Annotated in this window: 43 protein-coding genes, 6 pseudogenes and 1 riboswitch (1 of these 50 running past the window's edge); of the genes and pseudogenes, 29 read left to right on the top strand and 20 right to left on the bottom strand. The window is 60.2% G+C overall.

Going from position 1 to position 57,671, the window contains the following annotated elements:
- The 5 genes from ACX80Z_RS13770 to ACX80Z_RS13750 all read left to right on the top strand — a co-directional run.
- A protein-coding gene (locus ACX80Z_RS13770) for a glycosyltransferase family 2 protein (protein ID WP_459316254.1) crosses the window boundary here: on the top strand, positions 1-685 show its final stretch. 1,367 nt of this gene lie to the left of the window's left edge; the window shows 685 of its 2,052 coding nt (coding positions 1,368-2,052); its start codon lies off the left edge, out of view; its stop codon occupies positions 683-685.
- Complete coding sequence (locus ACX80Z_RS13765) at positions 682-1,356, top strand: hypothetical protein (protein WP_459316253.1); 675 nt, start codon at positions 682-684, stop codon at positions 1,354-1,356. Before ACX80Z_RS13770 ends, ACX80Z_RS13765 begins: the two co-directional genes overlap by 4 nt.
- A 181-nt stretch (positions 1,357-1,537) precedes the next feature.
- The gene (locus tag ACX80Z_RS13760; RefSeq protein ID WP_459316252.1) at positions 1,538-3,226 is read left to right on the top strand and encodes a glycosyltransferase family protein; all 1,689 of its coding nucleotides are present in this window, start codon (positions 1,538-1,540) and stop codon (positions 3,224-3,226) included.
- 77 nt (positions 3,227-3,303) lie between these two features.
- Positions 3,304-3,927, top strand: coding sequence for an acyltransferase (locus ACX80Z_RS13755; RefSeq protein ID WP_459316251.1), 624 nt, complete (start codon positions 3,304-3,306; stop codon positions 3,925-3,927).
- A 426-nt stretch (positions 3,928-4,353) separates the two neighbouring features.
- Positions 4,354-5,700 (top strand): UDP-glucose dehydrogenase family protein, encoded by a 1,347-nt coding sequence (locus ACX80Z_RS13750; protein ID WP_459316250.1) that lies wholly within the window; start codon positions 4,354-4,356, stop codon positions 5,698-5,700.
- A 168-nt stretch (positions 5,701-5,868) separates the two neighbouring features.
- Here the strand turns inward: ACX80Z_RS13750 and ACX80Z_RS13745 are convergent.
- Positions 5,869-6,020: pseudogene (locus ACX80Z_RS13745) on the bottom strand (transposase); the annotation flags it as partial.
- Between the two features lie 107 nt (positions 6,021-6,127).
- Positions 6,128-6,457, bottom strand: coding sequence for a hypothetical protein (locus ACX80Z_RS13740; RefSeq protein ID WP_459316249.1), 330 nt, complete (start codon positions 6,455-6,457; stop codon positions 6,128-6,130).
- Positions 6,458-6,739: 282 nt separating this feature from the next.
- Between ACX80Z_RS13740 and ACX80Z_RS13735 the strand changes: the two genes are divergently transcribed.
- The 4 genes and pseudogenes from ACX80Z_RS13735 to ACX80Z_RS13720 all read left to right on the top strand — a co-directional run bounded on the left by ACX80Z_RS13735 (position 6,740) and on the right by ACX80Z_RS13720 (position 9,406).
- Positions 6,740-7,051 carry an IS3 family transposase gene (locus ACX80Z_RS13735; RefSeq protein WP_024476463.1) on the top strand — a complete coding sequence of 104 codons (312 nt, stop codon included), beginning with the start codon at positions 6,740-6,742 and terminating at the stop codon, positions 7,049-7,051.
- Positions 7,048-7,683 (top strand): annotated as a pseudogene (locus tag ACX80Z_RS13730) (DDE-type integrase/transposase/recombinase); the annotation flags it as partial. The gene ACX80Z_RS13735 and the pseudogene ACX80Z_RS13730, both read left to right, overlap by 4 nt.
- A gap of 58 nt (positions 7,684-7,741) precedes the next feature.
- Positions 7,742-9,132 (top strand): annotated as a pseudogene (locus ACX80Z_RS13725) (IS30 family transposase).
- Positions 9,116-9,406, top strand: a complete 291-nt coding sequence (locus tag ACX80Z_RS13720; protein ID WP_459316248.1) for an integrase core domain-containing protein — start codon at positions 9,116-9,118, stop codon at positions 9,404-9,406. Before ACX80Z_RS13725 ends, ACX80Z_RS13720 begins: the two are co-directional and overlap by 17 nt.
- A gap of 228 nt (positions 9,407-9,634) precedes the next feature.
- Here ACX80Z_RS13720 and ACX80Z_RS13715 read toward each other — a convergent pair whose 3' ends face one another.
- On the bottom strand, positions 9,635-12,070 hold the full coding sequence (locus tag ACX80Z_RS13715; protein WP_459316247.1) for a glycosyltransferase: 2,436 nt from the start codon (positions 12,068-12,070) through the stop codon (positions 9,635-9,637).
- Positions 12,071-12,339: 269 nt separating this feature from the next.
- Here ACX80Z_RS13715 and ACX80Z_RS13710 point away from each other — a divergent pair.
- The 8 genes and pseudogenes from ACX80Z_RS13710 to ACX80Z_RS13675 form a co-directional block, all read left to right on the top strand.
- A pseudogene (locus ACX80Z_RS13710) lies at positions 12,340-12,489 on the top strand (transposase); the annotation flags it as partial.
- Positions 12,459-12,740, top strand: a pseudogene (locus tag ACX80Z_RS13705) (DDE-type integrase/transposase/recombinase); the annotation flags it as partial. The pseudogenes ACX80Z_RS13710 and ACX80Z_RS13705, both read left to right, overlap by 31 nt.
- A 286-nt stretch (positions 12,741-13,026) precedes the next feature.
- A pseudogene (locus ACX80Z_RS13700) lies at positions 13,027-14,150 on the top strand (IS110 family RNA-guided transposase).
- Between the two features lie 127 nt (positions 14,151-14,277).
- A complete protein-coding gene (locus tag ACX80Z_RS13695) occupies positions 14,278-14,496 on the top strand; it encodes a UDP binding domain-containing protein (RefSeq protein WP_459316246.1) in 219 nt (72 codons plus the stop codon).
- 9 nt (positions 14,497-14,505) lie between these two features.
- Positions 14,506-14,658, top strand: coding sequence for a hypothetical protein (locus tag ACX80Z_RS13690; protein WP_459316245.1), 153 nt, complete (start codon positions 14,506-14,508; stop codon positions 14,656-14,658).
- 232 nt (positions 14,659-14,890) lie between these two features.
- Complete coding sequence (locus ACX80Z_RS13685) at positions 14,891-15,928, top strand: DAK2 domain-containing protein (protein WP_459316244.1); 1,038 nt, start codon at positions 14,891-14,893, stop codon at positions 15,926-15,928.
- Entirely contained in the window at positions 15,921-18,143 is a 2,223-nt protein-coding gene (locus tag ACX80Z_RS13680) for an ATP-dependent DNA helicase RecG (protein ID WP_459316243.1), read from the top strand. The genes ACX80Z_RS13685 and ACX80Z_RS13680 overlap by 8 nt, the downstream gene beginning before the upstream one ends.
- A 93-nt stretch (positions 18,144-18,236) precedes the next feature.
- On the top strand, positions 18,237-19,898 hold the full coding sequence (locus ACX80Z_RS13675; protein ID WP_459316242.1) for an HNH endonuclease signature motif containing protein: 1,662 nt from the start codon (positions 18,237-18,239) through the stop codon (positions 19,896-19,898).
- Between the two features lie 298 nt (positions 19,899-20,196).
- On the opposite strand, the gene ACX80Z_RS13670 is transcribed toward ACX80Z_RS13675, so the two are convergent.
- Positions 20,197-21,630 (bottom strand): DUF2252 domain-containing protein, encoded by a 1,434-nt coding sequence (locus ACX80Z_RS13670; protein WP_459316241.1) that lies wholly within the window; start codon positions 21,628-21,630, stop codon positions 20,197-20,199.
- A 999-nt stretch (positions 21,631-22,629) separates the two neighbouring features.
- Between ACX80Z_RS13670 and ACX80Z_RS13665 the strand changes: the two genes are divergently transcribed.
- Together ACX80Z_RS13665 and rsmD are read left to right on the top strand one after the other, a co-directional pair.
- Positions 22,630-24,249: an alpha/beta fold hydrolase gene (locus ACX80Z_RS13665; protein ID WP_459316240.1), complete on the top strand. Its 1,620-nt coding sequence runs from the start codon at positions 22,630-22,632 to the stop codon at positions 24,247-24,249.
- Positions 24,250-24,434: 185 nt separating this feature from the next.
- Positions 24,435-25,013: a 16S rRNA (guanine(966)-N(2))-methyltransferase RsmD gene (gene rsmD / locus ACX80Z_RS13660; RefSeq protein ID WP_459316239.1), complete on the top strand. Its 579-nt coding sequence runs from the start codon at positions 24,435-24,437 to the stop codon at positions 25,011-25,013.
- 88 nt (positions 25,014-25,101) lie between these two features.
- On the opposite strand, the gene ACX80Z_RS13655 is transcribed toward rsmD, so the two are convergent.
- From ACX80Z_RS13655 to ACX80Z_RS13635, 5 genes are all read right to left on the bottom strand, one after another.
- Positions 25,102-27,111 (bottom strand): CAP domain-containing protein, encoded by a 2,010-nt coding sequence (locus tag ACX80Z_RS13655; RefSeq protein WP_459316238.1) that lies wholly within the window; start codon positions 27,109-27,111, stop codon positions 25,102-25,104.
- Between the two features lie 177 nt (positions 27,112-27,288).
- Positions 27,289-27,708, bottom strand: a complete 420-nt coding sequence (locus tag ACX80Z_RS13650; RefSeq protein ID WP_459316237.1) for a hypothetical protein — start codon at positions 27,706-27,708, stop codon at positions 27,289-27,291.
- Positions 27,709-28,122: 414 nt separating this feature from the next.
- Entirely contained in the window at positions 28,123-28,413 is a 291-nt protein-coding gene (locus tag ACX80Z_RS13645; RefSeq protein WP_019482952.1) for a DUF1540 domain-containing protein, read from the bottom strand.
- 191 nt (positions 28,414-28,604) lie between these two features.
- Entirely contained in the window at positions 28,605-29,378 is a 774-nt protein-coding gene (locus tag ACX80Z_RS13640) for a spermidine synthase (RefSeq protein WP_459316236.1), read from the bottom strand.
- Positions 29,379-29,413: 35 nt separating this feature from the next.
- A complete protein-coding gene (locus ACX80Z_RS13635; RefSeq protein WP_459316235.1) occupies positions 29,414-30,652 on the bottom strand; it encodes an aminotransferase class I/II-fold pyridoxal phosphate-dependent enzyme in 1,239 nt (412 codons plus the stop codon).
- A gap of 78 nt (positions 30,653-30,730) precedes the next feature.
- Between ACX80Z_RS13635 and coaD the strand changes: the two genes are divergently transcribed.
- From coaD to ACX80Z_RS13620, 3 genes are all read left to right on the top strand, one after another.
- Positions 30,731-31,207 (top strand): pantetheine-phosphate adenylyltransferase, encoded by a 477-nt coding sequence (gene coaD / locus ACX80Z_RS13630; RefSeq protein ID WP_019482949.1) that lies wholly within the window; start codon positions 30,731-30,733, stop codon positions 31,205-31,207.
- A 48-nt stretch (positions 31,208-31,255) separates the two neighbouring features.
- Positions 31,256-31,501 carry a hypothetical protein gene (locus ACX80Z_RS13625; RefSeq protein WP_459316234.1) on the top strand — a complete coding sequence of 82 codons (246 nt, stop codon included), beginning with the start codon at positions 31,256-31,258 and terminating at the stop codon, positions 31,499-31,501.
- Positions 31,502-31,909: 408 nt separating this feature from the next.
- The gene (locus tag ACX80Z_RS13620; protein ID WP_459316233.1) at positions 31,910-36,907 is read left to right on the top strand and encodes a peroxidase family protein; all 4,998 of its coding nucleotides are present in this window, start codon (positions 31,910-31,912) and stop codon (positions 36,905-36,907) included.
- A gap of 77 nt (positions 36,908-36,984) precedes the next feature.
- Here the strand turns inward: ACX80Z_RS13620 and ACX80Z_RS13615 are convergent, their stop codons facing one another.
- The 6 genes from ACX80Z_RS13615 to ACX80Z_RS13590 form a co-directional block, all read right to left on the bottom strand.
- Positions 36,985-38,022, bottom strand: a complete 1,038-nt coding sequence (locus ACX80Z_RS13615; RefSeq protein ID WP_459316232.1) for a sulfate/molybdate ABC transporter ATP-binding protein — start codon at positions 38,020-38,022, stop codon at positions 36,985-36,987.
- The gene (locus tag ACX80Z_RS13610; RefSeq protein WP_459316258.1) at positions 38,019-38,747 is read right to left on the bottom strand and encodes an ABC transporter permease; all 729 of its coding nucleotides are present in this window, start codon (positions 38,745-38,747) and stop codon (positions 38,019-38,021) included. Before ACX80Z_RS13610 ends, ACX80Z_RS13615 begins: the two co-directional genes overlap by 4 nt.
- Positions 38,748-38,917: 170 nt before the next feature.
- On the bottom strand, positions 38,918-39,697 hold the full coding sequence (modA, locus tag ACX80Z_RS13605; RefSeq protein WP_207771297.1) for a molybdate ABC transporter substrate-binding protein: 780 nt from the start codon (positions 39,695-39,697) through the stop codon (positions 38,918-38,920).
- A gap of 1 nt (position 39,698) precedes the next feature.
- Positions 39,699-40,103, bottom strand: coding sequence for a TOBE domain-containing protein (locus ACX80Z_RS13600; RefSeq protein ID WP_116777913.1), 405 nt, complete (start codon positions 40,101-40,103; stop codon positions 39,699-39,701).
- 51 nt (positions 40,104-40,154) lie between these two features.
- Positions 40,155-40,499, bottom strand: a complete 345-nt coding sequence (locus ACX80Z_RS13595) for a DUF3140 domain-containing protein (protein WP_116777912.1) — start codon at positions 40,497-40,499, stop codon at positions 40,155-40,157.
- Between the two features lie 109 nt (positions 40,500-40,608).
- Positions 40,609-41,202, bottom strand: coding sequence for a YdcF family protein (locus ACX80Z_RS13590; protein WP_243400477.1), 594 nt, complete (start codon positions 41,200-41,202; stop codon positions 40,609-40,611).
- Positions 41,203-41,473: 271 nt separating this feature from the next.
- Here ACX80Z_RS13590 and ACX80Z_RS13585 point away from each other — a divergent pair, with 271 nt between their 5' ends.
- The 4 genes from ACX80Z_RS13585 to mutM all read left to right on the top strand — a co-directional run bounded on the left by ACX80Z_RS13585 (position 41,474) and on the right by mutM (position 44,105).
- A complete protein-coding gene (locus ACX80Z_RS13585) occupies positions 41,474-42,040 on the top strand; it encodes a YceD family protein (RefSeq protein WP_019482941.1) in 567 nt (188 codons plus the stop codon).
- Between the two features lie 2 nt (positions 42,041-42,042).
- Positions 42,043-42,246 (top strand): 50S ribosomal protein L32, encoded by a 204-nt coding sequence (gene rpmF, locus ACX80Z_RS13580; RefSeq protein ID WP_024476178.1) that lies wholly within the window; start codon positions 42,043-42,045, stop codon positions 42,244-42,246.
- A 63-nt stretch (positions 42,247-42,309) separates the two neighbouring features.
- Complete coding sequence (gene rnc / locus ACX80Z_RS13575) at positions 42,310-43,098, top strand: ribonuclease III (protein ID WP_459316231.1); 789 nt, start codon at positions 42,310-42,312, stop codon at positions 43,096-43,098.
- 8 nt (positions 43,099-43,106) lie between these two features.
- Positions 43,107-44,105, top strand: coding sequence for a bifunctional DNA-formamidopyrimidine glycosylase/DNA-(apurinic or apyrimidinic site) lyase (gene mutM, locus ACX80Z_RS13570; protein ID WP_459316230.1), 999 nt, complete (start codon positions 43,107-43,109; stop codon positions 44,103-44,105).
- Positions 44,106-44,764: 659 nt separating this feature from the next.
- On the opposite strand, the gene ACX80Z_RS13565 is transcribed toward mutM, so the two are convergent.
- Positions 44,765-45,013: a hypothetical protein gene (locus ACX80Z_RS13565; protein WP_459316229.1), complete on the bottom strand. Its 249-nt coding sequence runs from the start codon at positions 45,011-45,013 to the stop codon at positions 44,765-44,767.
- 174 nt (positions 45,014-45,187) lie between these two features.
- A riboswitch (cyclic di-AMP (ydaO/yuaA leader) is annotated at positions 45,188-45,364 on the top strand.
- A 3-nt stretch (positions 45,365-45,367) separates the two neighbouring features.
- Between ACX80Z_RS13565 and ACX80Z_RS13560 the strand changes: the two genes are divergently transcribed.
- Complete coding sequence (locus ACX80Z_RS13560) at positions 45,368-46,246, top strand: C40 family peptidase (protein WP_459316228.1); 879 nt, start codon at positions 45,368-45,370, stop codon at positions 46,244-46,246.
- A 226-nt stretch (positions 46,247-46,472) separates the two neighbouring features.
- Here ACX80Z_RS13560 and ACX80Z_RS13555 read toward each other — a convergent pair whose 3' ends face one another.
- The 3 genes from ACX80Z_RS13555 to ACX80Z_RS13545 are packed head-to-tail and all read right to left on the bottom strand — an operon-like array spanning position 46,473 to position 51,210.
- Positions 46,473-47,459 carry an NAD-dependent epimerase/dehydratase family protein gene (locus ACX80Z_RS13555; protein WP_459316227.1) on the bottom strand — a complete coding sequence of 329 codons (987 nt, stop codon included), beginning with the start codon at positions 47,457-47,459 and terminating at the stop codon, positions 46,473-46,475.
- The gene (locus ACX80Z_RS13550) at positions 47,456-50,194 is read right to left on the bottom strand and encodes an alpha/beta fold hydrolase (RefSeq protein WP_459316226.1); all 2,739 of its coding nucleotides are present in this window, start codon (positions 50,192-50,194) and stop codon (positions 47,456-47,458) included. Before ACX80Z_RS13550 ends, ACX80Z_RS13555 begins: the two co-directional genes overlap by 4 nt.
- Positions 50,188-51,210 carry a 3-oxoacyl-ACP synthase III gene (locus ACX80Z_RS13545; protein WP_019482933.1) on the bottom strand — a complete coding sequence of 341 codons (1,023 nt, stop codon included), beginning with the start codon at positions 51,208-51,210 and terminating at the stop codon, positions 50,188-50,190. Before ACX80Z_RS13545 ends, ACX80Z_RS13550 begins: the two co-directional genes overlap by 7 nt.
- A gap of 234 nt (positions 51,211-51,444) precedes the next feature.
- On the opposite strand from ACX80Z_RS13545, the gene smc reads away from it, so the two are divergent.
- Entirely contained in the window at positions 51,445-55,050 is a 3,606-nt protein-coding gene (smc, locus tag ACX80Z_RS13540; RefSeq protein ID WP_459316225.1) for a chromosome segregation protein SMC, read from the top strand.
- On the opposite strand, the gene ACX80Z_RS13535 is transcribed toward smc, so the two are convergent.
- Entirely contained in the window at positions 55,047-56,315 is a 1,269-nt protein-coding gene (locus ACX80Z_RS13535; RefSeq protein WP_459316224.1) for an MFS transporter, read from the bottom strand. The two genes, smc and ACX80Z_RS13535, sit on opposite strands and share 4 nt — an antisense overlap.
- 64 nt (positions 56,316-56,379) lie before the next feature.
- Here ACX80Z_RS13535 and ftsY point away from each other — a divergent pair, with 64 nt between their 5' ends.
- Positions 56,380-57,582 carry a signal recognition particle-docking protein FtsY gene (gene ftsY, locus ACX80Z_RS13530; RefSeq protein ID WP_019482930.1) on the top strand — a complete coding sequence of 401 codons (1,203 nt, stop codon included), beginning with the start codon at positions 56,380-56,382 and terminating at the stop codon, positions 57,580-57,582.
- Positions 57,583-57,671: the final 89 nt, after the last annotated feature.

The following is a 57,671-nucleotide window of genomic DNA, read 5'->3' as shown; positions in this document are numbered from 1 at the left end:
GAAAAAAACCCAAATGGACGCCGCTAAATTTGATTGGGGCAAGGTTCCAGGTCGGAAGACTTACATAGAAGATTTGACTCCGTTCTTGCCTGATCACCTTGTTTCTCGTCGAGTAAGTGTGGCAGATGCAGCGAATGTCGAAGGTCTCCCAGGTAAACCCTCTTCATCCGCGATCTTTTACAATGGCGATGACGTCATAACTAATATGGTTTTGGAGTATGACGCTATATCTTGGCAGGATTTCATGCGTCTAGCTAGTTCCGGTATCAACTATACGGTTTCGGCCGAACTTCGAGTGGTCAATCTAGATTCACATCCCACCCCGGACATTGAGACAGATAGATGGCCGGAGGCGACCCGGCAAAATATAAAACATGCTCTTAGTCAGCAGACACTAGAGGACGCGCCGCGCTATTTAGTTTTGGCTCAGATTAGCGAAACGGAAAATGGCCGCATATTATTTGGTGAAGCACATGCAGTGAGCTACAGCGTGATGACTAAAAATCTCGAATCTGAGCGGATGTATTACTTCACGGTCGGTACCTTTGAATCAGCAATAAGGCTCAGGACAGAGATAGGTCGTGTAGCCGGAAATGCAAAGTGTACGATCGTCCGGCCCCGTTTAAGTCCATTACTGGACCCGTCAGAGCTCTCGGCAATAACTAAGGAGAACGAAGTAAAGTGAAGGTTAGGTGGATTCAGAATGAACAAACAGCCCAGTTCGGTTTCACTTCGGTTGCTGATGAGCTAGATGGGTCACCCCGGGTCAAGTCATTGCTCTTTGATCTGCAGCCACTAGTGGTAAATCCCGACCGCCTCGCTGTTGCTGCCGCTCTAATTTTTAGCCGTCATGCCTCTCGATCTCTAGAATTTGAAATTCCGGTAAATCATTTTGTCGCCGAGGGCGTCCTTAGGTACACGGATCCAGAGGGAGTCTGGCTATCCCCGGTGCATTTTGAAGCTCCAGAACAGCCCAGGGGGTCCAATCGGTTGCGTTTGAAATCATTCATCAACGTGGACGGCCAACATATTATAGGTGGATTGGCTCGAGATGAGGCAGAGTTAGTACTTACACGGTCTGATTTATACAACGGCTCTTTAGTGGGGGTCAAACGTAAGATAGTAGCGTCCAATGCTTGGCTGTTTGTTGCGGCGAAAGCTTCTGGTATCGAAGTGCATTTACCAGAGATTGCTGCGGGAGTTCTTTTTTGCGACGATTTTATGGCATCCGAATTAGTGATACATACCGCGGAGCCTCGTCATGAATTCAACTCAAGACCTGTCGAGATGTTGTTGTCGCGCGTCGGTATATCGTTGTCGGTGGTTTTTGGAGGAGATAAGAGACCAGCGTTGTGATAGGGATAAAGTACCGTTTCATACAATCTACTTAGATGGAGAGCATGTGCGACCTGTGAAGTTGGGTTACGTAGCGTCAAGCAACTGGTCTCGATCGCCTTTTATAGGTGCCTGGAGGGGGTCCTTTTGGGCGGCACTTGAGTCTCTCGGAGGTTCCGTAATTCTGTCGGAGGGAGTTTCCATGACTCAGTCCCTTTCGGCTGTCGGAAGTGAAGCAGTAGTGATCGTCGAGGGACGCGAGAATCTTTTATCATTCCGCCGTGCCGCGGGAGAAATTAATAACGTTTGGCCGATTGTGTTTCCTAATGAAAAGCTAGGTTGGTCCAAAGACGCAAAGTGGACCAAATTTGTAGCAGAATATGCGGGGGCTGTAGCTGGATTCATCACTGATTCGGAAGAGTCGAAAGACGAGATCGAATCTGTAACAAGCGGGTTGCGTGTTGAGGTCGTTGTGATACCACCAGTCCTAGATCGGATGACGGCCGGTGAGGACGGATCAGGGGACGATTGCGTTGACGGTCATACTGCCGAAGTTTTTGACGAAATCGCAACACTGAACGAAATGTTTACCGCAGTCAACGGGACGGCAGAGGCAATCTGGAACTTTTCTGCGTCAAAGGTTGTGGAACACGACTTTCTAGCGTCCACGAATGATTCCTGGTCTGATCTCTCCGCTCGCATTAAGGTCCTTCCATCTGGTTTTCCTGATCCACGCAAAGACCTACTGAAGATGCCGCTTCGGGGTTTCACGGAAGACGACGTCCGGCTCGGGTGTGCCCGCCTCATGTCTTACGCCTCGCCGAGTGGTGCTTCGACCAAGGTTGGCATAATAGGCACCCAGCTCACATTTATCGACCAACTTGCGCGCGAGCTAGGAGTGCGTACCAACATGAAGGTTTCTTTGGACGAGTGGAGCCATTTATCCGGACCTCCTCGCGATAGCGCTTCGCCGCAGATTATGAGAGATTCACAGGTTGTGATTGCGGAATGGGCTCGACCGAACAATGTGTGGATTCAAGATCGGGCTCGATCAGGACAGCGGTTGATAGTCCGGGCGCATCGATATGAGGTAACGACCGAATTTCCTCATAGGACTGACATGGCCAAGTATTTTGCGGGGGTGGTGATTGCTCCATGGGTTGGAAGGGTACTTGTGCAGAAATATGACTGGCCAGCCGAAAAAATGGTATATATACCAAACTTCGTGGATAGCAAACATTTCCGGAGACCTAAGCTTGATGGCGCTGAGTTCACTCTGGGACTGGTCGGTATCCGGCCTGACTTAAAGAGGTTGGATTTAGCGCTAGATTTGTTGAGATCTTTAAGGCAAATTGATTTGCGATATTCGTTGCGAATCCGCAGCGCTTTGCCCCCAGATCACGTGAACTGGGCGCAGATTGATCGTATGAGGAGCCAGTGGGGCCACTCGCTTCAGCGAATAAAACACGATCCACTATTGCGGGGATTCGTTCATTTCGACCCGCCCGGACGGGATATGTCGCGATGGTATCGCCAAATAGGGGTGATTCTTTCACTGTCAGACCTCGAAGGCTCGCATGTAGCACTAGCCGAGGGTATTTCTTCGGGGGCTCTTCCTATTGCTCGCAACTGGCCGGGGATTGGGACACTTTGGCCCAATACTATTGTTTCTCCGACGCAAGCTGACGGAGTTGCCCAAGTTCTGAGATTTCGAAGTTCAGCCGTCAGGGCCGCCGAATCCGAGAAACTTTCTGCCTTGCGTGCTTTACAAAGTGATCGGGTGCTTGACGCTTGGAAGTTCCTGATCGATGGCGATTTGAGTTCGGCGCAACGTCTATTCGGCCCAATTGACTGGCTGTCGGACATTTACGCGCCCATAGAACAGCAATAGTCTGCAATTCATATGGAAAGGTGGTTGCGTTGCTGTGGTTGCGCTAGTGAAGGGAGACCGTTTTGGGTAGAATAATCATGGGGTTAGTCTGGCTTTTCAGGAAAATGGCGCGCATAGGGTTTCTGAATCGTTCGGGTCGATTGAAGTTCCTGGAACGTGAGGTAGGGGATCTTAGAGAGGTTCTGGAAACATTCGAGACAGATTATTCTTATACGACTCCACCTGGATCTAAGAGTTCCGGTGAGTTTGTGAGTATAGGGCCGAAAGTAAAGATAGGTCGAGGGGTTGTTTTTTCGGCGAGGAAGGACTCACCTATAACGATTGGTGAGCGAGTAACCATTTTTCGCAATGGAGAAATACTAGGTCCGGTGAATATAGGTGAGAGAACCTTTATTAACCGTGATGTCTATATCCGCGCCCGGACCACTATAGGATCAAATGTTTCGATTGGCCCCTTTGTGCGTATTATTTCGGACAGTCATGAAATGGGAAGCAGCGATCGCCGCGCGGGTAAGGGTAAGGTTAACCCGATCGTCATCGGGGACGGGGTTTGGATTGGAGGCGGAACGATTGTGCTCGGGGGTGTCAATATCGGACCAGGCGCGGTGATTGCAGCTGGTTCCGTTGTCGTCAGAGATGTTCCTTCGAACACGCTGGTGGGCGGGGTTCCGGCTAATCACATAAAGAATTTGAATGAATAGCCAGATTTTTTGTGGCTTAACTTTTTTGCTCCTATAAGTTTGTCTGGTCTTGTTTTCATTTAGGCGTAGGTTTCTCAACCTTAGCGTCATTTGAGTTTCTCTGTTTCAGTAAGTTTGGTCCGGGGAGAGATGTCTAAGTCTGGCGTGGGCGCCGGTCGAACCTTATCTGTGAGCGTGAACCTGACATTAGGGGGTTTTGTACGTGGTAACCGGCGTTAGACTGCTCCAGATTTCCACAGGTCCTGAATAGGTCTTTGCTGGGCCACCAACGTTACGGTTACCGGTCGGCGGCTATGCCAGTTTCGGGGCAATCAGCATGTGCGGTACTCGGCCTCGGAGAATTTGGCCAAAATGCATGAAGGGTCAGGCACTGGAGTATTGTTCTGACCGGTAGTTGTTCGTATAGGATGATCGGGAAGATTTATCATGTCACTGCGGTTAACAGTTATCGGTGCGGGGTATTTAGGGACAACTCATGCTGCCGCCATGGCGGAGCTTGGCTTCGAGGTGCTCGCTGTGGACCTCGACGAGGCGAGAGTCGAACAACTCAACCTCGGATTTTTGCCGTTCCATGAGCCAGAGTTGCCCGGACTTTTAAAGAAACACACGGCGTCGGGGCGGCTCCGTTTCACTACGTCGATGGCGGAAGCCGGCGAGTTTGGCGACGTGCACTTTGTCGCGGTTGGGACACCTCAACGAGCCGGCGAGCATGCGGCTGACATGTCGTACGTTGACGCCGCTGTAAGCGGAATCGCAATGGCGGCGACAAAGGACTGCTTGATTGTGGGCAAGTCCACAGTACCGGTTGGTTCAGCGCGGAGGCTGAAAGAGATAGCGGTTTCGAAAAGTGCTGTCGGCATCTCAATAGACTTCGCCTGGAACCCAGAGTTTCTTAGGGAAGGCTTCGCGGTCGAGGACACTCTGCGCCCAGATCGACTGGTGGTGGGAACTGATTCCGATTCCGCCAACGCGACGCTTCGCGAAGTCTATGCTGACGCTCTCGCGCGGAAGACACCCTATATCCTTACGGATTTCGAAACGGCCGAGTTGGTGAAGGTCGCGGCGAATGCATTTCTTGCTACCAAGATATCGTTCATTAACGCGTTCTCCGAGGTGACCGAGACAGTTGGAGGAGACATCCGGGTGTTAGCCGACGCAATTGGCCACGATGCCCGTATCGGTAGAAGGTTCTTGAACGCAGGCGTCGGCTTCGGAGGCGGCTGTCTCCCGAAAGACATTCGCGCTCTTCAAGCCCGCGTCTCTGAACTTGGTCTTGATACAACGATGAGGTTTCTGAACGAGGTTGACGAGGTCAACCTTCGTCGTCGAGCGCGGGTTATTTACTTGGCAGAACAGTTGCTTGGCGATCTCACGGGAAAGACCGTTGCCATATTGGGAACTGCCTTTAAGCCGAACAGCGACGACGTTAGGGACTCTCCCGCATTGGATGTCGCTGGCCAGCTATTCAACGGTGGCGCGGACGTAAATGTGTACGATCCAGAAGCTAACGCAAATGCCGCAAAGAGGTTTCCCCGCTTGAATTACTGCGATTCACTCGTTGAAGCGGTCTCCGGAGCGGACATCGTAATCTTGCTGACCGAGTGGCCGGAATTCGTTCGAATGAATCCGGACACAATTGGAACGCACGTTGAGGGACGAGTAGTGATTGATGGCCGAAATGTGCTGGATCCAACCGCCTGGTCTAAGGCCGGGTGGACCTTTTGTGCACTCGGACGCCGGATGGACCTCGAAACCGCACTGGCGCCAGCATAGGCTCGTCGCCGGTTCCTGTGGCAGTGCGTAGCTAGGTTGGGTGGCGAGCATCCTAGGAGCAAATCTCCGCTCGCCACCTTTCCGCCCACCGCTATTCTCCCTGAAGGATTCCCTGCGGTAGGCTAGGTATTCGCCGGATTGCCGGGCGTGACCGTAGCGTCGCAGTCACCCGGTTTCCTTCCGATCCGCTATAGCATCAATCGTTTCAACGTCGTCACCGAAAGCCCGAAATCCTTAGCGATCTGTGCCAGCGCCGCCTCACCCTTCCGGGCCACATCAATAACATCGTGGCGGAACTCCGCCCCATAAGCCGTCGGCATGGGCAACATCCTTCCACGAGCCTCAGCTCGCTGGATCAAGGAGTCAACAAAACCGGGGGCAGTCCCGAACGTGGTCAGTGAAGCATCCCGGGATGCTCCTATAGTTGTCAATCCGTTCGTTGGGCCGCTTGAGCTTGGAGCCATTGCCGGTAGTTCGTGGAGAGGGTGTCGTTGTGGATGAGGCCTCGTTCGAGTCGGGAGATTACGGAGGGCCATTGGCTTAGGTGACCGGCGGCGGCATTTATGGTGAACCCGAGGTGCCTACGTTTTTGGCGAAGGTCCACGATACTGGGTGCCGGCATCGGGTTGAAGATCTGACCTACGGCCAGAAACTCCTGGTCGGCTAACGGTTTGCCGTACTCGGTAATGATAGCCACGTGGTGGGTATCGGCATGCGTGTCGACGCCGACGATGACATTCAATGGTTCTTTTGCCAAGATGGAATCTGCCCCTCAGGTACCAGTGTTCTGTTGATGGGCACGTGGGCCAGGTGGGCAGACAAAACGGTAATGGGACTGGTCGAATCAGGCTCCTATAAAGTCATGTCCGCCTGGCTCCGCGCGCTTTGACGAACCTTGAACCGGTGGACAGATCCCGGGAAAGACAGTATCCGCAGAGTCGCAGCGGGAACGTCAGTTTGGAGGCGGGTCACACCGGTTCAAGACCGTTTCCAGTATTACCGTTTGATGCCGCTAGCTTCTGTGAGAAAGATAGTGACTATGCCCAAGCAGTTTCCTCCCGAGGTCCGTGATCGTGCAGTTCGCATGACGGTGGATCGGTTGTCCGAATATCCCTCTGTTTATACCGCTTGTAAGGCTTTGGCGCCGAAGCTGGGAGTCGGTGCTGAATCGCTGCGTCGTTGGGTGGTCCAGGCTCAGATCGATGCCGGTGAAAAGACCGGGCCAAGCAGCGAGGAGTTGGAGGAAATCAAGCGGCTCCGGGCTGAGGTGCGGGATCTGAAGGAGTCCAACGAGATCCTGAAACAGGCCTCGATTTTCTTCGCGAGGGAACTCGACCCTCGCCGCCGTTGATCTGCCGATTTATCGACGAATTGCGCGCTCTTGGTTACGCGGTCGAGTCGATCTGCGCTGTCCTGCGGGAGCAGGGCGTGCAGGTTGCCGCACGAACCTACCGGGCGTGGAAGACACGTCTGCCAGCGTTGCGCACCATTGAAGATGCCCGCCTCACCGATGCCTTGCGGAGTTTGAAAGTCACCGACGTGTGGGGACGTCCCCGCCCCGAGATCATTTATGGGCGGCGGAAGATGACGCAGTGGCTGCGCCGAAGCGGATTCCCGGAAGCATCCAAACACACTGTGGACCGGCTGATGCGCGATGAGGGTATGAATGGTCTAATCCGAGGCCGCAAGATGCGTACCACGATCCCCGGCAAGGACGGCTGCCGCGCCGGGGATCTGTTGAATCGGGACTTCACGGCGCTGGCCCCGAATCAGGTTTGGGTTACTGATTTCACCTACGTGCCGGTCTACGCCGGGTTCGTCTACGTGGCCTTGGTCATCGACCTGTATTCCCGGGCGATCGTCGGGTGGGAAACTTCCACAGTGAAGGACACTACGTTCGTGGAACATTGCCTGCGGATGGCGTTGTGGCGGCGCCAGCACACCGGCCGGCCAGCTGGGAAGGGGCTGATTCATCACTCCGACGCGGGAAGCCAAGCTGTATTCAACCGGTCGTCGCAACACCGACGAATCGGATTATCGGATGGGTGTTGGCGAGAGACAGAAGCAGGTCCGAGCGTACCGAGGACAGATCGTTTCTCCTGGGCGGCCGACGGTCGCGTGGCGGCAGGATCGTGTGCGATTCTGGGTGGCGATCGCTGCGGGGAAGAAGACACGCGAAGCCGGCGACGCGGCCGGCGTTTCGGAACAGGTCGCTCACCGATGGTTCCGAGACGCTGGTGGGGTGAATTCACAACTATCGCCCGCGGTGTCCGGTCGCTATCTGTCCCCGTTGGAGCGTGAGGACATTGCGCTCTGGCGTGCGCAGGGGGCCGGGGTGCGTGAGATTGCCGGACGCTTGGGGCGTGCGTCCTCGACGATTTCGCGTGAGCTGCGGCGGAATGCGTCCACGCGAACGTATCGGCTCGAGTACAAGGCGTCAACGGCGCAGTGGCACGCAGAACGTCGTGCCCGCAGACCGCAAAACTCGCTACACATGATGCGCTGCGTACCTATGTCCAGGACAAGCTCAGCGGTGGCATCTTCGCTGCGGACGGCACACGGATCGGCCCGGTTGGACCGGTGTGGGACGGGAAGAATAAACCTCACCGCGGGGACCGGGAGTGGGTGACGGCGTGGAGCCCACAGCAGATCGCCAAGCGGCTACCGCTCGACTTCCCCGACGACCCAACGATGCGGATCTCGCACGAAGCGATCTACCAGGCGCTTTACGTCGATTCGCGCGGTGGACTGGAGCGGCACCGATCCTGGCACCTGCGTCGGGGCCGAACCAAGCGCATGCCACGAGCTCGGACACGACAGCAGGCATGGGCTCATGTCACCGAAGACACCGTGCTATCAAAACGTCCGGAGGAGGCAGCGGATCGCAAGACCGCCGGGCATTGGGAAGGGGACCTCATCATTGGGCTGAACCGCTCCGCAATTGCCACGCTCGTTGACCGGACCACACGATTCGCGATACTCGTTCATCTCCCGCGCCAAACCGGATATGGGATCATTCCACCTCGTAAGAACGGCCCAGCGCTGGCTGGGTATGGTGCAATCTCGACAAAGAACGCCCTCACCGCGACGTTCTCCACGCTTCCCGCGCCGATGCGTCGTTCGTTGACCTGGGATCGGGGTAAAGAGCTCTCCGCGCACCGTTTGCTCACGACCGAGATCGGGTTGCCTGTCTATTTCGCTGATCCGAAATGCCCCTGGCAGCGCGGCAGTAACGAGCATCTCAACGGACTTATCCGCCAGTACTTTCCCAAGGGAACAGATCTCTCCCGATGGGGCGCATCGGAGATCGCCGCCGTTGCATCAGCGATCAACAACCGCCCCAGAGAAATCCTCGACTGGCGGACCCCTGCCGAGGCGTTCGAAGAACAACTACGATCGACCTCACAATCAATTGTTGCGACGACCGGTTGAATACGGCCAATACACTTCCGTCCGTTACACCGACACCCTGGCCCTCGAGGGCCTGCAGCCCTCGATCGGCAGCGTCGGTGATGCGTATGACAATGCCGCCGCTGAGACGGTGATGGGGCTATTCAAGAACGAGGCCGTCGCGAAGGGTTCACCGTTCCGCACCGGAGCCCTGAAAACCGAAACCGACGTGCAAACAATCGTCTTCGAATGGGTGCACTGGTTCAACAACGAACGCCTGCATTCCGCCCTGGACCACCAAACGCCAGAGGAATAGGAGCAAACATACTATGATCTACAAACCGGCACGCCACCCGACGCCGGCGCCAACAAACAGGCGGCATGATTCCCGGGACGGTTCACATCGAAGGCAGCGTGGAACATCGTCGAGGGCCTTTCAGATGGGGCAGTGTAGGAACTTCCATCATAGGAAGGCCTCGACCTCTATCCCACCTTCGACACGCCCAACCCGCTCACGCCCGCTACACCCTCAATTGCTAAGACCCTATAAACTGACGAATCCCTCGGAATGAGTTTTTGAATAGCTGTCTTTGAAGTTCTGCAGCTCGCGCTTCATCTCGTATGAGCCAGAGTGGATTTTAGAATCTGTACCAATGGCGGAGAGCGAACACACCAGAACCTCTGGGATACGCAATAGGGCATGAGCCCCGTAGAAGTGCTCTATTCGACTCTCAAACTCCTTTTCTCCGCCAGCCCGAACTTCCGCGAAGAAGCCTAGTTCTCGTACAATTTCTTGTTTGAAAAGGAGGGTCATGCTGCCATGCTGAATGATCGACCCGTCCTCTCCCAAGCGGGCAATTCCATCTTTGGTCATTCGCAGGTGCCGGCCCAAGACTGCTCTTGTTTCCGGAAGAAAGCTTCCGATTTGCACCTTCAAACGGTCAGGAAATGCGACATCGTCTGCGTCTTGAATAGCAATATAATCACCTCGCGCCCGTTTGAGGGCGATGTTTCGAGATGCATATGGACCCAAATTTTCTGTATTATGAACGACCGTTACACGTGCATCATCAATTGCCCACCTATTGGCGAGATTAGCGGTGCCATCGACGCTCATGTCATCAACGAGGATTAATTCGATGTTGGTGTGAGACTGATTGAGGATTGACTCGAGAGCATAGTCGATCGTGTCTGCTGAGTTGAACGCGGTCATGATGACACTCACAAGCGGCTCTTCACCTAAATCCGGCTCGACATTCCCAAGCGAAGCGACCCATTTGAAACCACTGAAAGAAGTGATGAATTTTCCTCTCGTGAACAATGGCTCCGCCGCACCCTCCAGAATATCTTTCCGATCACTCCATGTGCTCGAATAGAACCAGGTCAACTCGGGGTGCGTTTCCAAGTACCGGTTGTAGTTGTTAAATAAAATGTCCCAAACCCGGACTGCCCCTGACCTATCTCCGAGTATGGCCGCTATTTTCAGTAAATCGATTAATGCGGAAACGGAATTGCTCGAAGCATCAATAGCGCCGACGCTCAGCAAGCAGGTCTCTTCATGATTCCGTTGTAGTTCGGACCTCGCGAGAAGTGCCACGAGAATCTGCATAGCGCTCCCGCGACGCATAGTCGGTGCTAAGGCAAGATTTGTTAGGTGCCTTGTCGCTGAATCTATGTCGTTTCGATCCAAGCAAATAAGAACCATCCACGCATTAAATAGAGGATGGCTACCGTGCGACTGGCCAAGAGTCACAGTTATCGAGGAAGCCTTTTTATAATTTTCGAAAAAAATCAAAAAATCGACATACTTGAAGAGAACCTCTGGCAGTTTTGGTTCTCCTGGTTTTCCTGCAATGCGCACGCTTCGTTGGAAATACACTTCTGCTTCATCTACTAGAAAATACTTGCCACAGAATTCTGCGTGTTTGAGAAGGAATCTAGCGTCCCCTGGATTTCTTTCGACTATCCGACGCGATGCACGAATAGCTTCAAATCTGTTGATCATCCAAAGACCGTCTAAGGCCACACGGCGAGCTTCACCTTGAGGATGGCTTCTTATCGCGTCTCGGTAAATCAGATAACGACTAGCTCGGTTCGCATAAATTTCTATCCAAGGCTTAGCCTTTACGAATGCATGATCAGAAGAGTCGCGCTGAACTTTACTAAATACCCTGCTTTCGCCTGAATTTGCTATGTCGATAATCGAAAGCGCGTAAACCAGTGAATCCGATAGAACCGTGGAATCCGGGAGAGCGCGATAAGTTGCAAGAGCATCGCTCTCTCCCCATGGCGCCAACGTCCGAATGATCGTATTGTGAGGCGTTGCATTGCGTCGAGTTTGCTCGTAAAGGGTCGGCTGTATGTCATCGATGCTGCCGTCTTGTTTCAGGCCGATCAACCACCCTGATGGACGTGGCACGACGAGCGCTGGAATACCCTTCCTTTTCAAGTGCGCTGCCAGATAGACGTCTGCCATCCCGTACGTTAGGAAGTCCGTAAAATCCAGGCCAATGTTCTCAATGTGGAATGCAGTTGTTCCCGTGCCGAGTATGGAAGCCGGAGCGAGACTATCGAGTTCTTTCCGGAAGTCAAACCCATGACGATCAAAATAGGATTTCGGCCAACTTGAAAGCTGACTAGCGTGGACGCCCACCACGGCTCCGTATTCGGTACTCACCAAATGAGAAACCATTCTTGAAACATAATCGGGTGGATATACGATATCATCGTCGATGGTGAAAAGTATTCCCTTCTTTACCAGCCGTAGAGCAAAAAATTTGCCGACATCTTTATAATCTTCATAATCTTGGCTGCGAAAAATCTTGACCCCTGCGACATTGAGGAATTGTGGAATAGTTTCATATTTATTTAAATATACATAAACTTCTTCGACTTGCGGATATATCGAATGGAATGACTTTTCCAACATTGCCAATCGATATGGGACGGAAGCTAAGCCAGCAATTATCGGAAGGGTCATAGTTGACACAATAGTCGAAGTTGACGCGTGAGTGAAGGAGCGAGAGTGCGTGTCACCGTCAATTTACCGCGTTTGTAAGTTGCGTTGCTATATTCCAGAGGGGTTATCCCATCAGGCCTACCGCATTGGATCGCATGCGGGGATGGGTTTGTGAAGTTCAAAGTTAAGATGAATTTTCGCCTTAGGGCTCTGGTTGGGGCCGCATGTAGGAGTCCAGTGATTATGTGAGGTTCGCATCCGATAATGGATGCAGGATGAAATTCACTGATATGGCACGTAGATATACCCCGGATCAGGTCCTCGCGAATGTCCGTCAGGGTCAGAAGATACTCAACGATGGACGGCCGATGAGTGAGGTCGTGAAGCAACTACAGGTTACCGAGCCGACCTTGTACCGGTGGCTGAACCAATACGGTTCCGGGCAACGCCAATGCCGAATGTGGCTACCGCGGTCCCGGACCTGGTGAAGCGCGACTTCACCGCGGACCTCCCGGGGATGAAGTTCGTCGGGGACATCACCGACATCTACATATGGCAGGGTTTCATCTATTTGGCCACCGTGATCGACTGCTATTCGAAGAAAGTCGTCGGCTGGTCCATCGCCGTTCACATGCGCATCGACCTGGTCGCGGATGCCCTGAAAATGCCGCCCGACCACTCGGATAGTGAGACTGTTTGTGCTGGTGTTTCCGCGGGTCTTCACCGTCACAGCGATCGACACGCGAGAATGTCGGTGCCGGATGTTTTCAGGGGTTCCTGACTCTCACTCCGATCGACGTGGTGTTGTCTTTCCTCGGATCTGTCGGTCCCCTGGGAGCACCCGGTGAGGTGTCACGCCTCACCGCCGGAGTGACCTAAGGAGAGCCTGCGCCTACAGGTGCTCATCACTGTCTTGTCCGCCGGCCTGGTGGTGCGAGGTGCCGTTCCCCGCCCATACGAACAAATCGGAGCGCGACATGACCGTCATCGCCAATACCATCGGGACGCATCAATCACCCTCAGTTCAATCACCCTCAGTGTTCGCTGGTGTCGGCACGCACAAAGAGATCCACGTCGCGGCCGTCATCGACGCTGCAGGCACCGTTATCGGCACTCACAGCTTCTCAACGACTCGCGCTGGTTACCGGGCGCTGCTGACTTGGGTGCGCAGCCACGGAGAGACCTGATCCGGATCGGCATCGAGGGCACCGGCTCATACGGCGCCGGACTCACTCGGCATCTCGCGAAGAACGATGTGACGGTGCTTGAGGTGGATCGGCCAGACCGTTCGGACCGGCGACGGAAGGGCAAAGACGACGATCTTGACGCGATCAGCGCCGCCCAAGCCGCGCTCCACGAACGACGCACCACGATCCCTAAATCTAAGGACGGCGCAGTCGAAGCCCTCAGAATCCTGCGTCTCGCACGCGCCCAGGCGGTCCGGGAGCGCCGCAAGGCGCTGCAGCTGCTGCGCATGTCGATCGTCGCGGCGCCCGACGAGGTTCGCGATCAGGTCCGCAACCTCACCCGAATGCAACTGATCCGCCATCTCGCGGCTTGGCGCCCCGATGTCTCGAATGCGACTGATCCCGTGGTAGCCTACCGGATCGCGCCGAAGTCATTCGGCCGCCGCTATCTCGAACTCACCGATGAGATCGCCGACCTCGAGGTCCTCATCAACCCCATCGTCGAAGCCCTCGCGCCGCGCCTGCTCGAACGTACCGGCATCGGCATAGAAGTCGCCGGGCAACTGCTGGTCACCGCCGGTGACAATCCCGACCGGCTCCGCTCAGAAGCCTCTTTCGCAATGCTCTGCGGCGTCTCACCGCTGCCCGCATCATCGGGCATGACCCAGCGGCACCGACTCAATCGGGGCGGTGACCGCCAAGCCAACCGGGCCCTCCATTTCGCTGTGATCAGCCCACTCAGGATCGACGAGAGAACGAAGGCCTACGTCGCGAAGAAGACCGCGCAAGGACACTCAAAGATGGAGATCAGCCGCTGCCTGAAACGCTACCTCGCCCGCGAGGTCTACTTCCTCCTCAACCCCGGGACCGAACACATCCGCCCGAACACCAAACCACGCAAGATTGCAGCTTGACTCTTAGGAGAGCATCCAAGGAGTGCAGCGGCGTGCCTAACGATGAAGTTTTTGAACGAGGTTAATCTTCGTCGTCTATTCTGCAAAGCAGCTGCTGGGGGATCTTGCCGGCAAGACCGTGGCGATATTGGGAACGGCATTCAAGCCGAACAGCGACGATGTCAGGGATTCTCCAGCGCTGGATGTCGCTGGCCAGTTATTCAACTGCAGTGCCGACGTGAACGTCTTTGATCCGGAAGCCAACGCCAATGCAGCAAAGCGGTTCCTTCGTCTGAATTACTGCGATTCACTCGTTAGCGCGGTCACGGGGGCTGACATCGTCCTCCTGTTCACCGAGTGGCCTTAATTCATTCAGATGGATCCTAAGGCTGTTGGCACCCTGGTGAAGGGACGCATTGTCATCGATGGTCGCAACGTGCTGGATCCTGTGGCGTGGTCCGAGTCGGGCTGGACCTTCTGTGCGCCAGGTCGCAGGATCGACCATCTGGGCGTTCTCGCGCCGGTATAGCCGGCTGGGTTTCAGGAGCTATCCACCCCATCGGATTGGTGGCCAGCTCGATTGCTGTAGTCAGCAAACTCCTGCTCGCTACCAATACCTCGGTTTCGCTCTCTCCCTCCAGACCTCACTGCGGTAGGCTCGGTATGTGCCGGATTGCCCGGAGTGACCGCAGCGCCGCAGTCACATGCCTACGTGGGATAGGATCACTTTGCAGACAAAGATCACCGCTAACGCAGCTGCGATGAGGCGATGGTTGAGCAAGGCCGAAGAGTCCCTGGGCAACCACAGCGACCGCCTCAACGCCATCAACATTTTCCCAGTGGCAGACGGCGACACCGGCACCAACCTCTACCTCACCGTCCGCGCCGCTTCCCACGCCGCCTCGGCATCCGACACCACCGATCTCGGCGTGCTGCTCCGAATCGCAGGTCAAGCCGCCATGGAGGACGCCCGAGGTAACTCAGGCACCCTCTTCGCCGTATTCCTGTCGGCAGTGGCCGAGCCCCTGCACCACCACACCAGGCTTTCAGGCCCCTTGCTGGCCACCGCATTGCAGCGAGGCCAGATCCGCAGTTGGTCGGCCCTCAGCGACCCGGTGCCCGGCACGATGCTGTCCGTCCTGGAGGCGACGGCCCGCGGAGCGGCCATGGCGGACGGCGCCCAAAACGGAGACGACAGCAACCACGCCCTTGCCCTCACCCTGCAAGCCGCCGTTGAAGCCGCTCTGGAAGCCGTCATCCAGACCGAAAGCCAGCTCGGCGTTCTCACCGCGGCCAAGGTGGTGGATGCCGGGGGAGTGGGATTCCTCCTGATCATGGATGCGCTGCGGGCCGCCGCGCTCGGCGAAGAACTTCAAGACGAACTCCTCGACGGACTCCACGGCTACGACATCCAGGCACCCCACATCCACAACGGCGGCGACGCCGAGGGCGTCGAAGTCATGTGCACCATCAACCTCAGCCCCCTCGACGCCGCCACCCTGCGGCTTCACCTGGACGAGCTCGGCGACTCAGTCATCATGAGCGCCGTCACCGAGGTCGAAGAAGGCTACCGGTGGCGTGTCCACGTCCACGTGCCCACGCCCGAACCGGCGCTGAAACTCATCCAGGAAGCCGGCCATCCAATCAACGTGTCGGTTACCCAGCTGGCATCGCCACGCCAGTCCGACTCGCCGCAATACGGCGACGTGACCCAACTCAAGGACCCCTCCGCACTTGGTGACTCCTCCCCACTCAACGAATCAGCACGGCATAGTGAAGCCCAAGAGGCCAGTGGATAGTCCGAAGACCGGGGAGCTCAGCTCCCCCCTCGATGGGGTTGTCATTCCCAAGGCCAAGGTCAAAGCCTTCGCCGAGACCCTTAACATTCACACCTTTAGCCATCTGCTCAACCATTTCCCGCGCGCCTATTTTGAGCGCGGCGAGCTGACGCCGGTGAGCTCAGTGCCGTTGGGCGAAGATGTGACACTGATTGCTCGGGTGCAATCCGCCAACCTGAGGCAGATGCGCAACCGTAAGGGTTCTCTGTGTGAGGTAGTGATCACCGACGACACCGGGGGCAAGCTCGGCAGTCTCAGCCTCTCCTTCTTCAACGGTCACCAGGCTGCGAGGGATCTACGTCCAGGCGTCCACGCCATGTTCTCCGGCAAGGTCACTGAGTATCGGCACCGGCTGAACCTCACCAACCCCATTTATTCATTGCTCGACGACGACGGGTCCGTCGACCCCGATCTTCTCGAGGCGCCGCTTCCGGTGTACCCGGCGTCGGCGAAGGTTCCCAGCGAAACCATCAAGAAGGCAGTCGGTACACTGCTCGACAGACTGGTGCACTCTCAGTTCAATGACCCGGTGCCGCAGGACATTACGCGCCGGGACAAGCTGATGAATATCACCCAGGCCTATGAGCTGATCCATCGTCCTCACGCGATCGAAGACACCTACCGGGCCAAGCACCGCTTCCGCTACCAGGAGGCGCTGGTTCTGCAGACGGCACTGGCCCGACGTCGGGCGCTCACCTCGCAGGAGGAGGCGACGTCGCGCCGTCCACGCCCGGGTGGACTGCTGGACCAGTTCGACTCCCAGCTGCCCTTCACCCTCACCAACGGGCAGAAAGATATTGGGGAGACCCTCGCTGAGGACCTGTCCTCTTCCCACCCCATGAATCGGCTCCTGCAGGGTGAGGTGGGCTCCGGTAAGACGCTTGTCGCTCTCCGGGCGATGCTGCAGGTGATCGATTCCGGTGGTCAGGCCGCGCTGTTGGCGCCGACCGAGGTGCTTGCCGCACAGCATCTGCAATCCATCACCCGGACGTTGGGGCCATTGGCCATGGGAGGGATGCTCGGGGGAGCAGCTGATGGAACCAAGGTGGTCCTGCTGACCGGCTCGATGTCCACTGCGCAGCGCAAGCACGCAATGCTTGACGCGGCAACGGGTGACGCCGGGATCGTGATTGGGACCCATGCCCTGCTGTCCGAGAATGTGAGCTTTTTCGACCTCGGGCTCATCGTGGTGGATGAACAGCACCGCTTTGGTGTCGAGCAACGCGACGTGTTGCGGTCCAAGGCCACCAATTCGCCGCACGTGCTGGTGATGACCGCAACCCCCATTCCCCGGACGGTCGCGATGACGGTGTTCGGTGACCTCGATGTATCCACCTTGACCGAGCTGCCTGCCGGTAGGGCGCCGATCACTACCCACCAGGTGGGGCTCACCGAACATCCTGCCTGGATTCAGCGCATCTGGGCGCGGGCCAGGGAGGAGATCGACGCCGGGCGTCAGGTGTACGTGGTGTGTCCCAAGATTGGCGACCAAGAAGAGGACTCCACCGCGGTAGAGCTCTACTCGCCCGATGGGCCGCCTGACAGCCGGGGTCCTCAGCAGGAACTAACGTCGGTCAATGAGTTGTTCGAAACGCTGCAGGAAATGCCGGTGATGCAGGGTGTGTCGATTGGGTTGTTGCATGGGCGGCTGGATCCTGTCGAGAAGTCAGCGACCATGGCTCGCTTCAATGACGGAAGCGTTCAGCTGCTGGTCTCCACCACGGTGATCGAGGTAGGTCTGGATGTTCACAACGCCACGATGATGGTGATCATGGATGCGGACCGGTTCGGTATTTCGCAGCTTCATCAGCTGCGTGGCCGGGTTGGTCGTGGCGGGCATCCCGGTACCTGTCTCTTGGTGACGCAGCTTGACCCGGATCATCCCAGCAGGGAAAGGCTTGCTGCTGTTGCGTCCACTACCGACGGCTTCGAACTGTCACAGAAGGACCTTGAACTGAGGCGCGAAGGCAACATTCTCGGGGCCTCGCAGTCCGGTGGGCGGTCGGCGTTGAAGTTCCTGCGCGTGGTCAAGGACGTGAAGATCATTGAGAAGGCTCGCGAAGATGCCCAGCAGATCGTGGCGCACGACGTCGATCTGGTGGACCATCCAGACCTCGCCGAGGCGATGGATCTCTACCTGAATCCCGAGAAGGAAGCCTTCCTGGAACGGGGCTAGTCCTTTTGTTCTGTGGAGGACCAGTGGCCACTCCTCCTCCACATTGGGGATGTTCACTGGATCACTCGAATCTATGTTCGATAAAATTGATTCATGGCTATCACCCCATTCGAGCAGCAGACCGATACTCCTCGGTATCTCGCCTGGTTGAATACTGAACTGTCGGGGATTGCTGACTCTTTTCGTTCGGAGAGTCTGATCATGCCCACTCGTGAACTTGCCGAAATCGCGGTGGCTATCGAACAGGTCGCCAGAACTGCCGAGCAACTTCAGCTGATTGCGGCACACGCGGTGGAACATCAGAATGTGGCGGTAGTCGGTGAGTCCGACCAGCGGATCACTCTTGGCGTGTCCGACGGCGATTCCTCCAAGGGAGCGCTGAACCGCACGGGGTGCAGAGACAACGCCGAGTATCTTCGGAACACTTTGCGAATCAGCAAGAGTGATGCGAAGCGGCGGATTCGTGTATCCGGTCAGGTTTTGCCCTCCGTTCAGTTGAATGGTCAGCCGCTTGCTCCCCGGCTGGAACATCTTGGGGCTGCGATTGCTCGATCGGAAGTCAGCAGCCAGGCTGCCACCTTGATCAGTTCGGCCATGGAAAGAGTCAAGCCGTTTGCTTCGTCCAAGGATCTGGACGAGATGGAGGCCACTCTGACTAGGCAGGCAGTTGTCTCAGATCTGGATGTGCTGAGGGTGCTGATTCAGCGGTGGGAAAGTTTGCTCAACCCTGATGGCTCTGAACCAACCGAAGAGGTTTTGCGGGCGCGGCAGGGAGTTTTTCTTAGGGGTAAGCGTCATGGTCTGCACTTCATGGAGATCTCAGCGACCGACGAACAGTTCGAAGACCTGATCACGGTGATGTATTCAGCCACCAACCCAAGGGCCAGGGCAGGACTGTCGGCTGCTGAAGCAGAAAAGTTGGGTGACGTGGATAAGACTTTAGGTGCAGGTGCAGGTGCAGGTGCAGGTACAAGGACAGGTGCGGGCACAGGTGCAGGTGCAGGTGCGGGCACAGATGGGGGTGTAGACGCCGGCGCACAGCCGTCTGGTGCCGGGGCGGATTCTTCGAACGCTGAGGCGACTTTGTTCGGTTCATCCGGAGATTCAGCTGCTCAGGGAGCAGGGACCATTCCGGAAGAGGAGCTTGATCGGTCGACGTGGGCGCAGCAGTTGCTGGATGGCTTGGTGGGTGCATGTCGAATTGCCTTGGCTAGCAGCAAGCTTTCCGATGCCGGAGGGATGAGGCCGCAGGTGTTGGTCACCATCAACTACAAGGACTTGGTGGCCGATGTCGGTAGAGCTGGTCATGCAGCGTTTGGCGGTTTGATCAGTGCTCGGTCGATTCGTCGGATTGCCTGCGATGCGAATGTCTTACCCGTGGTGCTTGGAACGCAAGGCCAGGTTCTCGATGTGGGGAATCCTCGTCGTTTGTTTCCTCCCTCTATCCGTAAAGCATTGGCCGCGCGGGATGGTGGATGTGCGTTTCCGGATTGCATGATGCCGTCGCCCTGGACCGAGGGTCATCACATCCTTCCGTGGAGTAGAGGTGGACCGACCACGGCAGATAACGGAGTCTTGCTTTGCACTAGGCATCACCATTTGGTTCACCAAGATGAATGGAAGATCGAGGTGAGGGACCGGATTCCGTGGTTTGTTCCGCCGCGGTATATCGATCCGGCGCAGAGACCTCGACAGAACCACTATCACCGGGATCATCCCCATGAGCAGGATCGCAATCCGTTGGTCACGGGTTGATGTGCCGTCTGACTTGCTAGGCTTCGCCGCCCAGGGGCTTCAATTGCCAGCGAATTCTCCACTTGCTCGTCGGGGCAGTCCCGTTTGCAAGACCAGATCCTGGATCAGATCTGCGCCATGAGGGCCGGCACCGCAGCCGTGCCCTCAAGCCACTGGGTCTGGGCCTGACGATCAAGGTTGTCCGGTCGTGTCTACAGAAGCCGCTCGTCCATGACGAGTGCGTTTATGAGACGCAGTGGTTTTACTGAGCAGTGCAGGGGGACGTCATGCGCGCGTCCGCTGGCACGTTGCGGTCGGCCTAGAGGCCCTCGACGGCTTCCAATCGTCCGGAACAAACCGCGTTGGCGAAGGCCCGGTAATCCTGCTCGTTCTGGTCCGCGTAGCGCTCGGAGAAGTCGGTGATCGACACGTCGAATTTAGCACTTTTGCCCATATAGGCAGCGATTGCGACCGGGTCACCGGAGCGGGCATGCGCCCGGGCCAGGGTCCAGCCGCAGATTCCGGCGTAGATGGTCATGTTGAGCGGTTTCATTCCCTCCACGACGGCTGAGCCCTTCATATCACGTAACTGGCGCCAGTACAGGTACCGGTTTTCCTGCGCGCCCTTGGTCCACCCCAGGAAGATGTCGCTTGCTGCCTGCATCATCCGCTGCCCCTGCACCACGCGCTCGCCCGGCTGTTTGAACTTGCTCTTAGGTAAGTGGTCCTCGAGCACGGATTGCGTGGCCTCCTTGAGTTGCAGGAACAACGGGTCTTCCTGATCGCGCCCCTGGAGCAAAGCGATGAACGCCCGGGTGCCAACGCTGCCGACGCCGACAACCTTGCGGGCGACGTCGATGACTTCGAACCGTTCGAGCAGGTGACGCCGGTCGTCCTGGAGCGTGGCCCGGTAGGAACGGAGCTGCTCGCTGATCACGTGCTCAAGTTCATCGGCAGACATGCCGAGCGATCCGCCCAGTTCCCGGGCCGGGATGACTATCGGCGGCTGACTGACGATCCGGTACTTCCCGTCCACGAGTTCGCCAAGCTTGGAGAGGGCCTGCAGGCTGTCCCGGGTGCGGGCCTTGGCGATGTTTTTCCGCGCCGTCTTTTCCAGGCCCTCGGCTTTCTTGAGGGTCTTGCCCTTGGGCGTCGACGCAGCCATGTTGATGGTTTCCAGTAGCTGTTCCTCGGATAGCTGGGCGTACCAGATGTCCAGAGTGCGCATTTGCGCGAACTCGGCCATCGCTTCCCGGTAGGCCCGGACCGCGGTCAGCGTCACGTCGTGTGTTTCTGTCCTGGTGAAGGCATTGTTCTGGGCAGCGATGGTGAAGCTCGCGGACATGCGCTTGACGTCATATTCAAACGGTCCCGGGAGCGTCTCGTCGAAGTCATTGAGGTCAAAGAGCAGGTTCCGCTCCGGCGAGGCAAATACGCCAAAGTTCGACAGGTGGGCGTCTCCGCACAGCTGGGTGATCAGGCCGGCCCGTGGAGTGTCCTTCAGATCAGCGGCCATGATCTTGGCCGCACCCCGGTAGAAGGTGAACGGCGAGGCCAGCATCCGGCCGTGCCGCACCGGCACAAGGTCCTGTTCCCGGGTGCGGTTCTGCTCCTCGAGGAGCGCGACCGGATCCGGCCGATCGGGATCGGGAACCCACCCCGTTGGGCTGGAGACCGGTGTTTTCTTCCGGCAACTCTTGCCCTTCGCGATCCGCTCCTCAACGCTCCGGTGCTTGATTCTGGTTTCGGCCATGACCAGGGACCTCCCTTTGCATCAGGAACCACCACCGGCACTGGCCACCAGGGAGTAGGTCCTTGCGGAGCGCGCTCGCGTGTCTTGGCTCAATAGGGCGATTATGGCCCCGACCTGACCCATCGTCAACGCGCGCTGCTGAATGATCCGGCCCTGGGGTCGACATGTTGAAGGCGGGTCGTCCGAAGACACCTGTGATGCTCATAGAGCACAGGCATACGTTCCACCAGAACTCTGTCGAAGCGCGTCCTACGTTGAGTGGTATCCGTGCAGCCTTTGGCGTTAAGGACGTTTCAGCCCGGTCTTGGTGGAACGGCTGTTGCGGGTAGATGGGCAGGGGAGTTACAACGCAGGAGCGGGTGATTTCGGCCATGGTGAATTACCGGGCGGCGTACACGGCACCGTGCTAACGGCGGCAGGCGTCTTACTGAGTGAAATCCGGGTGACATGCTGCCCCGTCCTCCTGCCCAGAACAACCGCGGTACCGGCATCCTGAAGGCACTGGTTCGGCCGCAGCTGGGCATCGAATACTCACCTTGATGGCTGCAACTCAAACGGAGACCACTTCTGTGGTTAGAACTGGGTTCACGTGGCGGCTCGACCGTCGATGCCTCTTTGGTGTACCCCAAGGCCTTGGAGCAGGGCGACCACGAGCCGATCGGCATACGGGTCGCTGATACGGCAACGAGCGATCACATAACGTCGTCACGAAGCGATCACATAGCGACGCCAAGAAGCGATAGCATCCACAGTCATTGAGTGTCGAGTTCTGAGTGTCGAGTTCTGAGTGTCGAGTTCTGAGTGTTGAGTTCCTGGGTCCTGGCGACTAGCGACTGGCGACTGGCGACAGGTTCCCTCGGCACCGCTGCGGACACCCGGGGTCTTGCTCGGCACCGCGGGACCTTCGACTCTATGTCGTCGGCTGGGACAGCGGTCGAATGAAGAGTGGGTGAATCGGTGGAGGCCGCAGACTCTGGATTGACGGCATTTGGTCTCCAGATGAGTATCACCCCCTCCAGGAAAGTGAGGATCCCCCGCCAGGAAGCCACGGATATGTCAAAAGAGCAGCTCACCAGTTCGCCGTCCCCGACCGTCCCGGCCGAGCCGAGCCGACTGAGCACCACCTTCGATAGACCGTGGGTAGGACTCGCAGCCACTGTGGCTGTGACGGTCGGGTATGCACTGATGGCCGGTTGGCTGACTCCCCGAGGCCCACTGACGGAGGTCGAGGCCGTAGTAACTGTGGCGATGAGTCTGCTGGTCGGCACCGCCAGCGGCGTCGCTCTTCGCTCGCGGTGGGCGGTCCTTATTGCACCAGTACTTTTCCTCGTATCGTTCGAGCTCGTCCGTGCAGGTGTTCAAGGCCCAACCGTGGACGAAATTCAGCTCAACTCGATCTACGGCGTCGTCGCGTTTGTTACCGGACGCGGGTTCCACGGGCTTCTGGTGCTGATCCCGATGATGTTTGGCGCCATCTTGGGCGCTGCGCTCGAACGGCGGAGAGTGCAGCGCAACAGCCAGGATCCTAGCGCTCCAATTCGCCGGCGGACACGGACAGTCCTGCTCCGCGGGCTGACGGCCCTGACCGGTGTGTTCGTTCTTCTTCTCGGCTTCTTCGTCGCCTTGCCGGGCTCCACAGACGCTATCTTGGCCGAAGACGGCACATCGTTGCCGGGAAGCGTCTCCGAGTTCGCAAGTGTGGATGTCGGAGATCATCGGCTGAGCGTAATGATCCGAGGGCGCAGCGATACGAACCCGGTCCTCCTGTTCCTTGCTGGAGGTCCCGGAGGAACCGAATTGGGAGCAATGCGCAACCACGGGGGAGCCCTGGAGGAGGATTTTGTCGTCGCGACCCTCGACCAGCGAGGCACCGGCAAGTCGATGGACCAGTTCGAGCCGGCATCAACCCTCACGCTGGAGAACGCAATTAGCGACGCACTAGCTGTTACTGAGTATCTTCGCCAGCGGTTCGGGCAGGACCGTATCTACCTGGTGGGACAATCGTGGGGTTCAACGCTCGGGGTCCTCCTCGCGGATCGTGAACCGCAGCTCTACCAGGCCTTCGTTGGCGTCGGCCAAATGGTGAGCCAGCGTGCCACTGACATCATCTTTTATGAAGATGCGCTGGAGTGGGCGCGCACCACAGGCGACGGCGGGCTGGCGTCCACGCTTGAAGCGTACGGTCCGCCGCCCTACACCGACATCAGGGGCTACGAACCGGCGATCGGAACCGAGCAATTGGTTCATCCGTACGACCGAACGCCGAACGCCGAGGGTTCGGGTCAGAATTCCGAAGGGCTTTTTGTTGAGGAGTACTCCAACGTTGAGAAGGTCCGGAACCTCGGCGCCACCCTCGACGTTTTCGCTGTGCTCTATCCGCAGTTGCAAGAGATTGACTTTCGAGAACAGGTGACGAGGCTGGATATCCCCGTGTATCTGGCGCAGGGGCGTTACGAGGCTCCTGGCCGTGCCGTCCTCGCGCAAGAGTGGTACGAAGTGCTGACCGCTCCCTCCAAGGAACTACGTGTGTTTGAGACTTCAGGGCACCGACCAATGTGGGAGCAGCCAACCGAGTTTCACCGGCTTATGTTGGAGGTGCTGCAGGATACGAGCGGATAGGAAGCCCCCGGTTTGCCATCTATGGCAGGTCGACCGCACCCGCTTATGGTCTGTACATCCGCTCGCAACAGCACCCACCAGCAACCTGATGGCGGCCCCGATCCCTGCGCCGCCATATTGCCGCCACTTTCGGCAGACAATAATCGGTGGCCAAACGTCCCACCTCTTGTCGATACAGTTGAAACATGAGTCGAATTATCGCCGGAGCCGCTGGAGGCATACCCCTATTCAGCGTTCCGGGTACAGCAACACGGCCCACCACTGACAGGGTCAAAGAGGCGTTGTTTTCTCGTCTCGACGCCTACGAGGTCATCGCCGATGCCAGAGTACTCGACCTCTTTGCTGGCTCAGGCTCCCTGGGCGTCGAAAGCGCAAGCCGCGGAGCGAAGATCGTCGACCTGGTGGAATCGGCCGACAAAGCCGCGGCAGTCAGCCGAACCAACGCCGATCTGGTGAACAAAACCCTCAAAAACCAGACTGTCCGGGTACACCATCTTAAGGTAGAAACCTACCTGGATCGGGCTCTTCCGTCGGATCAATGGGATCTCGTATTGATGGATCCTCCCTATCCGGTAGAAAACGACGCACTGTCCGGCATCCTTGAAACCCTGGTTCCCCACCTGGCAGAGGGTGCTGTTGTCGTACTGGAACGCTCATCGCGCTCGCAGGAACCTGAATGGCCGGCCGGTCTGGAACGGTTTGCCGAAAAAAAGTATGGCGAAACCAAGCTATGGTTCGCAGAACCGACCGAGCCAGCGGTTTAGTGTCCTTGGTACGGACCGCCACGGTATGCCAGACAACCCCAAGATTCCCTTCTGCTGCTATCGGAATAGCGTCAGAAGGGAGGCATGGTTACGGTCTTCCTTCTGCACGGTAGAGGAATGCTGCCATTGCGTCGCGGTTAACCGGCTGCAGCGCACGGTACGTGCTCGTGCCATTCGGCTCTTTCCAGCCGGTGCTGATGTTCTGGGCTGAGAGCCAGGACATTTCCTTGTAGAAGAGCTGGTTGGTGGAGACATCCGCGAAGGGGGACTGCTTCGGAGGTGTGTAGGCGGGGGATCCGGCTGCGCGGTAAAGGAATGCTGCCATTGCGTCACGGTTGACTGGCTGCAGCGGACGATAGGTGCGGGTCCCGTTCCTTTCTTTCCAGCCGGTGCTGATGTTTTGGGCTGAGAGCCAAGACATTTCCTTGTAGAAGAGTTGCTTGGTGGAGACATCCGCGAAGGGGGACTGCTTCGGAGGTGTGTAAGCGGGGGATCCGGCTGCACGGTAGAGGAATGCTGCCATCGCGTCACGGTTGACCGGCACAAGGGCACGGTAGGTGCTGGTGCCGTTTGGCTCTTTCCAGCCTGTGCTGATGCCTTGTGAAGCGAGCCAGGACATCTCCTTGTAGAACAGCTGTTTGGTGGAGACATCGGCGAAAGGCGAGACCTTCGGCGGTGCGTAAGGCGCGTTACCACTGCTGAAGGTGGTCGTCCATTTCGCGGTGGCACCGGGTTCAAGAACGTAATCGGTACTAGCCCGTGCGGTCACAGTGACGGTACCTTTACCTGCGTAGACGCCTTCAGCAATTGGCTTACCGGTGAGTAGGTACTCAACACCGATGGTGAAAGGGATCGTAACCGTGTCCTTGGCGGTGCCGTCCCTGTCCGTAAACACCACGGGTGCAGGAGTTACCCGGTAGGGGGTTTCCTTGAATTCCATGGTCCAACGCGTCGTGGCACCATCTCGAATGATGTACGTGGGTTTAGCTTTCGCGTAGACGATCACGTAACCCTTCCCCGGGTAAGTGCCAGCGGGGGTGCGAGTATCGCCGATGGTGTATTCGACACCCTCTGTTGAAGGGATCGTGATTGTGTCCTGGCTTGTGCCGTCCTTGTCGGTGAACACCACCGGTGCCGGAGTTACCGTGGTGGACGGCCGGACAAAAGTGTAGGACCAGGACACTGTTCCGATGACCTTGTAACCTGGCTGTGCTCTCGCTTCGATATTGATCCGGCTCCAGCCAGAATGGTAAGTGCCCGCCGGAGTCTTTTTCTGGTTGACGAAGTAATCGACGCCTTTCACAGCGGGGATCGTGTAGTTACCCGTCGAGTTATCCCATGTCGGCGCCTGGGTCGTCACCTGGCTGAGGGGTGGCGGCTCCGGCACATCCAGGGAAGGCTTCCCGTCGAAGTAGTCCTGCGCAGTTGCGTAGGTTCCCACCGGAGGTTCTTCAAAAGTGAAGAAATTGACCGTCCCATACATCGTGTGGTTGAGCGGCTCATTCTGGTAATCCTTATTGCCCGTGATGGAAATGCCGACCCCGATGGTTTCGAGCGCGGGGTCGCTCATGATTACGTTGTGTGTCGGCGATGCATCCCACTGGTTCACCAGACCTTGACCCGAGGTGTCCCACCGGGCGGCAATGATCTCGGCCGCCCTCACCCACCGGCCGTCTACCCTGGGATCATAGGCATAGTCCGGGTTGTGAAAAAAGGCTTGGTTCGTCGCCATGTAGTCGGACCAGTCTTCGGCAACCTCTGAGACAGTGACGTTGAAGGTGACCGGTTCCAGCCCCTTGTTCGCACGGAAAACGTTGATGCCGTTGAAAACGTCAAGGATCTGTTGCTTGTTGGCAAGATCAAGGGTACTTGGGGCGGGGCTCGCCTGAATGACATCAGACTCGGGGCTGGCCGCCGCTGGCGCTGCCCCAAGGGAGAAACTAGTCGCCACCAGCAGCAAGCCAACGAAACCAGCAAGAATCTTCCTGACACCGCTGCGGACCTGTCCATGTTTCCCAGAATGCGGCCGTGCCAACGTGGGACGACCTAGGTCGGCGGTACGGGTCTGGACAGGGTGGTGCCCGGAAAATAGTGACATTGAATTCCCCCAGAGAATATTGATCGAGACCCTCAAAGCATAAACCACATAGTTACTCTGAAATACCCAATTTTCCACAGGTTTTATGGCCGAAAGTCAGTACCCTCGTGGGCGCAAAAGCCTATTCAGATGTCGGATACATCAGACAAAAGGCGCTACGTCCGACCCGAGCGGTGTCTACGACGAGAAACCTGTTGCCTTCTGCCGAAAATCCTCTTCCAGACGCTCAAACCAGAAGTGAGCAACAGCCTGGTACGACGGCCGAAACGCATACAGACAAGCAAGCCGCAATCTGGTCGATGCAGAATAGGCATGCATACGGGTGTGCGACACATTCATTGCCGAAGCGGTGTCGAGAATTGCCTGCTCGGCGGTCGACGCCGCAGCAGCAGAGAAGACACCCTGCGCTCGCCAAACATCGATATGAACCAAAAGGTTTGCCAAATCCAACCAGAGCCTGATGGGCTTGGACTGATTGATTGCCAGATTGCGGGGCGTACAGCCGTCGCTGCCCTTGGAAATGCCAGGAAGCACCACCCAGTCCCAGCTGCCGGGACTGTCGAACCGGGCAGCCTGCGATTCGCCGGTGACCAGCAAGCCGGTGACTGTGCAACCGGTCAACCCCCGAAGGCTTGCCGTCAAAGAGTGGGCCAACGCCAGATTGCGTCGGGTATGGCCCAGCCCGGAGGGCCTCATGCGAGTAGCGCACAACACGGAGTTCTTTGGAAGGGTGCTCGGTCGAGGACAGTTCCTCCAACGAGTGCGTCTGAGACACATACGTTTCCATGGTGGTGACCGATCTTCCCCCGCGGTGATGTAACTGCCGCAGGTTCTCTATCTAGTCAGTCACCTATGAGACGTTCGTGAGCCCCTGATGAGAACTCTAATCCGCGCCCGACGACGACCGGAATGGTCCGAAGGATGTCTGTTGGAACAACCCGCCTCATGCACAAACCCGGCCGTCCTAGTGGACAACCGGGTCTGTGACGCTGTGAAACTTGGAGCGAGGTCCTACTGCGGTTGGTAGGACAGGCAATCAGCAGTATCAGCGCCGTGGCCAATGGTCACATTGGTCTTGCCGCACATCAGGTGGTCGTTGAAGGTGCATTCGGTGCGCTGACAAGCACCGACGTGAGCCAATACCATCGGCAAACCACCGGTCGCCGACGTGTCGATGAAGGTCGAACACGATGCATGATCGCGGCTACCACCGACAGTGATCGCGTAGGCAGTACAGCCGTCGTGATTGAAGGAGCAGGAGTCCACACTGCACTCTGAAACGCTCGCAACTTCGGTAGTCATGGTTCCTCCATTTGTAGCAATCAGCGGTGTCAACAGGATCAACACCGCATGACACGTGGTCTATGCACCAACGGTACTGCTGAATGAATGAAAAAACAGCCGATAAAGGCAATTCTATAGCGCACATTAAATTAGCGTATTTATTGCTTTCGTATTGCGGAGGGGTGAATAGCATATTGCCCGCTCAGGCGTTACCGCGGTCCCGCAGAGAATGCAACAAGTTCGGAACCGGTCACCACAACACCTGGATGCGGACCCGCCGCTACCAGCGGATCCGACCACTCGGCTGGCCACACCGAATCGGTTCCCACCAGCACGATATTCCCAGCCAGTTGCCCTCCGATCATTCCCGCATCAGCCAACACCGCGACGTCGTTGGCCGCCTCCTGTAACCGACGAACCTGGGCACGCGCAAACGTCAGCGGGGAATCGTCCCCAACATTGACGAGAACAACTCCGCCCGGAGCCGCCAGCGAGGTCAGCGCCTGATAGAACGCTTGATCGGTGAGATGGACGGGTGCATCATCGCCGGCAAACACGTCGAGCACCACTGCATCAAACGAGCCTGGCTCAAACCTGTCGAGCGCCGCCCGGGCATCCTCGATCAGCAGGGAACACCGGGTGCCTTCAGGCAGCGGCAGATGCTCCAGCACAAAGTCCAACAACTCCCGTTCCAGTTCGACCGCAACCTGCTCAGAGCCCGGCCTCGTCGCCTGGACATAGCGAGCCAACGTCAACGCGCCAGCACCGAGATGCAACACCCGAATTGGCTCACCGGCAAGCTTGAAAATATCCAGGACATTCGCAATACGCCGCAGATACTCGTAGAAAACGTGTCTGGGATTCCCCAGATCAACATGCGATTGTTGGGCACCGCCAATACTGAGAATGTAGGCGCCCTCGGTGAACGCGTCTTCATCAATTTCGGCTAGCTGGCCAATGTCGGCCAAATGAAGGGTGGGCACAGCACCATCCTCGTCGGAGCACAGTTCAACACCCTTCACAGCCGCGACCGCAACGTCGACAGACGGTCAGCTGCTTCTTCGAGCACCTCGGTCTTCTTGCAAAACGCAAACCGGAGCAACGAACTGGTCCGTGCGGCGCCGTCGGGATGGCAAAAGACAGCCACCGGAATAGCCGCAACCCCCAGCAGTTCGGGCAACCGCCGAGCCAACGCGGTGGCATCCGAAATTCCCAGCGGCGCTGCGTCGACGTTCACGAAGTACGTGCCCTGGGGTGTGAAGACATCGAATCCGGCAGCCTCAAGGCCGGCACTGAGAATGTCCCGCTTACGCTGCAGCGTTGCTGCGGTCGTCTCGAAGAAGCTTTCGTCGAGACCCAAACCGTGTGCAACGGCGCTCTGGAAGGGAGTCCCGGAGCTGTAGGTCAGAAAGGTCTTTACCGTACGGACCGCCGAAATGAGTTCCCGCGGCCCACTGATCCACCCAATTTTCCAGCCGGTGACCGAGAACGTCTTCCCTGCCGAGGAAATGGTGAGCGTGCGGTCCGCAGCGCCCGGCAACGACGCAATCGGCACATGCCTGACGCCGAAGGTGAGGTGTTCATACACCTCGTCGGTCACGATCACCGAGTTGTGCTTCACCGCAAGATCGACGATCTTCTGCAACACCTCGCGCGTAAACACGGTGCCCGTGGGATTATGCGGATTGTTGAGCAGAATAATCCGGGTATTGGCGTTGACAGCCCGCTCGAGGGCGTCCAGATCGGGCTGAAAATCGGGAGCCGACAACGGAACAGTGGTGTGGGTGGCGCCACTGAGGCCGATCGTCGCGCCATACGAGTCATAGAACGGTTCAAAGGTGAGCACCTCATCACCGGGTCCGGCAAGGGCCAAAACTGTTGACGCAATGCCCTCGGTCGCGCCGGTGCTGACGATAATCTCGGTGCCGGGATCCGGGGTCAGCCCATAGAACCGCTCCTGATGGGCAGCGATGGCTTCCCGCAGCACCGGCAATCCCTGCCCCGGCGCATACTGGTTCGCGCCGGCCGCAATGGCAGCACGGGCAGCCTCAAGAATCTCAGCCGGACCATCCTCATCAGGAAAACCCTGCCCCAGGTTGATGGCACCGTGTTGCAGCGCCAACATGGTGATTTCCTCGAAGATCGTGACACCGAGGCGCCCATCGGAGGCCAACAGATTGGCGCCCGACGCTGTCCGTTGCCATGGCGTAGGGGTTGTGGCGGTGCCGGTCACCAGTGAAGAAGTAGTTGAACTCATGCACTCAAGTATTGCGGTTATGACGCCGCACCGCCGCGGCCGGGTGTACCGCAGCGCACTTCACTGTAGATTCGAACCATGCGTCGCGCAGTCTGCCCCGGATCCTTTGACCCCATCCACAACGGTCACGTGGAGGTCATCGCCCGAGCCGCAAGCCTTTTTGATGAGGTGATCGTTGCGGTGTCCAACAACCCAGCCAAAAAGTACCGGTTCGACCTAGATGAACGCCTCGAGAGCGTCCGCGAAACCCTCCAGTACCTCCGGGGCGTGTCAGTCCTGCCCATGAGCGAAGGTCTGCTGGCTGACTTTTGCCGCTCACATGGCGCCAACCTCATCGTCAAGGGTCTGCGGTCCAGCCAGGACTTCGACTATGAACTGCCCATGGCCACCATGAACCGCCAACTCACCGGCGTCGAAACCGTCTTCATCCCGGCCGAAAATAGCTACACCCATCTTTCGTCGTCGCTCCTGAAAGAGGTCGATTCACTCGGCGGAGACATCTCGCCGTTCGTTCCCAAGGGTGTGCTGAAAAGGCTCAAACGGCCCTCATCGTAGGGTCCCAATTAATCGGACGAATCTGGGCCGATGAAGTAGTCTGGCCTGATGAACGACAAGACCCGCCTCGCACCCGAAGATCCGTTCCCGGAGGACCTTGATGACCTGGCCGACGGTGAAGTGGAAGTGCTGAACAGCAAAGTCCACCGTCAGATCGACGAGGAGTATGTCGACCAGGGTCAGCCGCACCCCGAGACCGAATTCCGCAAGGAAGAGCTCGACGAGGAACTCGACGAGCGCGACGACGACGGCACGCCGGACGACGCAGCTAAGCCGCAGGACTCAACCCAATAGCGAAGGTTGCCAGGAGAAGGCGCGGTCCACTGGTTTTTACTTTCGTTGCGGTAGCGGCGACTGACGCTGATCTGTAGACGGCCACCGTCGAGCACGGCTCGGCACCGGCAATGGTCCCGGTTGGCGCCGAATAAATTGATGAACGGGTGGGCCGCGAACGCGCGGCCCGCCATTTTTTCTATTCTCCTATTGCATTCCCAAGTTATTTGCAGGGTCTTGATGACAACTTCCACCTAACGGTAAACACACTCGTGCCGTTGTTGGGGGGCCTCGGCGACAAAGAGCTGGGTCCATCACAGGGGAGTAGATATGGGCATCAAACCGCGGCACCGTTCTCCGGGCCGCAAAACCAGCACAAAGTTGACAGCACTCGCAGCAGGCAGTGCCGTTGTTCTCTCCGGGATCGTTTTGCCTGGACAGTTAGCCGGAGCAGCGCCTCCTCCCGGACAGGATTTCAATGTCACCACTGGTGACCTTGAATTTATTCTCAAGCAGATCGCAATCTCAGAAGCCCACGCCGAAGACGTCGTGGTCGATAACCTTCCCGATTCGTCGCCGCTATGTAATGACGGAAATACCTTCAATACTGCGGAGCAGACACACTACGACGCCGACGGCGATCCTTGTGTGGGCAACATTTCGTCGCCGTTTGGTCTAAGAACCGTTGACGGTCGGTGGAACAACCTTCTACCGGATCAGGACGGGTGGGGAGCCGGAGGGCAAATCTTCCCCCGCCTCCTCGCCGCCGAGTTCCGCGAGGCTGAACCGGCACCTCCGGGCTCGCCGGGTGGGCCACCTCCGGGTGAAGCCCCCGGAGCAGCAACCAGTTACGAGCAGACTGAAGGTTTTGTCTATGACTCTTCTCCCCGGAACGTCAGCAACCTCATCGTTGACCAAACCACCAATAACCCAGCCGCAGTTGCCGTGTCAGAGAGGGTTGAAGGATCCGAAATTGTCCCTGTCACAGTAGCTAATCGCCTTGAAGGTGCCAATCGTTTTGGCACAGCCGCGGCTGTCAGCGCCGACACCTTTGGCCCCGATGTTCCAGTGGTCTACATCGCCCGCGGCGACCTCTTTCCTGATGCGTTGACCGGCGGGCCAGCGGCTGCGTCCGGCAACGGTCCTATCCTGTTGACTAGCACCAGTGCAATCCCGGCTGAAACAGTGGCGGAACTCCAACGCCTAGTTCCCCAGCGCATCGTCATACTCGGTGGTCCGGAAGCGGTAAGCGCCGGTGTGGAAGCCGCCCTGCAGGATTACACCACAGGCACTGTTACCAGGCTAGCGGGAGATGACCGCTACGAAACCGCGGCGGCCATCAGCGCGGGTACCTTCGCCGCTGATATTGGCAAGGTCTACATCGCAACCGGGCAAGACTTTCCCGATGCCTTGATCGCCGCCGCGCCGGCGGCGCGCGATGGACACCCGGTCTTGTTGACGACCAGCAATTCTCTTCCCGCATCCACCATCACGGAACTGCAGCGGTTGGCCCCCCAAGAGATTGTCGTTGTAGGCACCACTGAACGCGTCAGCGAGGCTGTAGTAACTCAACTGGCTGACTATACCGCTGGCGCGGTCACCCGCGTTGATGGTGCCGATCGCTACGAGACCGCTGTGGCTCTGTCACAGTCCAACTACGCGCCAGGTGTCACCCATGCGTTCATAGCCCGCGGCACGGATTTCCCCGACGCTCTTGCGGGCTCCTACCTCGCGGGCCTGCGTGGTGGACCGCTGTTGCTCGTCCCTGACGTCGGCGCCATGCCAGCATCCGTCTCCGCAGAACTGGAACGTCTGGCCCCGCAGACCGTAACAATCCTTGGTGGCCCAGTAGCCGTTCCGGCTGAGACGGAAACGACGGTAGCAGAGTTGCTGCCAGGAACGCAGATCTTCATCCCGGATGTTGCAACCGATGAAGGGCTGTCGGCTTCTGCAACGTCACTGTTCACCATTTTCGGTCAGTTCTTTGACCACGGACTCGACCTGATCTCGAAGGGTGGCAATGGAACCGTAGTAGTTCCCCTGCGGCCAGACGATCCGCTGTACGTAGAGGGTTCACGCACCAATTTCTTCATGCTGGACCGCGCAACCATCGATACGGGCGAAGCCGGGACCGAACGGAATCACACCAACCGCACCACTCCGTTTGTGGACCAGAACCAGACCTATGCTTCTCACCCTTCACATCAAGCTTTCCTGCGTGAGTACGAATCCACAGCGACTGGGCCAGTGCCTACGGGACGCCTGCTCAACGGAGCGGATGAGGACAGCTTGGCCACTTGGGCGGATACTAAGGCTCAGGCTCGCGAACTGCTTGGCATCAATCTCAGGGACCTGGACGTCCTCAACGTTCCGCTCCTGAAGATGGATCCATACGGGCGTTTTGTTCCTGGCGCTAATGGATACCCGCAGGTCGCCTTCGAGGATGGTTTCATTGAAGGAAACCCTGCGGCGCCGATCTCAACCGTAGGTGCGTTGGGTGCAAACAACGCTTTCCTGGACGATATCGCCCATGGCGCTGTACCCGATGAGCTGGCCGGCTATGACAACGCTGCGCTTGATGCGCACTTCGTCACCGGTGACGGGCGTGGCAACGAAAACATTGCGCTAACGGCAATTCACCAGGTGTTCCACTCAGAGCACAACCGGGTTATGGAGCAGGTCGACGCGTTCCTGCAGGAACCGGAACAGGCGGCACTACTGGCCGCGTATCAAGAGGAGGGTTTCTGGGATTATGGTGAGCGGCTGTTCCAGGCAGCCCGGTTCTTCACCGAAATGCAGTACCAACACCTCGTATTCGAGGAGTTCGCCCGCCGGATCCAACCGTCAATTGATCCGACAGTCCTCAACGAGAACTCCTACATGCCGGACGTAAATCCAGCAATCTCCTCGGAATTCGCCAACGTTGTATACCGGTTTGGCCATTCAATGCTCACCGACACCGTTGACCGCGATTTTGGTGGTGTGGTGGAGAAGCAACCGTTGCTGGACGCATTCCTTGATCCGGTGGGATACAAGCTCGGGCCAAACGGTGAAGAGTTGACGTCAAAGGCTGCGGCCGGGTCCGTGATCAAGGGCATGGCCAACCAAACCGCCGCCGGTATCGACGAATTCGTTGCCGATACGCTACGCAATCAGCTACTCGGACTCCCCTTGGATCTCGCATCGATCAACATATTGCGTGCCAGGGAAACCGGTGTTCCAGGCTTGCAAAGCGCACGGCAGACGTTCTATAACGAGACACTGATGCCGCAACTGGCTCCCTACACCAGTTGGGAGGATTTCCGGCTCGGAATGAAGAACCCTGAATCCATTCTCAACTTCGTAGCAGCCTACGGAAACCACCCGACCCTTCAGTCTGCAACGAGCATGGCGGACCAGCGTGCTGCCGCTACAACGCTCATTGCCGACACAACGTTCATGAATGCGCCGGCTGCCGATACAGGAGTAAACAACATTGACTTCTGGATGGGTGGTCTCGCTGAGAAGCCGTTCGTCTTCGGCGGAATGATGGGTTCGACCTTCAGCTTCGTCTTCGAAAACCAGCTGGAGAACCTGCAGAACGGTGACCGTTTCTACTACCTCAACCGCAACCTCGGGAACTCCCTGTTCCATGCATTGGAAGCGAATTCACTGTCGCAGATTGTCGATAGGAACACCGAAACTTATAATCTGCAGCACGATCTGTTCGCAGCACCGCAGATCACCTTCGATCTGTCTAACCCAAGTGCTGCTGCCAACGCTGGGATGACCTTCATCAACGGCCAGGCACGGTTCACCGCAGGGGATCATGTTTCCATCCACGGCACCGTCGGCGACGACAACATCCGGGCAGGCATCGGCGACGACTCCATCTGGGGCGGTGCCGGCAATGACCGGATTGAGGGAGACGACGGCAACGACACTATTATGGGCGGCGACGGCGACGATATCCTTACGGATCTGAACGGCGACGACAGGATTCAGGGCGAGGCGGGTAACGATGCCATCAACGGCGGGCCCGGGATTGACCTGCTGTTCGGAGGTTCAGGAAAGGACGTCATCTACGGCGGCCAAGACAACTCGACGATCTTCGGCGGAATCGATGATGACTTCATCCGCGGTTCAACCGGACCCGATGTCATCACCGGTAATGAGGGCAGTGATTGGATTGAAGGCGGACCCGGCCACGACCTGATGTCAGGTGACAACAGCAACACCATGATGAATGATCCCAACTTGTGGCACGGCGGACACGACGTGCTCATCGGGGGAACAGGAAACAACGATCACGATTCGGAGGGCGGCGACGACATCATGGTTGCCGGCGCCGGCACCGAACGGTTCGGCGGCATGCTCGGCTTTGACTGGGTGACCTACAAGGACAACCCTTACCCGGTCAACGCGGACCTGTCGATCCTGCAGATCATGCCGGACACCCTGACCGCCATCCGCGACAGGTTCCTCAACGTTGAAGGGCTCTCCGGTTGGAACAGCAATGATGTTCTCCGTGGTGCTGCAACCGAGGACGACATCACAGCACCATCGATCGGAACGCTCGGCTATGGGCACCGGCTAACGCAGGAGCACCTTAACCGAGTCGAGGGTCTTCGCGACTTGCTCGGTGGCGGGGAACGTCCTGAATACGCGGTGCCGTTCCTGGTTGGCGAGCCAAACACCGAGGATGATTTCAACAACAACATCATCCTCGGCGGCCCGGGTAACGACCTGATTGAGCCCCGTCTAGGACGGAACTTCGTCGATGGCGGTGCTTGGGTGGACGTCAACGTAGTCTGGCGGCCAGGCGGCGTAGCTGAACCCATCGCCGAACGGCAAAAATCGATTACTGCCTTCCAGGTGAGGATTTTCTCCGGGGCTATCAACCCGGGCGACCTCTTCATCGAGCGGAGAATCATGGATGCTGACGCCGAGTCTCCGGACCAATTGGACACCGTTGTCTACGCGGAACCAAGGGACGAATTCACGATCGAGGAACTGCCTGACGGAGCCATTCGCGTCACCAATACCCTGGATCCCGCGATTCGCTCGGATGTTCTCAAGAACATCGAGGTCCTTCAGTTCAGTGACGAAACAGTGGATGTCTCCAATGGGATCGCAGCTCCGGTTGCTCTATCCACGGATACTGTCGCACTGGACAACGACGCCGCAGCCGTTGGCGATACCGTCACGGTGACGGCAGACATCGATCCTGCAGCAGAAGGCATCACCTTCGAATTGCAGGCGGTTGACAATGCTGGCGGTAACGCCGCTACGGCGACGACCCAGAGCAACACCACCGGGGAGTTTGTCATCACCGAGGCCGAGGAAGGGTTCCAGCTACAAGTAGTGGCAACCTTCACCGACGCTGATGGCACTCCGGTCCAGGTGGCGTCTGAAGCCACAGCAGCAGAGGTGGCGCCAGAACCATAACTAACTGAACTAAACGCAACTGACTAGAAGGGACCCGTAGCTTAGGCTGCGGGTCCCTTCCTGATTCAAGAGAAAACTCAACGTTGATAAAGGGTCACTTCGGTGGACTTGACCACAAAGAACACCCGCATGCCCGGCACCAGGTCGAGATCCGCCGCAGCCGCGGCCGTAATGTCGGCGCTGAGATGACCGGCCCGGACACTCACCAGCTCGCCGCGTTGATCCAGGTCACTGACCGTCACCGGCAACACGTTGCGTGGACTGCCTGACGGCGCACTGACAAACACCGACACCGCACGAGGGCTGAACACCGCTGCCGCCTCCTGGCCTTCCGCCAACGGTTGCTCGGCAAGGGCAGATAGTCGCAACCCGTCCACGGTAGCCAAACCACCCTTGACACTGGTTCCGGTCACCAGATTCAGCCCAGCCAGCCCGGCGCCAAAAGCACTTCGAGGACGTTCAAGGACCTCACGCGTTGGACCCATCTCGACCACCTCGCCGGCCTGCACAATGATCGTGCGATCGGCAAGCATCAGCGCATCAAGCACATTGTGGGTGACGATGATAGCGTTGCGACCGGTCAGGACCCGTCGCAACGTCCGCCTCATTGCCGGTGTCACAGCAATGTCCAGCGCAGCCATCGGTTCGTCAAGGAGCAAAAGCTGAGGATGGGTGGCCAGCGCCCTGGCAACCGCCACCCGTTGCGCCTGTCCGCCGGACAGCTCCGACGGCCGACGGTCAGCAAACTCCTCCGCCTCCACCTCCCGAAGCCACCGGAGCGCTTCGGCTCTGGCGGCAACCCTGCCCTCGCCCCGGCTACGCGGCCCGAAGGCCACATTGTCCAGCACGCTGAGATGCGGAAACAGCAGCGGCTCCTGCGCCAGCAGCGAGACGCCTCTGTCGTACGGCGGCAGCCAGGTATGGCCGCCGAACAGGACAGTGTCACCCAGGGTGGCGCTGCCGCCGTCGGGACGCAGCAATCCAGCAAGCACGGCAAGCAGCGTCGATTTACCGGCACCGTTGGGGCCCAGGATGGCCACCGTTTCGCCTTGCCCCACCGTGAGCTGCACATCCAGCCCGCGCGACGCCACCTGCACATCGGCCAGCAGACTCATAGCGCACCTCCACCGGGCGCGCGCGACCGATGCGCCAGCCCCACCACCAGCACCGCGACCACCACCAGTACCAGTGACAGCGCGACGGCGGCATCAGGGTCAGTTTCCCGCTGCAGGTAGATCTCGAGCGGCAGGGTGCGGGTCACGCCCTCCAGACTGCCGGCAAAGGTCAGTGTGGCGCCGAACTCGCCCAGCGCACGGGCGAAGGACAGCACCATCCCCGAGATCAGCCCTGGCAGCACCAGTGGCAGAGTGATTCGCCGCAACACCGTTCCCGGGCGTGCCCCAAGGGTTGCTGCCACCGCTTCGTACCGGTTGCCCGCCGACCTGATCGCACCCTCGAGGCTGAGCACCAGGAACGGCAACGCCACAAACGTCTGGGCAATCACGACGGCGGTGGTTGAGAACGCAATGTCGATCCCCAGGACCTGGAGATTGTTCCCCAGCAGACCCTGGCGGCCAAAGGTGTAGAGCAAGGCGATGCCGCCAACCACCGGAGGCAGCACCAGCGGCAACAGCACCAGGGCACGCAGCAGCTTTTGGCCGGGAAAGTCGGTGCGGGCCAACACCAGGGCCATCGGCACCCCAAAGATTACGCACAACACGGTGCTGATTGCTGAGGTGCGCAGGCTCAGGCCCAGCGCTGCCACCGAGGATTCAGACGTGATGAGGGAGAAAAACTCGGCCCAGTTCACCTGCGAAATCATCGCCGCCAGCGGCAACATGACAAACAGTGCACCGACACCGGCAACCAGAAACACCCACCGCGGAATGCCGTGCTGGATCGACCGACGCGGGGAAGGCGGGCGCCGGGAGGATCGGCCCCGGGTGGGCGCCCGGGTGGGGGCCGGGGTGGGATTTGGGGTGGGGTCCGGGGTGCTGGCTCTCGGGCTGCTCATGGTGCACCGAAACCGGCGTCAGCGAGCAACTGCCGGCCGGCGGGCCCGGTCACCAGGTCGAGGAAGCCGCGGGCGGCGTCGACGTTGCCAGCCGTCATGGCCGCCAGCGGATAGGTGGTGACCGCCTGGTCGGATTCGTCGAAGTCGATGCCCTCCACCGCGTCTCCGGCTGCCAGCACATCGGTGACGTAGACCAGCCCGGCGTCGGCCTGGCCGGAGCGCACCTTGCCCAGCACATCGGTGACCGAGGATTCCTCGCTGACCGCATTCACCGTGATGCCTGCCGCTTGCTGCGCCTGGGCAGCCGCTGCCCCACAGGGCACCTGCGGGGCGCAGAGGACAACCTTCGTGGTCGGATCCGCCAGATCGCCGAAATCCGCCACGTCTGCCGGATTGCCCGGTGGAACAGCGATCATGAGGGTATTGGACGCGAAATCCACCGGAGCTTCGTCGATCAGGCCCTGCTGGACCAGACGGTCCATGGTGGCGGTGTCCGCTGCGGCAAACACGTCGGCTGGGGCGCCGGCGGAGAGCTGAGTGGCCAAATCCGAGGAACCGGCGAAACTCAGGATCACCTCCATCCCCGGATTCGCCGCTTCAAAGTCTTCGGCGAGGGTGGTGAACGACGATTGCAGGGATGCCGCAGCAAAGACGGTCAACGTTTTTTCCGCTGAATCGCCGGGGGCGCCGCAGGCCGTCAGCGCAAGAACTGCCACCGACGACGCAGCCAGGAGACGACGTCGTCCTCCGGTTCGCAACTCAGGTTTGGTCTGCACGTCAGGCTTTCCGGCCGGGGGTTTCGACAATCACGGTTGTCGACTTCACTACGGCAACAGCCACCGAGCCGGGCTCCAACGCCAGATCACGCACGGCTTCGGCGCTCATCAGCGACACCACCCGATGCGGTCCGCACTGCAGCTCCACCTGAGCCATCACCTTGTCCGTCACCACCCGGGTTACCAGTCCCACAAATCGGTTGCGGGCGGAACTGTCCATCCCCGAAGGATCGTCTGGGAGGACCGCCCGCTCACGGGCCAGGTGCGCAAGTTCCAACCCATCGACTGTGGTAACGCCAGTCTCCGACTTTTCACCGGTCAGGGTGCCATCCTCCACCCAGCGGCGCACTGTATCGCTGCTGACCCCAACATAGTGAGCGGCATCTTTAATGCGTATCTGCGACATAAAACACACTCTATCGCAGCAGATGCGGCAATGTCGGAGTCTTCGAGGGGCCTAGTCCTGCTCGAGTGGGTCACGCCCCCAGTTCATCAGCGAGTACCGCCACCGGGAGTTTTCCAGGTCAGCTGAGGGCTTCTGCGCCAGATGCCGGTGGATGTAGCCCACGACTTTGTGCATGTGTTCGACATCAGATTCGCTCAGATCCGCTTTATTGGTCCGCAGCATCTTCACAATCCGCCGACCGGATGCATGACCCACGGATTCCCCGCCGTCACCCTTCTGACCGACCGCTTTGGACTCATCGGTTTCGAGCCACCGCTCCAGGGTGGAAGCATTCATGGTGACAGCCTGTTTCCAGTCGGACCAGATTGAATCCAGTGACTTTTCGGAATCGCTCATCGGTGGCGCTACCCCTCAGGCAGTAGGTGAGGCCGCACTCCATCGGCGGGCCCTGATAGCGCTAAGCATACTGACCAATGCGGTGAACGCACCATGGCACGGGAGGCTGTCAGATGCGGTTGGCGCACACCGGCCGCACATAGCTCGCGGTGAGGGCGGCGCTCTCCTCGACGAAGCGGGGCAGCCATTCGAGGAAGCCATGGTCCGGCTCGGAGGGCACCATGACCAGGTCCGCAGTGGAGCACTGGCTGAGGTTGGTGAAGGCCCGAAGGGAGTGATAGTCCGACGTCACCACGATCAGCGTGTCCCAGCCCCGATCGGCGGCTAGCCGGGCCAGGGCGCGAGCCTCCCCCCGGGTGGTCTGGGGGTCGGGCTCAAAGCACACCCGCGACTCGTGGGCTGGGCGCCGGCACAACTTGTCGGCGTCGACGTTTCCCGGGGTGCTAGTAGTGGACATCACCAGGATGGATGAGTGACCGGCTGCGACAAGCTCCTGCCCCACGGGGAGCCGCTCCGAACTGGCGCCACCCAACACCACCACAGCGTCTGCCTCAACGTTTGCCACGTGGGCAGCGTCGAAGACCGGAGGGTTGATGAAGAGTGAGTAGCAGGCGAGCAGCCAGACGCCGGCGAGGGTCACCAGGACAGCCATCGATCGCCGCAGCCACAGCCACACGGCACTGGTGGCTGGGGGAATCTTCACTGGACACAGCCTACGTGCTGGGGTGGGGGAGATGGGGGACCAGACCCCACCGGAGCGCCGGATGGCCTGGGACCTACCCGCGTGGCGCGTTTGGCTCTGCCCCCAATCCGTGGTGAGGTGGGGCATGAGCGGCACTCGCCGTCGTCGTCGGCAATAGCCGCATACCGGGTCCGCAGGTTCTGGTTTGAGCCGGGCGGGCTTATCAGGCTAAGATGATACGTCGGTCATATGTTCTACAGGAGTTCCCATTAAAAGCGATCTCAGTTCGCCTTTGATTTTCAACGTCAAGGACCTCGGGCGCAGCCCGGGCAGCATGCGAACAATCGAAGAACATGTACCCGCACCAAAGGATTTCGGTGTGGTTCTCATCGGTGTTCAGGAAGGTTCCCCCGTGGAACTGGATCTGAGACTTGAGGCAGTACATGAAGGCATTTTGGTATCAGGTACCGCAGACGTCGAGATCGTGGGCGAATGCGGCCGGTGCCTGGATCCCATCAGGTACAGCAGCAGCATCGATGTGCAGGAGCTTTTCTACTACGACGACGTCGAGTTGTCCGAGGGAGAAGAACCTGTTGAAGAGCACCGGGTAGATCGGGATTCAATTGATCTTGAGCCGGTGCTTCGGGACGCAGTGGTAACGTCGCTGCCGTTCCAGCCGGTGTGCCGGGAGGACTGCGAGGGTCTGTGTTCTGAATGTGGAGCACGCCTTGCAGATGACCCCGATCATCAGCACGAAATTTTGGATCCCCGCTGGTCCGCCCTTTCCGGGTTGACTGGCACTGCAGCGTCAAGCGACGCGGCAGCAAGTACAGAGTCTGTCGAGAGAGAAGAGAGTTAGTCGTGGCTGTTCCTAAGCGGAAAATGTCCCGCTCGAATACCCGTGCACGTCGGTCCCAGTGGAAGGCAACTGCGCCCAAACTGGTGAAGACCGTGGAGAACGGCCGCGTTACCTACAGCCTGGCTCACCAGGCCAAGGTAGTAACCGACTCCGCCGGCACTGCACTGTTCCTTGAGTACAAGGGACGCAAAGTAGCCGACGTCTAACGACCGCTGCGTACCCCGGCAACGGGGGACCCGCAGCGTTCTTATGCGAATGCGTAAGTAGACGTGGCTAATACTGAAGACCTTTTGAAGCGTCTCGGTGTCTCTATAGACGCCGGGACGCTTCGTCTTGCCCTGACACACCGCTCGTTCGCCTACGAGCACGGGGGCATTCCCACCAACGAGCGCCTGGAGTTCCTGGGCGACTCGGTGCTGGGACTTGCGGTCACCGATGCGCTGTACCGGGATAACCCCGACCTGTCAGAGGGCGATCTCGCCAAGCGACGCTCCGCCGTCGTCAGCACCCGCGCCCTGGCCGGGATTGCCCGCGAACTGGACCTCGGCGAGTATGTGCTCCTGGGCCAGGGGGAGAAGCTGACCAACGGCAAGAACAAGGCCTCGATCCTCGCTGACACGATGGAAGCCATTATTGGCGCTACCTACCTGGACAACGGTATTGAAGTGGCTCGGGCCATGGTGATGCGGCTTGTCGCGCCGCTGCTTGGCAGCGCTGCAGCGATGGGCGCCGGCACCGACTGGAAAACCAGCATCCAGGAAATCGCCGCAGCACGCCGGCTCGGCGCCATTGACTACAAGGTCACCGGCTCCGGCCCCGACCACGCACGCACCTTCGAAGCCCTCCTCATCGTCGGCGGACTGCCGTATGGCTCCGGGTCGGGCCCCTCCAAGAAGGAAGCCGAGCAGGAGGCAGCCGCCGCGTCGTGGAAGATGCTCCGGCACCTCGCCCACGAACCCAAATCGGCCGCTTACTCGGTGTCGACCCCTACCAATGGCACTGGCCCTGCTAATGCTGCTGACGTGACTGCCGCCCCCGGTCCGGCCGAGTCAGCCTAAGCCGTACCATGCCTGAACTTCCCGAGGTTGAGGTGGTGCGTCGCGGCCTCGCCCGCTGGGTGTTAGGACGAACCATTGACGACGTCGACATCCTCGACGTCCGCTCCATCCGCCGTCACGGGCTGGGCGCCGAAGACTTCGCCGGCGATTTGGTGGGGGCCCGGGTGTTGGACGTGGTGCGGCGGGGAAAGTTCCTGTGGATGCCGTTGGCACCTCCGGCCGAGGCTGGTGGGACTGCCACGAGTGGTGGCACGAGTGGTGTCGCGCCAGTGGCCCTGATGGCTCACCTGGGCATGAGCGGACAACTGCTGGTCAAAGACGCAGGCTTGCCCGAGGAAAAGCACTTGCGGGTCAGGCTCACCCTGTCGGCTGTCGACGATCCTGATGCCGGACCCCTGCCGCAGGAGCTTCGGTTTGTTGATCAGCGCATTTTCGGCGGCCTCTTTGTGACGTCGATGGTGTCGACCACAGACGGCTATCCGGGTGGGCTGGGGGAGAGTCCACTGCCGCTGATCCCGGTTGAGGCCTCCCATATAGCCCGCGATCCGCTGGATCCGGCGTTCTCCTTCGATGACTTCTTCGCAAAGCTCCGGCGACGCAGGACCGGAATTAAACGGGCGCTACTGGATCAAGGACTGGTATCGGGAATCGGCAACATCTACGCCGACGAAGCGCTGTGGGCAGCCAAAGTCCACTATGCCCGCCCCACGGATGTCATGCGCCGGGCCGACGCCCTACGGCTGATTGATGCCTGCCGTGATGTGATGCTGCGGGCGCTCGACGCTGGCGGCACCAGCTTTGACTCGCTCTATGTGAATGTCAATGGCAGCTCCGGTTACTTTGAACGTTCCCTCAACGCCTATGGCCGCGAGGGCGAACCCTGTACCCGCTGCGCCGCCGACCCGCTCGTTGACAGCCTTTCGCTGATCCGCCGCGAGATGTTTATGAACCGTTCGTCGTTCAGTTGCCCGCGGTGTCAGCCGAAGCCCCGCAACGGCCGCTGGTAGCACATCTCTGCAGCCGGGATCCTTGGCTCAGCACTCCCTCGCAGCTCACCCGTGACACGTTGCCCACTAGCCCCAGTCCCACTCCCGCTCCACCAAGGAGACTTACCCACATAGAACGGGTGACGCCGCACTGACACCCCCAAAGAGGGCAACCATTGGGCATGGACACAGTCAAGACACTGCAAGAACCAGGCGGCGTGGCACGCCGTAGGGAACCCACCCGCGCCGGTCTGGGATCCGTTCACCTCCGCGCGGCCCTCGCAAAGGGTGAGGTGGTAAACCCAGGGCCAGGAGTCTTTGCGCTACCCGGCATCACTGGGAGTCTGCTCACTGCAACGTGTGCCAAAGCTGAACTGGCCTGCATCAGTGCCGCAACGCAACCAAACCTCTGGGTGCTGCGTCCACCATCGTGGCTCCATGTGAGCGTCACCCACAGCCGGCGGCTGAGGGAAGGGTTCAAAGTCCATCGGGCGCAAGGTCCCCTCAGCATCCTGGAGATCTGCGTACAAAGTGTCAGATGTCTGCCAGAGCTTGACGCGCTCTGCATCCTGGAATCGGCGGTGGTACTGAAACATGTGACGCCCCGCGAACTGCTCGCTGCCTTGGCTGGAAAACGAGATGCCCGAGAAAGGGCAGTGCTGCGAATGATCGATCCCCATTCACAATCCATCATCGAAACCGCAGCCCGCTACCACCTGCGCCGCGCAGGACTCAGCGTCCAAACACAGGTGTACATCAAGGGTGTGGGACGGCTTGATCTGTTCGTCGAAGGACCGCTGGGCATCGAAGCCGACGGATGCAACCATCACAGTGGTCCCGCCGAATTCGCTGAAGACCGCCGCCGATGGAACCTGCTCACCACCGGTCGAGCACGGATTCTCCGTGTCACCTATTCGATGCTCGTTCACGCCCCGGCGGAATTCCTGCAGGTCGTGTTGAATTGCCTCAGCCCTCCACGGTCGGACCCGCGCCCCGACCTAGGACATCCAACAGCATACTGCTGCCGTAACCTAAATGTGACAAACCCGGACCAGGAAATGTACAGTAGATCGCACGTCGGGTTCCGTTCAACTCAGCGTCCTTTCGACAGATTGCCTAATTCTGCCGCCGTCGTAAGGTCCGTTCGCACACATCAGGCAGAAGCGGGGGAACCAGTAGTAGTGGTCGTCGCCAGACGACCTAGGGGTGAAGGCGCACAGCGCCCGGGTGGCTCCCATCCGAATCCGACAGCTAACTTCGCAGGCATTGGGAGAGGCAACATCATGTCCAAGAACCGTTATATCGCGCGCCACCGTGCAACCCCACCAAGCGCCATGCAGACCGTTTCCAAGGCAGTTAGCTCTCACGCTGGCGCCATCGGTCGTCCAGCAGCTGTAGTCGTCGCCGCATCAGGTCTGATGTTCAGCGCCGGACTTCCAGCCAACGCTGCAGGCGAAGTCAACGTCAGCGCCCCGGCCGCCGTCTCCGCACCAGTTGCCCAGACGACCGCCGCCAGCTCCACCACTCACACCGTTCAGTCCGGAGATACTCTGGGCAGCATCGCCAGCACCTACGGCGTCAGCATCGAGGCCATCTTCGCCTCGAACGGTCTCGGCTGGGATTCGATCATCTACCCAGGTGACGTCATCTCACTGTCCGGCAACGCCGGCCAGGCCACTCAGGTATCAGCACCAGCAGCAACTGCCGCTCCCGCCCCAGTTGCTGCACCAGCAGCCGCTCCGGCGCCTGCCGAAACCAGCACCCTGGGCATCACCACCGCTTCCGAGACCATCCAGCCAATGGGAGCAGCATCCACCGGCGGACAGGTTTCCAGCGCAGGGATCGCCGGAACAGCACAGGGCCTCGTTGGCTCCCCCTACGTCTACGGCGGCACCTCGCCAGGCGGCTGGGACTGCTCGGGCTTCGTGCAGTGGGTCTACGCTCAGCACGGCATCGACCTGCCCCGCACCAGCCAGGCACAGATGGGCGCGCTGACCCCCACCAGCAACCCTCAGCCCGGCGACCTTGTCATCCAGAACGGCGGCGGACACGTCGGCATCTACATTGGTGGCGGCCAGATGGTCAGCGCACTGAACCCGAGCCAGGGCACCCTGGTCCACGCGGTCAGCGCCATGCCACTGGTTGGGTACTACACCCTCTAAACCCTCCGCGTCAGCGGTACGGTTGTCAGCACCCGAATGCGTCATCGGAGAAATCCGGTGGCGCATTCGTGCTTTCCGGACGCTTTGGTCCCCGATAAGGCAAGCCGATGACACCGAGGCAACCGACGGGTCAGGACACGGCAACGGAAAACTGCGTGGCACCACCGAGCCAGCTCACCTGGGGACGAACTGACAGTCAGGGACGTCTCCACGCTCCGATGGATCGCTAGGAGAGGGAAGCCTGGTTCCCCTGGTAATGCTGTGCCAGGCGGGCCAGACCTTCATCCACTGACACCGTAGGCGTCCAATCGAGCAACTCGCGGGTCCTGCGCTGATCAAACCAGTGTGCAGTCGATAGTTGCTCCGCAAGGAAACGGGTCATCGGCGGTTCACTCTCGATCCCGCCGCGCTGCCAGAGGAATTCCACCAGGGATCCCGCGACCCGTGCCACACCGCCAGGAACGGCCCACCGCGGCGGCTGAACCCCTCCGGCCCGGCAGATTCCGGCGATCAATTCACCGATCGGGCGGGGCTCACCATTGGTGACCACCACAGCTTGCCCAGCCAACCGATCCATGCCGCTCAAGGCTGCGCCGATCGCTGCGGCCGCGTTATCCACGTAGGTGGTGTCGACCAGGGCGGTGCCGGCGTCAAGGAACGGCAGGCGCCCGGCACGCGCACGCTCCAGCACCCGTTCAACCAGCTGCGTGTCACCGGGACCCCACACAATGTGGGGACGGACCGCTGCCACCCTGAAACTTTCGCTGTTGGCGTCCAACGCGAGCAGTTCGGCTTTGGCCTTGGTCTGCGCGTAATTGCCGCGCACCAGAGCCGGAGTGGCCTCAGTGGCACCTTGACCCACGAGTGCCTCACCCACGTGCGCCACCGACGGCGAGGAAATGAAGACGAAGTCGCGCACACCGGCCGCGCGCGACTCTTCGAGCAGGACGCGGGTGCCCTCCACATTGATTGCCTCGAAGTCAGCCGCAGCACCCGCGAAGGAAACCTTCGCCGCGAGGTGCACCACCGCATCCATGCACTGCACAGCGCGGTGGATTGCCGTCTGGTCGGTGATCGATCCAAGGCTGTCTTCAACGCCAGCCAGACCGGATGGGCGCCGCTGAAACGTCCTGACCGCGTGACCCTGCGCCTGGAGGAGCGCGGCAGTAACCCGGCCCAGCATCCCGCTGGCACCGGTGACGAGAACCCTCACAGCTTGCCGACCCGGCCGCCGGCGAGCACCCCGGCAGCCCACACCGCAACCGCTGTCCGGTCAATCTTCGCGTTGTGCCTGATGTCGGTGGGCAACGACGGGACCGCCAACACTGCCGACAACTCCACGCCGACGGACCGGGCCGCATTCCGTGCCTGAGCCGCCAGCTCAGCTCCGGCCAGGCCAGGCTTCTTGACCGGGGGATTGGTCTCAACCACTGCAACGACCGCCTGGGTGCCTGCCGGACCAACACCAACCACCGCGGCCAGCCCGACGACGTCGACCGATTCCAGCGCCTGTTCCACCCCGACCGGGGTCACAACACCCGTCGACGCAGTCACGATGTGGGGGAGTCTGCCCTCGACCCAGAGCCTGCCGTCGCCGTCGAAATGGCCCACATCTCCGGTGCGGTGCCAGCCGCCGCTGCGAGAGCTCTCACGCTGAGTCATCCACAACCGGTGGTAACGCTCTTTGACGTGAGGAGCGTGGACGAGGATTTCCCCAGTGATACCGGCATCGGTGGTGGGGTCGCCGTCGGCGGTACCCTCCTGGTTGAGGGGACTAACGGTGATCTCTGCGCCCGAGACAGCTCTGCCCACACAGACGCCGTTCCCAGCGCCAACCACATTCCCGGCTGCTGCATCGGCTTCGGCCGAGAGGATCAACCCGAGGTCGACGTCGGTCACGGGCAACGCTTCGGTCATGCCGTAGGGCGTGTGCAGCGATGCCCCAGGAAGAATACCCAGCAGCTCGGTCAGCAACCGTGACGGCACGGGAGCCCCGGCCGAAAGCAGCAGCGAAACACCGGCCAATGCCGCCCGGTGCTGGTCAGTGAGTTCTCCCTGGGTGGCGAGAATGTTTCGAAGGGCCGCAGGAGACGCAAACACGGTGGTCGCATGGATGGCGGTGACGGCGTCTGCAAGAGCCGCCGCGGATAGGGTTTTCGGTTTGGTGACGTCCATGTCGGGAGTGATCGATGTCGTCCCTAGGGCTGGACCCAGCAACGCGAACGGCGCGAACCCTGCCACCAGCCCGTCGCCGGGTCGAATGTTGAAGGTCTGGGCCAGGGTATCCCGCATCGCTGCGAGCCGCCGATGGGTGTAGACGACCCCCTTGGCCGGGCCGGTAGAACCCGAGGTGAAGAGGATGGCCGCGTCGGCATCGGGATCAAGACCGTCGGGATCGAGACCGGCAGGATTGGGACGATCGGGGTCGAGACCGGCAGGATCCAGTCCAGCATCGTCGGTCTCGGTAGACGTCCCATCTCCGCTGGCCGCGCGGAGTTCGGCGAGCGAATGCTGTACCCCGAGGAGCTTCCGTTTCGCGGCCGGCAACGTCGCAACACTGATCCGGCGACCCGGCCAGTTGAAAAGCTTCGCGGCGGTGAGCGCCAGGTCGATGCCGATCAGGAAATCGGGGACCGTGCCACGAACGGCCTTGCTAAGGCCCTTTCTCCCCAGGCCGGCGTCGGCGACGATAATCACGGCGCCGATCCGCAAGCAGGCATACAGGAGCACGGTGAGTTCGACTCCGGGCGGAACCATCAGGCTGATCCGGCTGCCGCGTCGCACGCCGATCTGCCGCAGAGCTGCGGCGAGGGTCTGCACTTCACGCTCAAGGCCTTGCCAGGACAGCGACCGCTCAATCTGGCCGTCGGCGCCCATGTCGGCAACAGCCAACTGGTCCGCGTGGGGGCCGGTGGCGCGCTGAATTAGCTCGTGTTCCAGCGGGGTGAAGGTGCCTGCTTGAGCTGGTTCCTGGTCCGGGGACGCTGCCTCCGGGGACACTGCGCCTGAGGACGCTGCCTCTGGGGACGCTGCGCCAGCGGACCGGGCTCCGTTGAGCCACCTGAACAGGGGCGTCGCAATGTCCCGATCCTCGCCGACCAGGTGGCTGGCTCCCTCGAACCGGTGAATATCGGCCTGGGGGAGTCGCTCCGCCAGATCGTTGAGGTAGGTATCGGAGAAAATCGGATCTTCGGGACCCCACAGCATCAGGGCAGGCACCTCAAGGGTGCGAATGCCCTCCGCGATGGACCGAAGCGCCGGATAACTCGGATGCGACGGGCGCGCAGGAATATCCGCGACAAAATCAGCGATCCCCTGACGCCTGGCACCACCGCGGTACGGCAGCAGAAACGCCTTCCGCACTTCCTTGGGCAGCGACGGACGCGCCAGCGAATGGGTGACATCAAGGAACGCCGACGTGTCCCTGGTCCCCCAGCGGTGCACCATCGGATGCAGCGCCAGCCGCAGCGGCGCAGGAATCTGGCGATCGGGGTCTTGATGAATTGCGGTATTGGTGAGCACGACGCCGGACAGCAGGTCCCTGCGCCGGTCGGCGAACCCGAGGCTCACCACGCCACCCCAGTCATGACCGACCGTGATGACCGGCCCGGTCAGCCCAATCGACTCAACAAAATCATTCAGGTCATCCACACGGTCGGCGAGCCGACGAAAGCGGCCGGTCCGCTCCGACAAACCCATGTTCAACTGGTCGACGGCGATCACCCGCCAGCCGTGCTCAACGCCGGCAGCGAGCACAGACCTCCACAGATACGACCAGGTGGGGTTGCCATGCACACAGAGCAGCGTGCCCCTGGGCGGCTCCAAAAGCTGCGATCCGTTATCCAGGTAATGCCAGCTGTTGGTGGTGCCTGCCGGATCCACGGCAGCGGTCGAGGGGACGTCTCGGTAGGCCGGCCACGAGGGGTCGACGCCGGGAAGTGCTACCACGCAATCTCCAGCATCGCGGTGTTCAACCCGGAACCGACACCCATGCACAGCACCCGGTCACCCGAGGTCAGCGTCTGGGCTTCAGCGGCCAGGGTCATCGGCAGCGACGCCGGACCCACGTTGCCCCATTTCTGGAAGGTCATCGGTACCCGTGAAGGATCCAGATCAATGGCCTCAACAATGGCGTTCGTGTGGGTGCTGCTCACCTGGTGGGTGATGTAGCGGTCCATCGACGTCCAGTCCCATTCCTGCTGAGCTTCCTTCCAGGCATCGACAACCAGTTCGAGGCCGCCGTCGAGCAACCCCTGAGCATCGGTGTACATGCCGTCCATCCCGCCGATACACAATTCGTGGTGTTCGGTGCCGGCCCGCGCCACTCCGCCCAGCACACGGTGGGCGCCGGGGTGCGCATCGGCAGGACCCAGCACCGCAGCCGCAGCGCCCGATCCGAGGGTGAGGGTGGCAAATTCCTGCAGGAAGCTGGCCCTGGTGGCGTCCGGCTGGTTGAGCCTGCGCAGCGTGGCTTCCTGGGTGGCCTGGGAATCTTCACCGTTGACCACCATGGCGTACTGGATCTGTCCGGCTTCGATCATGTTCGCTGCCAGGGTGATGCCGTTGACGAAACCCAGGCAGGCGTTGGCGACGTCGAAGTTCATCGCCGACGAGGGCAACCCCAGGTTGTTGTGGATTTTCACTGCCACCGACGGTTCCAGGTTGGTCCGGGTCACCGAGGTGTTGATCAGCAGCCCGATCTGCGACGCTTCGATCCCCGAGGAAGCCAACGCTTTGGCTCCTGCCTCGATGGCGGCGTCGTCGAACTTGGTGCCTGGAGCCCACCACCGGCGTTCGGTGATTCCGGCCACCCGCTGGAGCAGGCCGTTGGAGAGTCGAAGGCGCTTCAGCGCCGGAGCCAATACCCGGTCGAACTCATTGGAGGTTACGATGACCGGAGCCTCAACACTCTCTACGCCAAGTAGCGCGGTGTTGTGGTGTCGGAAGTTGAAATTGCCGGTCAAATTTCCTGCCTTGTCGACTAGTCAGTGCGCCTCGGTTACCTGCGCTGGATGGCCTCTAGGGCGCTCGGACGCACAAACGAATCTAACGATTCGTTATAAAGCCTACTTGGTGAAGCTGCAACAGGCGGCGTTCGGGCAGCATTACGCGGTGCGTGAACCCTCGCAATGCTGCAAAACGGCCCGTTAACCCAGTAGATTAGGGAAAACCACCATCTTCTGGAGACCTAAGACACTGTGCATCTGAAAAGTCTAACCGTGCGCGGCTTCAAGTCCTTCGCGTCCGCGACGACGTTCGACTTCGAGCCAGGCGTCACCGCGGTGGTCGGACCCAATGGGTCGGGCAAATCCAATGTGGTGGACGCCCTGGCCTGGGTGATGGGCGAACAGGGAGCCAAAACGCTTCGCGGCGGCAAGATGGAAGACGTCATTTTCGCCGGAACCTCGGGCCGGCCGCCCCTCGGCCGTGCGCAGGTCTCCCTGACCATTGACAACGCCGACGGCGCCCTGCCCATCGAGTACGCCGAAGTCACCATTTCCCGCACCCTGTTCCGCACCGGCGGATCCGAATACGCCATTAACGGTGACACCTGCAGGCTCCTCGACATCCAGGAGCTACTCTCCGATTCGGGGCTCGGCCGCGAAATGCACGTGATCGTGGGGCAGGGCCAGCTGGACAAGGTGCTACATGCCACCCCCGAGGACCGCCGCGGTTTCATCGAGGAGGCTGCGGGGATCCTCAAGCACCGTCGCCGGCGGGAAAAGACGGTGCGCAAACTTGATGCCATGCAAGCCAACCTCACCCGGCTGACCGACCTGACCGGTGAAATCCGCCGCCAGCTGACGCCGCTGGGCAAACAGGCCGACGTCGCCCGCCGCGCCAAGACCGTCCAGTTTGATGTCAGGGATGCCAGGGCGCGGCTCATGGCCGACGATCTGGTCCAGCTGATGAACTCCTTCGAACGCGACGTCGCTGACGAGACAGCGCTCAAGGAACGCCGCGCCGACGTCGAAAAACTTCTGGCAACTGGCCGGGCGCGGCAAGCCGATCTGGAACGGTTCGCCGCCGACGCGACACCGCGGCTGAACGCCGCCCGCGACACCTGGTACCAGCTGGCCAACACCCGCGAACGGTTCAGGTCGTTGGGCAGTCTCGCCGAGGAGCGTCGCCGGCTGCTGGGAGCCGGTGAGGACGACGACGGCGTTTCCCGGGCCGGCGGTAGGACCCCCGACGAACTGGATCAGCAGGCCGCCCGTGTCAGGGCCGAGGAAGCCGCGTTGCGGGACCACGTTGCCGAACGCGCCGAAGCGCTGGAAACAGCCATCGAATTGCGCGCCGATGCCGAGGATTCGGCGGCTGTCGAGGACAGACGGCTGACCGGGCTGCTCCGCGCCGCCGCCGACCGGCGTGAAGGCCTGGCGAAGCTGATCGGCCAGGTATCCGCTGCCCGGTCGAGGGTGGAATCGGCCGAAGCGGAGCTGGGCCGGCTCCGTGCGTCGGTGGGCGACGTCGACGTCCGCCGGGTAGCCGCGCATCAGGAGTTCGCGGCACTCGAGGTCCAGGTGGCCGGGGCCGAGGAGGGCGAAGAGAACCTTGACGAACAGTACGAGGCTGCCACCCGTGCACTGGAGACGGTCCAGCAGGAACTTGAGGACCTGACCGGCGCGGAACGGGCAGCCGACCGCGAACGGGAGTCCCTGCAGGCCCGGCTGGAGGCGCTGATGACCGGACTGCAGCGCCGGGACGGCAGCCAGGCGGTGCTCGATGCTGGCCTTGAGGGCGTCCTCGCGGCCGTCACCGACCTCCTGACGGTCGCCCCAGGATACGAGAGCGCTATCGCTGCCGCGCTCGGTTCAGCAGCCGACGCCGTCGCCGTCGGGGACCTGACAGTCGCCGATCGTGTGCTGCGCCGGGTGCTGGAGGACGACGCCGGCCAGGTGACCCTGCTGGTCGCCGACGCAGCGGTGGGCAGCACGCCGTCCACAGTCCGTCCCCCAGAGCTCGATCAGCTACCCGATGGTGCGACCCCTGCCAGTGACCTGGTGACCTGCGACAGCCAGGTAGGCGCCGTGGTAACCCATCTGCTCCAGGGAAGGGTTGTGGTCCAGGGGATTGACGACGCCTTCGAGCTGGTGCAGGCCCAGCCACACCTGACGGCCATCACCAGGGACGGGCACGTGGTCACCGTCGCGTCGGTCAGCGGCGGGTCCGCAGCCGAACCGGGCGTGCTGGAGGTTCAGGCGGCGGTTGACGAAACGACGGTCCGGCTCGAGGCTGCCGCCAACCGGATGGAACGTGCACGGTTTGAGATAGCAGCTACCACCGGACGGCTGAACGACGCCCAAAAGACAGCCGATCAGGCCCTGGAACAGTTGCATGATTCCGATGCCCGACTCGCAGCAGTCGCCGAGAAGCTGGGTCAGCTCGGGTCAGTGGTACGGTCCGCGGCCGGCGAAACCGACCGGCTGACCCGGCTGGCCGACGCTGCCGCCACCAACCTCGGCGCCGAACAGGAGCGGCTGCAGGAAGTCACCGAACGGCTCGCCGCTGCCCAGGACGCACCGGAAGAGAGCGAACCGTCCACCGAACACCGGGACCTGCTGGCGCTCGGCGCGGCGCAGGCGCGGCAGGCCGAGATGGAAGCACGCCTGTCGTTGCGCAGTTCGGAAGAACAGCTCCGCGCGATCGCCAACCGTGCCCTGTCCCTGGAGCGGGCAGCCGTCGCCGAACGGCAGGCACGCGTCCAGGCCGCCGAACGGGCACGGATCCGGCGTCTGCAGGCAGCCAGGGCTGCCGCCGTCGGACAGGCGGTGCACACCGCACTCGGGTACCTCGACGTCTCGGTGGAGCGGGCCGCGCACTACCGCGACGCCGCTGAAGAGGCCCGTGCACAGTGGGATGCCGAGCTGACCGACGTCCGAACCAGCAATGATCGCCTGATCACCGAGCTCGGCGAGCTGACTGACTCGGTGCATCGCGACGAACTGGCCCGCGCCCAGCAGCGTGCCCGGATCGAAACCCTTGAGAACCGTGCAATTGATGAACTCGGCCTCACCTCGGATCACCTGATCGCCGAATACGGTCCCCACCTGCCGGTCCCGGTAGCCGTTGCTGCAGCCGACAAATGGGCGGAGCTGAGGGCGCCAGTGGATGAGGAAGGCAATCCGATCCCCGCCGGGATACCCTTCGTCCGCCAGGAGCAGGAGAAACGGCTCAAACGGGCCGAGAAGGATCTCGCGTCCCTGGGCCGGGTCAACCCGCTGGCACTCGAGGAATTTGCCGCACTGGAGGAACGCCACCAGTTCCTCAGCACCCAGCTGGAAGACCTCAAGGCAACCCGCAAGGACCTCCTCGACATCATCCGCGAGGTCGACGAACGGGTGGAACAGGTCTTCACCGCCGCCTATCAGGACACGGCCGTGCAGTTCGAGCGCGTGTTTGGGCGGCTGTTCCCCGGCGGGGAGGGACGGCTGGTCCTCACCGACCCGGACAATATGCTCACCACCGGCATCGAGGTTGAAGCACGTCCGGCGGGTAAGCGCATCAAACGCCTCTCGCTGCTGTCGGGCGGGGAGCGCTCGCTGACCGCCGTCGCACTGCTTGTCGCGATCTTCAAGGCCCGGCCGTCGCCGTTCTACGTGATGGACGAGGTGGAGGCGGCCCTTGACGACACCAACCTCAGCCGGTTGCTCACCATCTTCGAGGAGCTCCGCGAATCCAGCCAGCTGATCATCATCACCCACCAGAAGCGGACCATGGAGGTTGCTGACGCCCTGTATGGCGTGACGATGAGGGGCGACGGCGTGTCAACGGTCATCAGCCAGCGGCTGGTGGACGCCTAGGCGCTCGTCTTTTCGGGGAGCGTTTCGCGGGCGCCCAGCCAGATGAGGAACGCCGCGAACGCCACCACGCCGGTGAGGGCGAACGCCCAGCCGAAGGACAGCGCGTCGACGATCAGGCCGGCGATGATTGGCCCGATGATGGCGCCGGTGTCGGCGCTCATCTGGAACGCCGCGAGCACCTTGCCGCCGCTGCGCTGGTTGCCAATCACATCAGCGATCACCGCCTGCTGGGCCGGGTTGAGCAGGCCAGCCCCGAGGCCGGCAACAACGGAGATCGCGAGGAACATCACCAGGTCGGTGGTGAAACCGAGACCCGCCATGGCCAGTCCGTTGACAGCCAACCCGGTCAGAACCAGTGGTTTACGGCCCAACCGGTCGGCCAGCCTGCCGGAGAAAGTCAGGGCCAGCGCAGTGCCGAGGGCGAAAAACGTCAACGCGATGCCCGCCGCTTCCGGTCCTTCGTCCAGGACCGCAACGACAAAGAGTGGAACCAGGGCCATCCTGACCCCGAACGAGGACCAGCCGTTGGAGAACCCGGAGGCGAGGGCCGCCCGGTACGCAGAGTCGCCGAGCGCTTCACGAACCGAAAGGCCGGGCAGCGGGGTCGTATTGGCTGCTTTATCCCGAAGCGCTGAATCCCGCAGCTTGATGAACACCACGGTCGCCGCGACGATCAACGCACCGGCGTAGACCAGGAAGGGCACCCGCAGGCCGAACACGGCCAACAGTCCGCCGATCAGCGGCCCGAAGATACTGCCGAGCAGGAAAGCCGACGCGTACGAACCCGAAACCCTGCCCCGCAACCCCGGCGGTGCCAATCGAACGATCAGGCCCATCGCCGACACCGTGAACATGGTCGACCCGATACCGCCAAGCCCCCGGAAGATCAGCAGCTGCCAGTAATCGGCGGCAAACGCGCAGGCACCCGTCGACAGCGCCACAATCAGCAGCCCCGACACGTAGACCGGACGCTCACCAAGGCGTTCGACGAGTTTGCCGCCGGCCGGGGCAAAAACGAGGCGGGTGAAGGCAAACGCGCTGACAATGATGGCCGACGCGGTCACCCCCAGCTCAAGACGGGCGACAAACGGCGGCAGGTCGAAGCTCTGGGCGAACTGGGGCAGCACGGGTGCGACCAGCCCGAACCCGATGGCAATGACGAAGGCCGCAGCAATCAGGACCCAGATTTCCTCGGGGATTCTGATGCGTTCTGCGGGTGCGACGGCGGGATCGCCAGCGGCGGGGGAGCGTCTGAGGCTGAACATGATGAGAGTAGTCTTTCACCAGTTTCCCTCGGGCCATGCCAGAGGCGTATGAGAAGCTAGGTCTGTGAACGAGACGACGCTCCAGATACTAATTTACGTAGCCATTTCTCTCGCGGTGATCGGCTCACTTGCCGTGCTGCTGCTGAAGGGACGCAAAACACCGCCGGGTACCTACACCACCACCCGTGACGACGACGACCGCGTTACCGGTGGAACCCCGGGAACCTCCACTGACACGTTGGAGCAACCGACAGACACAGCGCCCGACGTCGTCGTACCCGATGACCTGCGCGATCTCGAAGAGACGACCATCGGCACAGAAACGGTGCCGGTCGAGACCCCCGACGAGGTACAGGGCCGCCTGGCCCGCCTCCGCGCCCGCCTGGTCCGCTCCAACAACGCGCTCGGCAAGGGCCTGCTCGCCCTGCTGTCCCGCGACAACATTGACGAAGACGTGTGGGACGAGATCGAGGAAACCCTGCTGCTCGCCGATCTGGGCACCGAACCGACAATGGAACTGGTCGACGCGCTCCGGGCCCGGGTGAAGGTGGCAGGAAGCCGCAGCCCCGCCGAGGTCAAGGACATGCTGCGCCAGGAGCTCATCAAGCTCGTGGATCCCACCATGGACCGCTCCCTCGCTACCCACCGGCACGCCGACCGGCCGGCCGTCGTGTTGGTCGTCGGCGTTAACGGTGTCGGCAAGACGACCACCGTGGGCAAACTGGCACGGGTCCTGGTCGCCGATGACAAGGATGTCCTCCTGGGCGCTGCCGACACCTTTCGGGCCGCCGCTGCCGAGCAGCTCGCCACCTGGGGTCAGCGGGTCGGCGTGCCGACCGTGCGGTCCGACGTCGACGGCGCCGATCCGGCGTCGGTCGCGTACGAGGCCGTCAAGGCCGGAATCGACGGTGAAGTGGACGTAGTGATGATCGACACCGCCGGGCGGCTCCAGAACAAGGTGGGCCTGATGGACGAACTCGGCAAGGTCAAGCGGGTCATTGAGAAGCTGGCCGCCGTCGACGAGGTACTGCTGGTCCTCGACGCCACCACCGGCCAGAACGGTCTGAACCAGGCCCGGGTATTCGCCGAGGTGGTAAACGTGACGGGAATCGTCCTCACCAAGCTCGACGGCACCGCCAAGGGCGGCATCGTGGTCGCCATCCAGCGCAGCCTCGGTGTCCCCGTGAAGCTGGTGGGCCTGGGCGAAGGCCCAGACGATCTGGCGCTCTTCGAAGCCGAAACCTTCGTTGACGCACTCCTCAACTAGCCCACCCGGCCAAACCTAAAAGCGGGGGGGGAAAAAGAGGGGGGGGGGGGGGGGGGGGGGGGGGGGGGGGGGGGGGGAGGGGGGAAAAA

Source organism: Arthrobacter sp. TMT4-20, from assembly GCF_054510775.1.
Note: the sequence above shows the minus strand (reverse complement) of the source record. Positions and strands in the feature narration are given on the sequence as shown.

Excerpts from the sequence above, each read along its gene's own strand:
- coaD (WP_019482949.1), top strand. The coding sequence starts at position 30,731 with ATGCGTCGCGCAGTCTGCCCCGGATCCTTTGACCCCATCCACAACGGT.
- ACX80Z_RS13715 (WP_459316247.1), bottom strand. The coding sequence starts at position 12,070 with ATGACCCTTCCGATAATTGCTGGCTTAGCTTCCGTCCCATATCGATTG.
- ACX80Z_RS13595 (WP_116777912.1), bottom strand. The coding sequence starts at position 40,499 with ATGAGCGATTCCGAAAAGTCACTGGATTCAATCTGGTCCGACTGGAAA.
- ACX80Z_RS13560 (WP_459316228.1), top strand. The coding sequence starts at position 45,368 with ATGTCCAAGAACCGTTATATCGCGCGCCACCGTGCAACCCCACCAAGC.
- ACX80Z_RS13625 (WP_459316234.1), top strand. The coding sequence starts at position 31,256 with ATGAACGACAAGACCCGCCTCGCACCCGAAGATCCGTTCCCGGAGGAC.
- mutM (WP_459316230.1), top strand. The coding sequence starts at position 43,107 with ATGCCTGAACTTCCCGAGGTTGAGGTGGTGCGTCGCGGCCTCGCCCGC.
- ACX80Z_RS13670 (WP_459316241.1), bottom strand. The coding sequence starts at position 21,630 with ATGGCCGAAACCAGAATCAAGCACCGGAGCGTTGAGGAGCGGATCGCG.
- ACX80Z_RS13535 (WP_459316224.1), bottom strand. The coding sequence starts at position 56,315 with ATGTTCAGCCTCAGACGCTCCCCCGCCGCTGGCGATCCCGCCGTCGCA.
- ACX80Z_RS13755 (WP_459316251.1), top strand. The coding sequence starts at position 3,304 with ATGGGGTTAGTCTGGCTTTTCAGGAAAATGGCGCGCATAGGGTTTCTG.
- ACX80Z_RS13760 (WP_459316252.1), top strand. The coding sequence starts at position 1,538 with ATGACTCAGTCCCTTTCGGCTGTCGGAAGTGAAGCAGTAGTGATCGTC.
- ACX80Z_RS13690 (WP_459316245.1), top strand. The coding sequence starts at position 14,506 with ATGGATCCTAAGGCTGTTGGCACCCTGGTGAAGGGACGCATTGTCATC.
- rsmD (WP_459316239.1), top strand. The coding sequence starts at position 24,435 with ATGAGTCGAATTATCGCCGGAGCCGCTGGAGGCATACCCCTATTCAGC.
- ACX80Z_RS13615 (WP_459316232.1), bottom strand. The coding sequence starts at position 38,022 with ATGAGTCTGCTGGCCGATGTGCAGGTGGCGTCGCGCGGGCTGGATGTG.
- ACX80Z_RS13610 (WP_459316258.1), bottom strand. The coding sequence starts at position 38,747 with ATGTTGCCGCTGGCGGCGATGATTTCGCAGGTGAACTGGGCCGAGTTT.
- ACX80Z_RS13685 (WP_459316244.1), top strand. The coding sequence starts at position 14,891 with ATGAGGCGATGGTTGAGCAAGGCCGAAGAGTCCCTGGGCAACCACAGC.
- ACX80Z_RS13635 (WP_459316235.1), bottom strand. The coding sequence starts at position 30,652 with ATGAGTTCAACTACTTCTTCACTGGTGACCGGCACCGCCACAACCCCT.
- ACX80Z_RS13655 (WP_459316238.1), bottom strand. The coding sequence starts at position 27,111 with ATGTCACTATTTTCCGGGCACCACCCTGTCCAGACCCGTACCGCCGAC.
- ACX80Z_RS13645 (WP_019482952.1), bottom strand. The coding sequence starts at position 28,413 with ATGACTACCGAAGTTGCGAGCGTTTCAGAGTGCAGTGTGGACTCCTGC.
- ACX80Z_RS13665 (WP_459316240.1), top strand. The coding sequence starts at position 22,630 with ATGAGTATCACCCCCTCCAGGAAAGTGAGGATCCCCCGCCAGGAAGCC.
- ACX80Z_RS13600 (WP_116777913.1), bottom strand. The coding sequence starts at position 40,103 with ATGTCGCAGATACGCATTAAAGATGCCGCTCACTATGTTGGGGTCAGC.
- ACX80Z_RS13735 (WP_024476463.1), top strand. The coding sequence starts at position 6,740 with ATGCCCAAGCAGTTTCCTCCCGAGGTCCGTGATCGTGCAGTTCGCATG.
- ACX80Z_RS13750 (WP_459316250.1), top strand. The coding sequence starts at position 4,354 with ATGTCACTGCGGTTAACAGTTATCGGTGCGGGGTATTTAGGGACAACT.
- ACX80Z_RS13675 (WP_459316242.1), top strand. The coding sequence starts at position 18,237 with ATGGCTATCACCCCATTCGAGCAGCAGACCGATACTCCTCGGTATCTC.